Source organism: Nesterenkonia massiliensis, from assembly GCF_000455245.1.
Lineage (GTDB): Bacteria > Actinomycetota > Actinomycetes > Actinomycetales > Micrococcaceae > Nesterenkonia > Nesterenkonia rhizosphaerae.
The window spans coordinates 56,720-98,045 of sequence record NZ_HG005168.1 but is presented as its reverse complement, the minus strand read 5'-3'; the positions used below and the strand labels follow the sequence as shown (position 1 = coordinate 98,045).

General features: G+C 62.5%; 38 protein-coding genes and 2 pseudogenes (1 of these 40 only partly in view). 25 read left to right on the top strand and 15 right to left on the bottom strand.

The window, feature by feature from the left end; translation table 11 throughout:
* The 7 genes and pseudogenes from TX78_RS07615 to TX78_RS07590 form a co-directional block, all read left to right on the top strand.
* On the top strand, window positions 1–454 hold a 454-nt coding region (locus TX78_RS07615; RefSeq protein ID WP_222704265.1), incomplete at its 5' end, for a class F sortase.
* A gap of 65 nt (window positions 455–519) precedes the next feature.
* Window positions 520–1,053: an RNA polymerase sigma factor gene (locus tag TX78_RS07610; RefSeq protein WP_044495123.1), complete on the top strand. Its 534-nt coding sequence runs from the start codon at window positions 520–522 to the stop codon at window positions 1,051–1,053.
* Window positions 1,046–1,918 carry an anti-sigma factor gene (locus TX78_RS12650; protein WP_049897639.1) on the top strand — a complete coding sequence of 291 codons (873 nt, stop codon included), beginning with the start codon at window positions 1,046–1,048 and terminating at the stop codon, window positions 1,916–1,918. Before TX78_RS07610 ends, TX78_RS12650 begins: the two co-directional genes overlap by 8 nt.
* A 63-nt stretch (window positions 1,919–1,981) precedes the next feature.
* Window positions 1,982–2,683: pseudogene (locus TX78_RS14525) on the top strand (type III polyketide synthase); the annotation flags it as partial.
* A 36-nt stretch (window positions 2,684–2,719) separates the two neighbouring features.
* A complete protein-coding gene (locus TX78_RS14520) occupies window positions 2,720–3,100 on the top strand; it encodes a hypothetical protein (protein ID WP_324603316.1) in 381 nt (126 codons plus the stop codon).
* Entirely contained in the window at window positions 3,097–3,798 is a 702-nt protein-coding gene (locus tag TX78_RS07595; protein WP_044495119.1) for a methyltransferase domain-containing protein, read from the top strand. The genes TX78_RS14520 and TX78_RS07595 overlap by 4 nt, the downstream gene beginning before the upstream one ends.
* A complete protein-coding gene (locus TX78_RS07590) occupies window positions 3,791–4,900 on the top strand; it encodes an FAD-dependent oxidoreductase (RefSeq protein ID WP_044495117.1) in 1,110 nt (369 codons plus the stop codon). Before TX78_RS07595 ends, TX78_RS07590 begins: the two co-directional genes overlap by 8 nt.
* A 58-nt stretch (window positions 4,901–4,958) precedes the next feature.
* On the opposite strand, the gene TX78_RS07585 is transcribed toward TX78_RS07590, so the two are convergent.
* Window positions 4,959–5,813: a UbiA family prenyltransferase gene (locus tag TX78_RS07585; RefSeq protein WP_044495116.1), complete on the bottom strand. Its 855-nt coding sequence runs from the start codon at window positions 5,811–5,813 to the stop codon at window positions 4,959–4,961.
* Window positions 5,814–5,868: 55 nt separating this feature from the next.
* Window positions 5,869–7,095, bottom strand: coding sequence for a sunset domain-containing protein (locus tag TX78_RS12645; RefSeq protein WP_049897638.1), 1,227 nt, complete (start codon window positions 7,093–7,095; stop codon window positions 5,869–5,871).
* A 43-nt stretch (window positions 7,096–7,138) separates the two neighbouring features.
* On the opposite strand from TX78_RS12645, the gene TX78_RS07575 reads away from it, so the two are divergent.
* Window positions 7,139–7,447, top strand: a complete 309-nt coding sequence (locus tag TX78_RS07575) for a hypothetical protein (protein ID WP_044495114.1) — start codon at window positions 7,139–7,141, stop codon at window positions 7,445–7,447.
* Between the two features lie 79 nt (window positions 7,448–7,526).
* On the opposite strand, the gene TX78_RS07570 is transcribed toward TX78_RS07575, so the two are convergent.
* The 3 genes from TX78_RS07570 to TX78_RS07560 form a co-directional block, all read right to left on the bottom strand.
* Entirely contained in the window at window positions 7,527–9,068 is a 1,542-nt protein-coding gene (locus TX78_RS07570) for an MDR family MFS transporter (protein WP_044495112.1), read from the bottom strand.
* A complete protein-coding gene (locus TX78_RS07565) occupies window positions 9,068–9,667 on the bottom strand; it encodes a TetR/AcrR family transcriptional regulator (protein WP_049897636.1) in 600 nt (199 codons plus the stop codon). The genes TX78_RS07570 and TX78_RS07565 overlap by 1 nt, the downstream gene beginning before the upstream one ends.
* A gap of 64 nt (window positions 9,668–9,731) precedes the next feature.
* Window positions 9,732–10,694 carry a DNA topoisomerase IB gene (locus tag TX78_RS07560; protein ID WP_044495110.1) on the bottom strand — a complete coding sequence of 321 codons (963 nt, stop codon included), beginning with the start codon at window positions 10,692–10,694 and terminating at the stop codon, window positions 9,732–9,734.
* A gap of 164 nt (window positions 10,695–10,858) precedes the next feature.
* Between TX78_RS07560 and TX78_RS07555 the strand changes: the two genes are divergently transcribed.
* Window positions 10,859–11,416, top strand: coding sequence for a small multi-drug export protein (locus TX78_RS07555; protein WP_049897635.1), 558 nt, complete (start codon window positions 10,859–10,861; stop codon window positions 11,414–11,416).
* 27 nt (window positions 11,417–11,443) lie between these two features.
* On the opposite strand, the gene TX78_RS07550 is transcribed toward TX78_RS07555, so the two are convergent.
* The 6 genes from TX78_RS07550 to TX78_RS07525 form a co-directional block, all read right to left on the bottom strand.
* Window positions 11,444–12,655, bottom strand: coding sequence for a hypothetical protein (locus TX78_RS07550; protein WP_081652655.1), 1,212 nt, complete (start codon window positions 12,653–12,655; stop codon window positions 11,444–11,446).
* A 198-nt stretch (window positions 12,656–12,853) separates the two neighbouring features.
* The gene (locus TX78_RS07545; RefSeq protein WP_044495390.1) at window positions 12,854–13,894 is read right to left on the bottom strand and encodes an LLM class flavin-dependent oxidoreductase; all 1,041 of its coding nucleotides are present in this window, start codon (window positions 13,892–13,894) and stop codon (window positions 12,854–12,856) included.
* 254 nt (window positions 13,895–14,148) lie between these two features.
* On the bottom strand, window positions 14,149–14,823 hold the full coding sequence (locus tag TX78_RS07540; RefSeq protein ID WP_044495106.1) for a GntR family transcriptional regulator: 675 nt from the start codon (window positions 14,821–14,823) through the stop codon (window positions 14,149–14,151).
* A gap of 94 nt (window positions 14,824–14,917) precedes the next feature.
* The gene (gene hpt / locus TX78_RS07535; protein ID WP_044495104.1) at window positions 14,918–15,469 is read right to left on the bottom strand and encodes a hypoxanthine phosphoribosyltransferase; all 552 of its coding nucleotides are present in this window, start codon (window positions 15,467–15,469) and stop codon (window positions 14,918–14,920) included.
* An 18-nt stretch (window positions 15,470–15,487) separates the two neighbouring features.
* Window positions 15,488–16,507 carry a tRNA lysidine(34) synthetase TilS gene (tilS, locus tag TX78_RS07530; RefSeq protein WP_049897634.1) on the bottom strand — a complete coding sequence of 340 codons (1,020 nt, stop codon included), beginning with the start codon at window positions 16,505–16,507 and terminating at the stop codon, window positions 15,488–15,490.
* Complete coding sequence (locus TX78_RS07525; protein ID WP_044495102.1) at window positions 16,500–17,678, bottom strand: zinc-dependent metalloprotease; 1,179 nt, start codon at window positions 17,676–17,678, stop codon at window positions 16,500–16,502. Before TX78_RS07525 ends, tilS begins: the two co-directional genes overlap by 8 nt.
* Window positions 17,679–17,787: 109 nt before the next feature.
* Here TX78_RS07525 and TX78_RS07520 point away from each other — a divergent pair, with 109 nt between their 5' ends.
* Window positions 17,788–18,711: a class I SAM-dependent methyltransferase gene (locus TX78_RS07520; protein ID WP_049897633.1), complete on the top strand. Its 924-nt coding sequence runs from the start codon at window positions 17,788–17,790 to the stop codon at window positions 18,709–18,711.
* A 28-nt stretch (window positions 18,712–18,739) separates the two neighbouring features.
* Here the strand turns inward: TX78_RS07520 and TX78_RS07515 are convergent, their stop codons facing one another.
* Window positions 18,740–19,810, bottom strand: a complete 1,071-nt coding sequence (locus TX78_RS07515; RefSeq protein ID WP_044495100.1) for a DUF2332 domain-containing protein — start codon at window positions 19,808–19,810, stop codon at window positions 18,740–18,742.
* A gap of 553 nt (window positions 19,811–20,363) precedes the next feature.
* Here TX78_RS07515 and TX78_RS07510 point away from each other — a divergent pair.
* From TX78_RS07510 to TX78_RS07450, 14 genes and pseudogenes are all read left to right on the top strand, one after another.
* Window positions 20,364–20,912: a hypothetical protein gene (locus TX78_RS07510; RefSeq protein ID WP_158644314.1), complete on the top strand. Its 549-nt coding sequence runs from the start codon at window positions 20,364–20,366 to the stop codon at window positions 20,910–20,912.
* Between the two features lie 33 nt (window positions 20,913–20,945).
* Window positions 20,946–21,014, top strand: a pseudogene (locus TX78_RS14615) (DUF2087 domain-containing protein); the annotation flags it as partial.
* 11 nt (window positions 21,015–21,025) lie between these two features.
* Window positions 21,026–22,003 (top strand): 1,4-dihydroxy-2-naphthoyl-CoA synthase, encoded by a 978-nt coding sequence (locus TX78_RS07505; RefSeq protein WP_044495097.1) that lies wholly within the window; start codon window positions 21,026–21,028, stop codon window positions 22,001–22,003.
* Between the two features lie 425 nt (window positions 22,004–22,428).
* On the top strand, window positions 22,429–25,116 hold the full coding sequence (locus TX78_RS07500) for a helix-turn-helix transcriptional regulator (protein ID WP_044495095.1): 2,688 nt from the start codon (window positions 22,429–22,431) through the stop codon (window positions 25,114–25,116).
* Between the two features lie 177 nt (window positions 25,117–25,293).
* The gene (locus tag TX78_RS07495; protein WP_049897631.1) at window positions 25,294–27,150 is read left to right on the top strand and encodes a nucleoside-diphosphate sugar epimerase/dehydratase; all 1,857 of its coding nucleotides are present in this window, start codon (window positions 25,294–25,296) and stop codon (window positions 27,148–27,150) included.
* Entirely contained in the window at window positions 27,140–28,297 is a 1,158-nt protein-coding gene (locus tag TX78_RS07490; RefSeq protein ID WP_044495094.1) for a GNAT family N-acetyltransferase, read from the top strand. The genes TX78_RS07495 and TX78_RS07490 overlap by 11 nt, the downstream gene beginning before the upstream one ends.
* 140 nt (window positions 28,298–28,437) lie before the next feature.
* On the top strand, window positions 28,438–29,430 hold the full coding sequence (locus tag TX78_RS07485) for a GNAT family N-acetyltransferase (protein WP_158644313.1): 993 nt from the start codon (window positions 28,438–28,440) through the stop codon (window positions 29,428–29,430).
* On the top strand, window positions 29,427–30,467 hold the full coding sequence (locus TX78_RS12975) for a sugar transferase (protein WP_069956254.1): 1,041 nt from the start codon (window positions 29,427–29,429) through the stop codon (window positions 30,465–30,467). Before TX78_RS07485 ends, TX78_RS12975 begins: the two co-directional genes overlap by 4 nt.
* Complete coding sequence (locus TX78_RS07475; RefSeq protein WP_044495091.1) at window positions 30,464–31,636, top strand: DegT/DnrJ/EryC1/StrS family aminotransferase; 1,173 nt, start codon at window positions 30,464–30,466, stop codon at window positions 31,634–31,636. The genes TX78_RS12975 and TX78_RS07475 overlap by 4 nt, the downstream gene beginning before the upstream one ends.
* A gap of 107 nt (window positions 31,637–31,743) precedes the next feature.
* Window positions 31,744–33,306, top strand: coding sequence for a polysaccharide biosynthesis tyrosine autokinase (locus tag TX78_RS07470; RefSeq protein ID WP_147640443.1), 1,563 nt, complete (start codon window positions 31,744–31,746; stop codon window positions 33,304–33,306).
* Window positions 33,303–34,427: a glycosyltransferase gene (locus TX78_RS07465; RefSeq protein ID WP_044495089.1), complete on the top strand. Its 1,125-nt coding sequence runs from the start codon at window positions 33,303–33,305 to the stop codon at window positions 34,425–34,427. The genes TX78_RS07470 and TX78_RS07465 overlap by 4 nt, the downstream gene beginning before the upstream one ends.
* The gene (locus TX78_RS07460) at window positions 34,424–35,446 is read left to right on the top strand and encodes a glycosyltransferase family 2 protein (RefSeq protein WP_044495088.1); all 1,023 of its coding nucleotides are present in this window, start codon (window positions 34,424–34,426) and stop codon (window positions 35,444–35,446) included. The genes TX78_RS07465 and TX78_RS07460 overlap by 4 nt, the downstream gene beginning before the upstream one ends.
* Window positions 35,443–36,042: an arsenate reductase/protein-tyrosine-phosphatase family protein gene (locus TX78_RS07455; protein WP_049897629.1), complete on the top strand. Its 600-nt coding sequence runs from the start codon at window positions 35,443–35,445 to the stop codon at window positions 36,040–36,042. The genes TX78_RS07460 and TX78_RS07455 overlap by 4 nt, the downstream gene beginning before the upstream one ends.
* A gap of 4 nt (window positions 36,043–36,046) precedes the next feature.
* Complete coding sequence (locus TX78_RS07450) at window positions 36,047–37,138, top strand: EpsG family protein (protein WP_044495087.1); 1,092 nt, start codon at window positions 36,047–36,049, stop codon at window positions 37,136–37,138.
* Here the strand turns inward: TX78_RS07450 and TX78_RS07445 are convergent.
* Genes TX78_RS07445 through TX78_RS07435 form a run of 3 tightly spaced genes read right to left on the bottom strand, consistent with a single transcriptional unit; the run spans window position 37,102 to window position 40,582 of the window.
* The gene (locus tag TX78_RS07445) at window positions 37,102–38,145 is read right to left on the bottom strand and encodes a polysaccharide pyruvyl transferase family protein (RefSeq protein WP_081652651.1); all 1,044 of its coding nucleotides are present in this window, start codon (window positions 38,143–38,145) and stop codon (window positions 37,102–37,104) included. The two genes, TX78_RS07450 and TX78_RS07445, sit on opposite strands and share 37 nt — an antisense overlap.
* A complete protein-coding gene (locus tag TX78_RS07440; protein WP_044495085.1) occupies window positions 38,142–39,407 on the bottom strand; it encodes a lipopolysaccharide biosynthesis protein in 1,266 nt (421 codons plus the stop codon). The genes TX78_RS07445 and TX78_RS07440 overlap by 4 nt, the downstream gene beginning before the upstream one ends.
* Window positions 39,407–40,582 carry a lipid II:glycine glycyltransferase FemX gene (locus TX78_RS07435; protein WP_158644312.1) on the bottom strand — a complete coding sequence of 392 codons (1,176 nt, stop codon included), beginning with the start codon at window positions 40,580–40,582 and terminating at the stop codon, window positions 39,407–39,409. Before TX78_RS07435 ends, TX78_RS07440 begins: the two co-directional genes overlap by 1 nt.
* A 499-nt stretch (window positions 40,583–41,081) precedes the next feature.
* Here TX78_RS07435 and TX78_RS07430 point away from each other — a divergent pair, with 499 nt between their 5' ends.
* Window positions 41,082–41,326, top strand: partial view of an SND2/TMEM208 family protein gene (locus TX78_RS07430; protein ID WP_044495084.1) — the 5' portion only. The gene runs 55 nt beyond the window's last position; the window shows 245 of its 300 coding nt (coding positions 1–245); it begins with the start codon at window positions 41,082–41,084; its stop codon lies beyond the right edge, outside the window.

The following is a 41,326-nucleotide window of genomic DNA, read 5'->3' as shown; positions in this document are numbered from 1 at the left end:
AACGGCCGCTCCAGTTATGCTGGACTACCCCGCCATCGATGCCAACATCGCCGTCGAACCCTATGGTGTCTCCGCTGACGGGCAGATGGATGTGCCCGACGACGCCGCGCTGGCTGCGTGGTACCAATTCGGCAAGACTCCGGCCGATGGTGTGGGCACCACGGTCATCGCCGCCCACGCGGGGTCTGAGGAAACTCCCATTGGTCCCCTATATGCCTTGAAGGACGCCAGGCCCGGAGAGGAAGTGACGGTCACCGACGAGGACGGCCAGCGACACCAGTATCACGTCTCAGAAGTCCAACAGCTGGGCAAAGAGGGCTTGGACTTCACGCCGTTCTTCGAGCGCACCGGAGAGCACCGTCTTGTGTTGATCACCTGCGGAGGCCAGTGGATGCCCGAGGAGAGCAGTTATGCTGACAACGTCATAGTGATCGCCGAGCCTGCGCAGCACTGAAGCGCAGCAGCGCCCACGGGTAACGCATCGCAGCCCAGCTGCGGGAAGGCGACTAAGGAGGCACTTTGGACAGGGACAGCCTGGGAGCCAGGTTCGCAGCTGGCGAGGAAGACGCTATGGGCGAGCTCTTTGCTGCGCATAGTTCCTTGGTCTTCTCCCTGTGCCTAAGCGCTCTGCGCCATCGCCAGGATGCCGAAGATGCGGCTCAACAGGTCTTTGTCCGTGCCTGGAAATTTCGTGAGTCCTATGATCCGGGCAAACCCCTTGGTGCGTGGCTGACTGGCATTGCTCGCCGTGTCATTGCCGACACCTTCCACGCCAGGCAGCGGCAGCTGCGCTCTGCCGAGGCCGGTGGGGCTGCCCTGCTGCACGCCGCACCGGATGAGCCCATGGACACGGTCGTGGACCAGGTGCTCATCCACCAGGCGCTCAGCGAACTGGGACCGCCGCAGGATGAGATCCTTCGGATGGCCTACACGCAAGACTTGCCAGTGCGAACCATCTCCGAACAGCTGGAGATGCCGGTGGGCACTGTGAAATCGCACTTGCACCGTGGACTGGCCCGATTACGCAAGACATTGGAGGTGGCTCATGACTGAGGCTCAGTACAGCGATGAAACCTTCACCTCTGATGGTCACCTCACCGAGGCCGCACTGACAGCGGCAGCATCCGGATCCTCTGATGACTGGGATGGCCTGGATCAGCGTGCCGCCCAGAACCATGTGGAGCAGTGCTCGCTATGCGCAGCCCACCTTGGCCGCACGAAACGAGTCATCACCGCCCTAGCGGCGCCCAGCCCTATGGAAGCAGCGCCCGAAGGTCTCTGGGACCGCGTTGCGCAGGAGCTGCAGATCAGCAGTGCGGCTTCATCTTCAACTGCGCTCTCCCCGCACAACACCGGAGACGGCATCGATGCTGATAAGGACTCGAACCCAACCGACGGACGGTTCTCGACCGTGCAGCAGCTGCACCCCCAGCTTCGCCCCCGGCGATCGGCAGGGGCTCGATGGCTGACGATATTCGCCGCGGCAGCCGCCGGCGTCGTCGTCGGTGCAGCCGCGGTGACATGGTGGCTTCAGTCTGGCCAGGACGAACAGCCTCCGTCCGCCGATGCCCCGACCGTCGTCGGTGATGCAGTGTTGGAACCCGTGGCCAGCGATGACCTGACCGGTCAGGCACAGATGGTGGACCGCGGGGACGGGGAGCTGGAGCTGCGAGTTGATCTGAGCGCGACCGCGGACCCAGCTGACGGATACTTCGAGGTGTGGCTGCGCGATGAGGACGCCAACCGTCTGATGTCACTGGGCGCAGCTACCGCTGAGTCGACTACCCTCCAGGTACCGGCTGGCATCGACCTTTCGCAATACCCCATAGTAGATGTGTCACACGAGCACTTCGACGGCGACCCCACGCACAGCGGTACTACTTTGGCTGCGGGGCCCATGGAAGGCGTCGATGAGTAAGCCCGAAATCCCGGGACTCTCCGTACAGGCACGGCGGCCACACTCCTCAACAGATCAGCGAGTACGCAGGTGAACGCACGGATTGTCTCCATCGGTACCGCAGTACCCGGACCTGCGGTACCCCAGGAGCGGCTGCAGTCCTTCTTCGCCGACCAGCCCGGTGCCTCGAAGCTGACCAAGCGTTTGATCAGTGCCGTCTTCGACGCAGCGGCCATCAGCACTCGACACACGGTGCTGAGCGGCTTCCACTCCAGCAGCGATCTCAGCAGCTCCGCAGACGGGGTCTTCATCGGCCAGGACGGCGAGTTACTGAGCCCCAGCACAGGGGTGCGCAATGAACTGTTCCGCCAGCAAGCCCCCGCCCTGGCGGAGGAGGCCGCTCGCGACGCGCTTGCCCAGGGCCAGGTACCTGCTTCTTCGGTGACGCATCTGGTCACCGTCTCCTGCACCGGGTTTTTCGCTCCGGGGGTGGACTTTCACCTGATCAGGGACCTGGGTCTGCCCGGTTGTGTGGAGAGAGTTCACTTGGGTTTCATGGGATGCGCTGCTGCGATTCCAGCTCTGCGCACTGCCGCTCACATCACCGCGAACCAGCCGGAGGCAGTAGTGCTGGTGGTGTGCGTGGAACTGTGCTCTCTGCACATCCGACGCAGTGCGGACCCGGAGCAGATTGTGGCCTCCTCCGTCTTTGCCGACGGCGCCGCCGCCGCCGTGGTCACGGCTGATCCTGCGCGTGGAACCCACCGGACGCTGAGGCTTGAGCGCTTCGCCACTGCTCTGACCGAGGAGGGAGAGACAGATATGGTGTGGACCATCGGCGATGCCGGCTTCACCATGCGACTCTCCGCAGAGGTTCCCCGCATTGTGGGCCGCGAAATACAGAGTGCGGTCAAGCGCCTGATCGGCACCTCGCACTCCCCCTCGCATTGGGCGGTCCATCCCGGCGGTCGCAGTGTGCTGGATCGCGTGGAACGCGGTCTGGCACTGGATCCCGCTGCCCTGGAGCACTCACGTGCCGTGCTGCGCGAGCGCGGCAACATGTCCAGCGCTACGATCCTCTTCATACTCCAGCGCATACTCAGCGACCCCGAGGCCACCGGGAGCCTGGCCGCGCTGGCCTTCGGTCCAGGACTGACGGTGGAGTCGGCCCTGATCTCTATCGACCAGCGGGATGCCGCATGAGCCGACCCTCGCTGGCCCGCCGTGACGTGCATCTGCGTGAGCTGATGGATGACCCGGACTGTGACCCCCAGCGCCTGCAGGCCACATTGCGGCGCTTCGGCGTGGTCAATCGGTTCGTCTCCGGCTGGGATGTCCTCTACCGCAAACGTATCCGGCCGATGCTGCAGAACCAGGGCGGCACCGGCAGGATCTTGGATGTGGGCTCCGGTGGCGGTGACGTCATCCGGAGGCTGAGCTCATTGGCAGAGAAGGATGGCTTCACAGTCCGCTGGACCGGTGTTGACCCGGACCCCCGTGCCTATGAGACCTCCAGTGCAGCCTCGCCGCCGAACGCACAGTTTCTCTGCACCGACGCTGAAGCTTTGTGGTCCACTGGTGAACGGTTTGATCTGGTGATCTCCAACCACGTGCTGCACCACCTGGGCGCTGATGAGCTGACCAGTTTTGCCGAATATTCCAGGCGCTTAAGCTCCGGGCTGGTCTTGCACAGCGATATTTCCCGCAGCCGACTGGCCTACGGCCTGTACTCCGCAGCGATCCTGCCCGTCGCCCCGGGGACGTTTCTGCGCGTCGATGGGCTGCGCTCCATCCGGCGCAGCTACACACCGGCGGAACTGGCCGCGACCCTCGGCTCACCGTGGAGAACCTCGGTTCCCTACCCGTTCCGGGTCCTGGCGGAAGCGCCGGGCAGTGCCTGAAGTCCTTGTCATAGGCGCCGGGCCGGTGGGACTGCTGGTGGCGGGACAGCTGCAGCGCCACGGTGTGGATGTAGTCCTGCTGGAGCAGCGCCCCGAGCCCGGATCCGGCAGCCGGGCCATCGGGATCCACCCTCCGGTGCTCAGGACACTGGAGCCCGGGGGTCTGACGGACGCGCTACTGGCCAAGGCCCAGCGGGTCCACTCAGGTCAGGCCCGCGCCCAGGGAAGGCTGCTGGGCACAGTGGATTTCAGCGCGCTGAACGCCAGGTTTCCGTTCATCGCCACCGCCCCGCAGGCAGCCACAGAGGCTGTCTTGGCGGCCCAAGCCCCGCAACCCCAGCGCAGGGCGGCAGTGCAGTCCATCGAGGTGGGCGCCGCGGACGTCACCGTGACCTTGAACGAACGCCATATGCGCGCGCCGCTGGTCATCCTGGCCGGAGGTGCACGATCCCGCAGCTTGGTCTACCGCCAGCCCGAGGCCAGGCACTACCACGACCGCTACTTGATGACAGACACGGAAGGCACGGCCGCCGAAGATCCCGCCGTCGCGGTCATCCATCTTGACCCGCGCGGAGTCCTGGAGTCCTTCCCGCTGCCTGACGGCCGACGACGCTTCGTCACCTGGGACGCCGCCGGTGACCACGCAGCAGCGGGAGCCCGGCAGCGGATGAGGATCGCCCTGCAGGGTCGCACGTCAGCCGAACCTGAGGAGGTGCATGGCTTCGGGGTGCGGCGTTTCGTAGCCGAGCAGATGCGCCACGGGCGGCTGTTCGTCATCGGCGATGCCGCCCACGAGGTCAGCCCCATCGGTGGACAAGGGATGAATCTGGGACTCTTGGACGCGGTGACGCTGGCTCCCCTGCTGGCACGCTGGTCCCAGACCTCAGTCGCTCCGGAACAGGAGCTGCGGCACTGGGAGAGCCAGCGGCTGCGCTCGGCCCGGCGGGCGGCTGGTCTTGCTGGCCTCAATACCCGTCTGGGTCGTCCGGCTGGCTACTGGTCAGACACTGTCCGACGGCGGGCTGTGCGCACCATGCTGGGACCGGGCCCACGCAGCATCTTCACCAGGGCATACGCCATGGGCTTCGATACTGCAGGCTGATCATCCCAGCTGCGGGCTGATCATCCCAGCCGCGGGTCGAACATCAGCGGACCAGAGATCAGTGGACCAGAGATCCTCCGGAGATCACCAGCTGCACGGCAAGCATCAGCGCAGCCAGCATCACCACCTGAAACTGCACCCGACCCGGGCGTCCCGTGAGGCTGAGGAGCACGGTTACAGATGCCAGCAGGACTACGACGCCGCACAGCAGCCAGGAGATGGCCGGAATGTCACTGATCTGCCACTGCACAGGACCCGCAGCAACTGCCGCTGCTCCAAAGACGAGCGTCACCGATGCCACCGCAGCTGCTGCGGTGCCGCCCAGTCGGTGGGGCAGCCCGCGGATGCCGGTCTGAGCGTCGTCGTCGAGATCCGGCAGCACATTGGTCATGTGCAGCGCGACTCCCAGTGCCGCTCCGGCCACCCAAGCCCATCCCGACGCCCACTGGCCGGAGTCATGTGCCAGTGTGGCCAGTGAGGGGAAAAGCCCGAAAGTCACCATGTATGGCACCACGGAGACCACGGTGGCCTTTAGCCCGAGGTTATATGACCACGCCGAGACCAGCGCCGCGGCATGAGCGATCAGCAGCACCCACCCCAACGGTGCTGAGAGCAGCAGCGCCAACAGCAGAGAACCTCCGGCCCCCACCCAGGCGGCGCTCACACTGATATCCCCCCGGGCTATGGGCTTATCCTTGCGCTGGACCGCCCGATCCCGCTCAGCGTCGATAGCGTCATTAGACAGCCCCACGGAGAGCTGACCGAAGAAGACAGCTGCCACCAGCAGCAGTCCGCGCCACAGGTCAACGCCGGCACCTACGGCCAGTACGCCCGAGAGAGCGGTGACCACCAGCGTCGGACCGGGATGTGCGGACTTCCAAAGTCCCGCTGTCGATGCCGAGATGGTCCTCATGGGCTCCAGTCTGCCACTGTGCTGCGACAGAACTGGCTACTCATCGGGGCAATGCTCAGCGCTTGGAGGCTCGGTAGCCGGCGGCCCGTGCTGCAGCTTCGGTGGCGAAGCATTCCTCAGGATTGGTGGCAGCGTAATACTGACCTCCGCGCACGTGGTAGATCCATTCTCCGCTGGAGCTGCGGTTACCCTTCACCGGGTACCCGGCTGGGCAGTTCCACGTTCCCGACTGCGGCGGCCGGCTTGAGCCGGAGGTTCCGGCAGAAGCGGCCGGGGCCGCCTTGACGGCCGCTGTTGCTTTGGAGGACCGTGTCACCGTGGTGTGCCCGGACTTCTTCCCGGTCACCCTCACGGTGAGGGTCTTGCCCTGCTGTCCCGAACTGATCTTGTAGGTGCGCTTGGTGGCACCGTTGATCTTCTTTCCCGCTGAATACCACTGGTAGCTGAAGCTAGCGCCTGAGGTCCAGGTGCCGGGTGCGGCGGTGAGTGTCTTCCCCACCTGCGCAGTGCCGCTGATACCCGCGGTGCCGGCCCGCATCACCTTCGTGGTTTTCGCTGAGCTGCGCTGCGCCTGTGCGTGTCCGGATTTCTTGCCCGTCACCTGCACACTGATCTGTTTGCCCTGCTGAGCTGTCCCGGGAGTGAAGGTGCGCTTGGTGGCGCCGCTGATCCGTTTGCCGTCGGCCAGCCACTGGTAGCTGAAGCTGGTACCGGAACTCCACGTGCCGGTGCTGGCGCTCAGCGCGCTGCCTACTACGGCGGCGCCTGAGACCTTGGGAGCTGAGGTGCGCAAGGCCCGCGCAGTCATCTTCGAGGTGCGCTCCACCGTGGGGTGGCCGGACTTGGTCCCGACCACGGTGACGCTGACCCGCTTGCCGGCGTCTGCCGCACGCAGCGTGTAGCTGGCACTCTTCGTGCGGCTGACTACTTTGCCCTCCACGCGCCACTGGTACTTGAAGGATGTCCCGGAAGTCCACGTTCCCGGTGAAGCTGTCAGTGTGGCTCCGGCGCGTACGCTGCCCGCGAGAGTCGGCGTGGAAGCCTGCGCTACGCGCAGAGTGGCCGCGGAGGACTTCCGCGCGCTGCTGAATCCGTGCGCCGTACCGGTGACCCGCACTGAGATGCGCTTCCCGACCTGACCAGAGCTGACCTTGTAGGTGCTGCTGGTGGCGCCCTGAATGGTCTTGCCGTCGCTGAGCCACTGGTAGCTCAGCCGCGCGCCGGAGGTCCAGCTGCCTGGCCGTGCCGTGAGCGTGGAGCCGACGACGGCGACCCCAGTCACCGTGGGAGTCCCAGTCTTGAGACTCTGCGGCGCGACAGTCCGGGTGGCAGACGGAGAAGGTGACGCCGACGGCGAGCGCGTCGGTGCAGGACTGGTCTGCACAGGACTAGAGGTCGCAGGGCTGGACGGGGTGGGGCTTGTGGTTGCAGGAGCCGACGGGGTCGGACTGTCCGTTGTAGTGCCGACAGGCGCCGGGCTGGGTGCCGAAGGTGCCGCAGACGCGGGCACTCCGGCACCGATGAGCAAAGTGGCCGTCAGAGCCAACGTAGTTGCGGCCGCGCTGAGGGCGCGCGCTGCCTCGGTAGTTTTCATGAGGTCCCCTGTGAGTGATGCAGAGCGTGATGATGCTTGAATGATTCACGCTCTCCACAGCGGGGCGTGCTGAGCGAAGCTTATACCAGGATTCCCCTACTGTGTGAGGAAATTCACCATCACGGTTCCAGGGTGGTGGCCAGGGGCTTTTCCTGTACGAACATCAGCAGGATTGCCGCCACCAGCACCAGCGGGACCATCCAAAGGAATAAGGGCACTAGCGCCTCGTTGTATGCCCCGACGACAATCTCATGCAGTGGTGCAGGCAGGCTGTTGACTAGCTGCGGGGTCAAGGAATTGGTCCCGGCCCCTGTAGCGGCCTCCGCCGGGAGCCGGTCACGGAGCAGCTCCCCCAGCCGGGTAGCGAACAGCGAGCCCACCACGGCAGATCCCAGCGTAGCGCCGACCTGCCGGAAGTAGTTCTGCCCGGCTGTGGCAGTACCCACCAGACGCAAGGAGAAGGAATTCTGGGCGACCAAGGTCAGCAATTGCATGCTGCAGCCCAGACCCAGCCCTAGCACTGCCAGGTACAGGCACTCCAAGACCACTGGAGAGTCCACCGTCAGCGTGGACAGCAGCCCCAGACCGCCTGCGGTGATGAACGTTCCCAGAATCATCACGGTCTTGTACCGGCTGGTGACGCTCACTCGGCGACCCACCACCACCGAAGCCACCAACAGAGTGCCCATCATCGGGATCATGAGCAGCCCGGCCTGGGCGGGGCTGTAACCGGTGACCATCTGCAGATAAGTGGGCATGTAGCCCATGACGCCGAACATGGCCACGCCAGTGATGAGACCAGCAATCATGGTCAGCACAAAGTTGCGGTTGCGGAAGAGCAACAGCGGCATCACCGGCTCCTTCGCCCGGGACTGCACCCAGATGAACAGCAGGGAGGTGACGACGGCGGCCGCAGCCAGACCCAGAATCAACGGGGAAGTCCACTCGTATTCCGCACCGCCCCAGGTGGCCACCAGGACGATCGCGGAGGTGGCCACGCCCAGCAGCGCCATGCCGGCGATATCAATGCGGCGACGTTCCTGCTTCTGCCGGGCTGGCAGCTTCAGCAGTACCGCGACGCCCACCAGGGACAGCAGCCCCAGGGGCAGATTCATCCACAGCGTCCAGCGCCAGCCGGGACCGTCAGTCAACCAGCCGCCCAGCAGCGGCCCGGCCACAGAGGAGAAGGCGAAGACGCCACCCATGACACCCATGTACCGGCCGCGTTCACGTGCCGGAACGACATCAGCGATAGTGGCCTGGGAGAGAATCATCAGCCCTCCGCCGCCTAAGCCCTGCACGACGCGAGCTGCCACCAGCTCCCCCATGCTCTGGGCCGCTCCGCCGGCGCCGGAACCAATGACAAACAGCACGATCGCGACCAGGAACAGGGGCTTGCGTCCGAACATGTCGCCGAGCTTGCCGTAGACCGGCATCATGATGGTCGAGGCCAGGATGAAGGCCGTGATGACCCAGGCCATGTGCTGGACCCCGTCGAGCTCGCCCACGATTGTCGGCAGGGCGGTGGCGAGCACCGTCTGCCCCAGGGAGGCCATGAGCATGGTCAGAATGAGCGCGGAGAAGATCAGCCCGAGATGGGCGTTAGGGCCGGGATTTTCAGCCGTGGGCGAGGGCGAGTGTGGAGAATCAGGCGTACTCATCAGTTCTCGCCGACCACCTTTCGGAATAGCGCGATGGATTCATTGATGAAGGACTCGAGATCATCGGCCGCAGCCCTTTGGTAGCGGAGGAAGGCGTGCTTGGTGATGGCCCCGGAGAGCAGGAGTCGAACATCGAGCAGGTCCGCTGCCGCGTCGTCGACCTCATGAGCGGCGGTTGCGGCTTCCACGGCCTCGCGCACCAGATGCTCGACATCAGTGACCAGCTGCATCACCCGGCCGCGAAGCCCGGGGTGGATCGCCACGATCTCTCGACGGCGCAGGGAAGTCTGCTGAGGCAAAGCGGTGCGCAGGATAGCGACAAACAGGTGCGCCACGCGGGTCAGCTCGTCCTGCTGCGACTCTGCGTAGCGACGGGCAGCATCCTCGGGCACCTGGGGCAGCCGGGTTCCCAGGATGGCGTCTTCTTTGGTGGGGAAATAGTTGAAGAACGTGCGCCGGGAAACTCCCGCTCGCGATGCGATCTCCTCCACGGTGGCGGCGGACAGCCCCTGACCTTCGGCCAGTTCGTAGGCCGCCAGATGGATGGCATCCCAGGTGTCACGCTGGTTCTGTTCACGACGCGTCAGCTTTTCTTGCACTAGTGCAGTTTATGCACTTCCGCATTTTTGCATAAGTGCAACTTTTCCCGAGGTGATGGACCGCTCAGCCCAGCAGTAAGGAACGGATCGCGGACTCAGGCGTTCGCGAAGTGTCAAGAAGATTGCCGCGACGGTACTGCTTAAAGACCCTCGGGTCGATATAGGAGCTCTTGGCCACGGCGGGAGTGTTCCCGAGCCCCTCGGCGCAGGCCTCGATTGCCGCACGTTCAGCCCTAGCCCGCTCCCGCGCAGTGGACTTCGCCCCTGTGCGCGCCAGGGACTCAGCCGCCAGGATGGTGCCGCGCAGCGTGCGGAAGTCCTTCGCGGTGAATCGGCCACCGGTGACCTGGCGAATATAGGCGTTGAGCTGCTGGGGCCGAAGCGCGGCTCGTCGTCGTCCCTCTCGCCAGGACAGCAAAAGCGAGCGGGTCCGCCCTTGAACCAGTTCCTCAAGCTGCGGTGCCAGCTCCGGATCCGAGAAGCTGACCTCCTGGACCTTGCCGCCCTTAGCCGGAAAACAGAAGGTCAACGTGTCCCCAGCTACCACCAGATGCCGGCATTGCAGTGTGGTCAGACCCCGATTGCCGCTCTGCCGCAGATAGGTGCGCGAACCCGCTCGGATGGCGGACCGATCGAGGATGCGAAAGGAGATAGCCAGTACTTTCTGCCTGTCCATCCCCTCCTCTTTCAGCGCCTGGGTGACCCTGGCACGCGCTGCAGGCAGCTTTGAAGCAAGATCGAGGGCACGGGAGAATTTGCCGCGATCCCGCCGGTCCGCCCAATGCTGGTGATAGATGTATTGCTTGCGTCCGGCGTCGTCGGTCCCCACCGCCTGCACATGGCCATGGGCGTCCACACAGATCCATACCTCTTTCCAGGCCGGCGGGATGGCCAGTGCATCAATACGTACACAGTCCTGCTCTGAGGCAGGGCGGCCGTCATCATCAACATAGCGAAAGTCGGAATCGCCACTGAGGCGTTGGAAGCCGGGGTCCTGGAATGGGCGGACGCGTTTGAGTCGCGGCATATGCGCCTCCTCTCTGACCCGCCAGAGACTAATACCCCCTGCTCAGCGCAACCTGGAGATGGCGCTGGGTGCAAACGCTCGAGAGCCGCTGCAACGTTCGCCACGCTTTGAGATACGCCGCAGGGGTGACGACGTCGCGGCCATAGTCCGCAATGATGAGACCTATGATCAACGCACTTTCGCTGAGCATGACCGCTGGCACACCCGATGACCTCAATTTAGTCCAGGAGGACTCCTGGATCAGTCAGCTGCAGAACTGGGTGGATGGACTGCCCGAAGCCCTGCAGTGGCTGGGCGTAGCGGCCATCGGTGCGGTGCCGTTCATCGAGTCCTACAGTGGACCGTTCATCGGCATGATCGTCGGCCTGCCGTGGTGGGTCGCGCTGATCTGCGGCGTGCTGGGCAACGCCGCAGCAGTAGCGATTCTGATCTACGGCGCCCACGGGATCCGCTCCGCGGTCACCAAGAACGCCGAACCCAAGGAGCTGTCCGAGAAGCAGATCGCGCGACGGGCAAAGATCAAAAAGTACTTTGACCGCTTCGGTGTGCCCGGTGTGGCCATCCTGGGCCCCTTCGCACTCCCCAGCCAGTTCACCGCACCGCTGATGGTCTCCTTCGGCGCAAACCGCCACCTGGTGATGATCTGGATGGCAGTCTCGATCGTGCTGTGGGGTCTACTCTCGGTGGGCCTAGGCTTCGCGTTCCTCTACCTAGCCGGCTGATCCTGGCGCACCAAAAGCTGCCGAGGGCTAGCGCTGCTCATCATCGGGTGGGTAGCGCTGGGCCTCGCGTGAGCCCTGGGTGAGGTTCTTCAGGTCGGTGTCGTCATCAAAATTCGAACCGATGGCGCCGGCTGCGACTCCCATGGAGGCCGAGAGCCACGCCACGTCGATGTAGTTCATCAGCGTGGCCTCCTCCACTCCAATATTGTTGGCCATAAATTCTGGCTCAATCAGCAGCAGCCCCATCACCAGGATTCCTCCAAAGAGCATCAGGTACAGGGCGGTGACGCTGACCAGAAGGGTCGCCACAGTGGAGGCGTTATACATAAACGCTTCTTTTGTGCCCCCGACGGTACCCGGGCGGTCCCAGAGTTTATTGGAGAGCAGCAGCCACAGCACCACGAGCAACACCACCAGCACTGACACCATTGCCAGTCGCCACGGCGGCAAGAAGTTCGCCATCTCCCAGATGGTGCTGAAGAAGATGCCGAAAGCACCGGTAGCGGCAGCGGCGGCGAAGACACCGGAGAGTTTCGGCAATGACAAGAGCGGCTTACTGGCGGCCACCATACCCAGGGTCATCCAGAGCCGTCCGGGGAACAGACCCGAAGGCGTGACGAAGTAGGATTCCCGACCCTGTTGCTGCTCCACATGGGTGACCAGGCCGCCTTGCTCATGGGCCTCATCCACTGAGTCATAAACCAAGGCATCCACGCAGCGACGCAGCTCTTTAGACAGGCTGGACTTCACTGCCACCGGGCCCATGGCCGGCAGGGAGACCACACCGAGCTTCTCGACAAAATGCAGTTCCGCTGACTTGACCTTGCGGCCCGCGGTGCGAGGGACTTCCGTAATGACGATGGAGACATCTGCACCGTCTTCGCGAGCCCACTCCAGGACCCGCTCCAGATCCAGGGTGGCGTCCTGACGCAGCGGGATCAGCAGCTGCTTATGCTTGATGGTGGCACCACGGCTCCAGCCCTCACCCTCATCCTCTAAGAGTTTGCGAACCTGATGCGATGTCCGGCCGGGGTCCGAATACAGAGCGATGGTGAAGTTCTCGGCGTCTCCAGAGGTCTTGTTGAGCCGGTCGATTCCTGGCTTCCGCTGCTCTGCGGCAGCACTTTTAGCCGCCGCCGATTCCTGCGCGTCGTCTTGTCCCTGCGTGTACTCAGTCTGCCCCTGATTCGGCTGGGGCTCCGAGCGCTCTTCCTCACCCTGTCGATCATGCTGATTCACGGTGCACACGCTAAACACCGCCGCTCGCCACGGCCTTGACAGATGCTGGACGCTCCCAGGACGCCGCCAGGTCTTCTAGCGGCGCCTCGTCAGCTGTCTCCTCACCAGCGAATAACGTAAAGAAACTGCCGAAACTAGCCCCTCAACGGGGGCAGTTGCGGCAGTTTCTTTACGCAAATTACTGGAGCCGCAGGGCCATCACGCCTGAAGACGCTCAAGCACCAAGGGCTTGACCTTGGCCCCATACAGCTCGATAGCCCTCATCATGTGCTCGTGAGCCAGGGAGCCGTTGCCGTACTTCAGGCCGAAGCGGGAGATCCCCAGCTGATCCTTGGTCTTCACGATCTTCTCCGCCACCGTCTCCGGTGAACCCACATACAGCGCGCCGTGGGTGATCTCCTGCTCGAACTGATCGCGGGACGGGTAGCCGTTGCCCCAGCCGCGCTCGCGACCCAGCTGCGCCATAGTCTCCGCCCACGAGGGGTAGAAGATGTCCTTGGCCAGCTCATCGGTGTCGGCAACAAATCCGTGGGAGTGACTGGATACCCGGAAGTCTGCAGTCTCCGGACTGGTCGCGTGGCCGAATTCCACCAGCGCCCGCTTATACAGGTCCACAAACGGCGCAAACCGGTGGGGGGCACCGCCGATGATCGCCAGTTCGAGCCCCACGCCGTGGCGTGCAGCGCGCACCACCGAGGCAGGTGTTCCTCCGACGGCGATCCAGGTGGGCAGGCCATTCTGATGCGCAGTTTTGGGGAAGATTTCCTGGCCCTTCAGCGCGGCCCGGGTTTCACCGTTCCAGCTGACTTTGCCCTCACTGCGCAGCTTCACGAAAAGGTCCACCTTCTCTTCGAAGAGCTTTTCGTAGTCGCCGAGGTCGTAGCCGAACAGCGGATAGGACTCGATGAAGCTGCCGCGGCCCAGCGACACCTCAGCCCGCCCGCCGGTCAGCCCGTCGATCGTCGCGAAACGCTGATAGACGCGCACCGGATCATCCGAGGAAAGCACCGTGACAGCTGAGATCAGCTTGATCCGTTCGGTGGAGGCACCGATCGCCGCCAGCACCACATCCGGGGCCGAGATGGCGTAGTCCGGCCGGTGGTGTTCGCCTACACCGTAGACATCCACCCCGGAGCGATCAGCCATCTGCGCCTCGGCCAGCACGTTGCGCAGCACTTCCGGGTGGGAAAGCTCGCGAGAACCATCAGCACTCTTGGTGACATCACCGAAGGTATGCAGGCCAAATTCAAACTGCTCGCTGTGCCGCTCAGTGCTTAAGGAGGGGGCGGACTCAGTGCTGGAGTGCTCAGTGCTGAGCTCTGGGCTGCGGGGCTCTGGGCTGACGGGCTCTGGGCTGGTGCTCACGGGATCTCGCTTCCGGTGCCTAGGGGGTTAGGTGAGCCCCAGGTGCTTTCAAGGTCACCCAGAGCTGCTCTCACTGTGGTGAAACGACGACGCCGCCGCGTCCATTCCTTAAAATTTGAAAGTCTTTCTCAGCTGGACTGGATCTGCTGCAGCGCCACACGGCGGCCTTCTTCAATATGCTCCTGCGCCTCTATGACAGCCGCCGCGGCGTCGCCTCTCAGCACAGCCTCCACCAGGCGGCGGTGCTCCCGCAATGATGCCTGCCCTCGGGATTCGTCCAAGTAAATCCGCTGCGAGGGGTAGGGCATCCCTGCCCAGAGCTGCTCGATGAAACTGACCAGCTGCTCATCACCGCTGAGCCGGTAGAGCGCAAAATGCAGCTCTTCATTCAGCTCCGCCAGCCGGATGGGGTCAGAGAGCTCTTCGCTCCGCTGCAGCAGCAGTTCAAGGCCCTCAGCTCCCGGAACATCACCGCCAGCCGCGCCCCGCATGGCGACCATCTCAGCAGCAAGCTTCACCGCCATCGGCTCCAGCACAGCACGCAGGCGGTAGATCTGCTCTACCCGCTCACGGCTCTGATCAGCAATAAAAGTTCCGCGGTGAGCATCATGGACCGCATAGCCCTCGGAGACCAGCCGGTTGAGCGCCTCCCGGACCGGCGTCAGGCTCATCTCGAGCAACTCGGAGAGTTCCTTCAGCGTCACCCGCTGACCGGGAGAAAGCTCACCGGTGCGGATACTGCGCCGCAGTGAGGCATAGGCCGCGGCGGCCTTACTCACCGGCTGGACAGGCGAATGCGCCACGGATACTCCCTCACGCTGTTCTCTTGGTGTGGGAGCCGATTCTACAGGCGAGGTGACGCAGCGCACACCGGCTGCGGCGTCGTCGCCGGTGCAATCACTCGTAGACGTGGGGCGCAAGGATGCCGATGACATCCAGGTTGCGGTACTTCTCGGCGAAGTCCAGGCCGTAGCCGACCACGAACTTATTGGGGATGTCCATGCCGACGTACTTGACGTCGATGTCCACCTTCACGGCCTCCGGCTTACGCAGCAGGGTGCAGATCTCCACCGAGGCCGGGCCGCGGGATTCCAGGTTGGCCTTCAGCCAGGACAGTGTCAGGCCAGAGTCGATGATGTCCTCGACGATCAGCACGTGGCGGTTCATCAGATCGGCGTCGAGATCCTTCAGGATCCGCACCACACCGGAGGACTTGGTGCCCGAGCCGTAGGAGGACACCGCCATCCAGTCCATGGTCACATGTGACTTCAGGGCACGGGAGAGATCCGCCATGACCATGACTGCGCCCTTGAGCACGCCGACCAGCAGCACGTCCTTGCCAGCGTAGTCGCGGTCGATCTGGGCGGCCAGCTCGTTGATGCGTTCCTGGATCTCTTCAGCGGTGTAGAGAACCTCGGTGAGATCGTCCTTGACGTCAATCGCGTCCATATGAGGTGCGTGCTCCTGTTATCTGGGCGGGGGAACGAGCACCAGTTTCCCATATTCAGCGGTTCCGCGTGCGCCACGGTGAACGCTGACCTCCCCCTCCAGCTGGACCGGCCCAGCAGAGCGGCTTCCGGTGATCAGTTTCTCCGCCGCCGTGAGTCGCTCAAAGCTGGGGTTGGGGGCGCCGACGGCGACCGCGGCCAGCGCCAGTACACGACGACGGATGGCCGGTGGTTCCTCGCGCAGTGGCGTGAGTTTCAGCCGTAGGGTGCCGGTGTGATCGGGGTCTTCCAGCAGCTGGGCGAAGACTTCTTTGGCGTCCTGTTCCAGATAGGCGGCGTCAGCTGCGGCGATATCTGCAGTACGTGCCAGCGACTCCCGGATGGACCCGGAGAGCTGCTCCTCGAGAAAGGGCAGGATCTGGGTGCGGATGCGTGAGCGCAGATAGCGCGGATCCGAGTTGGCAGGATCCTGCCAGGGATCCAGGTGGTGGTGGGCGCAGATCGCCTCGGTGTCCTCCCGGGCGAGATCCAGCAGCGGCCGGTGGAAGGGACCGCGCTGCCGCGGAATACCGGCCAGCGACCGGGTCCCGGAACCGCGAGCCAGCCCCAGCAGCACCTGCTCTGCCTGGTCATCGCGGGTATGAGCCAGCAGAATCCGAGTGGCGCCGAGTTCTTTCATTGCGGTGCGGAACGCCCGGTACCGAGCAGTCCGGGCGGCGGCCTCAGGTCCGTCTGCAGAGTGCAGGTCCACCTGGGCGGGGAAGATCCGCACCGGGTCCAGCCCGAGTCCTTTCAGCTGCCGGACTGCGCGCCCGGAGATCTCAACGCTGTTGGGGTGCAGATGATGGTCCACCACGACGGCGCCCACCCGCGCACCGGCCAGCGGACCATTGGTGCGCTGATGGTGCCAGGCAGCGGCGGCTGCCAGCGCCAGCGAGTCCGCGCCGCCGGAGCAGCCCACCAGGGTCAATCCCTCGGGGTCCAGAGCCTCCCCCACTGCTTTGCGGGCGGCGTGCAGAGCCGCAGGCGCCTTAGCCACCTGACCGCTGGCCCTGCAGACCCATCCGCTGGATCCAGAGATCGGGCTGGTGCAGTTCATCCTCGGTGGGCAGGTGCTGCGGGGCTTCCCAGATGGTGTTGAAAGCCTCCATGCCCACCGCATCCACAATGTGACTCACGAACTTCTGTCCATCGCGGTACTGGGCGGCTTTCATATCCAGCTGCAGCAGCTTCCGCACCGCACGCTCCAGTGGGCTGCGACGGCGCCCGCGATCGTTGAACCGGCGTCGAATAGTCTTCACTGAGGGAACAATCGAGGCATCGACAGCATCCATCACCACGTTTGCGTGGCCCTCCAGCAGGCTCATCACCGCCGTCAGATGGGACATCACAGCCCGGTCCTCCGGGGACTGGATGGCCTCCAGGAGCCGGTTGCGGGGACGGGTGGATGAAGCGCCTTCTGCCGAGGGGTCCGCGGAGGCGTCGTCGTGCCCGGTGTCCTTTCTGCCTTTCAGCTCGGCTTTGAGCTGCTTGGCGGCCTCGGCGAGCTTCTGCGGCAGAGAATCCGCCTGGCCCATGGTGTTGGTGGAGAGCTGGGTGATCTGCTCTTGGAGGTGTTCAGCCAGCCATGGGGCGGCAGCGAACTGGACCCGGTGGGTCTGCTCATGCAGGCATACCCACAACCGGAAATCAGCGCGGTCCACATTCAACTGGGTAGCAATATCCACCACGTTGGGGGCTACTAGCAGCAGGCGCTGCTGGTGGAATGGCTCGAACTGACCGAGCACATTGGCCGAGAGGAAGGCCAGTACCGCCCCGAGTTCGGCACCGGTGACTGCAGAGCCGACTACTTGACCAGTGCTGCCCTCCTTGGCCAGCTCCGGTTTCTTCTCCACGGCAGCTTTCAGAGCCGGAGCCAGCATCTGCCGGAAGCTCTCCGCATTGGCGGCGGACCATCCGGCACGGTCCACGATCAACACATCGGAGGTGTCCTCCCCTAGGCCGCGGGCGGCATGGAGGCCGGTGATCTGATGGACATGCCCCACAGCCTCAGTGGCGGCCTCGCGCAGGGCTTGGACCTCGGCGGCAGCCTCACGCCGAGTCAGCCGCGGGCCAGGGGGTGCCAGTCGCGCGGCTGTGCTGGCGGCCAGCTCCCAGTTGATGAGCAGTTCGGCGGCCTGAGCCTCGGTGATCTCCTGCGCAGAAGTCATGGACCCATCACACCACAAGGGTCGGGCCCTGGATACGGGCATTTCGCTGCCGGCACCAAGCCAGCGGAACCGGCTGGTCAACGGGTACGGCGGATACGCTTAAGCGACTATGACTACCGACCCGCACCCTGATCACCCCGGCCAGCCCTGCGCTGAGACCTCCGGGGAGAGTTCTGCCCTCACATCCGGGACTGATGCCGGCACCGGCGAGCACCGGCCGTGGACAGAAGACCCCGAGTTCGTCACCCTCTACGACGTGGAGAACGCCGGAATGTGGGACACCGACTTCTATCAGGACCTGCTGGATGAACTTGGTGTGCAGACGGTGGCTGATATCGGCTGCGGCACCGGCGGACTGGCCCTTGAGTTAGCCGCTGCCGGCATCCGGGTCACCGGTGTGGAGCCGGCGGGGGCGATGATCCAGGTGGCGCGGCAGAGGATCGAACAGCGCATCGCCGAGCCACCTAGCAGCGACCACCCCGGGGCTGCGCTGGCTGAGCGCATCACGCTGATTCATGGTTATGCCGACCAGCTGGAATCCGACGCCGCTGATGCTGCGGTGATGGTAGGGCATGTGGCGCAGTATTTCCTGCACCGCTCTGAGTGGGACCAGGTGCTCGCCGAAGCGTTCCGGGCGCTGCGGCCCGGCGGGTGGCTGGCGTTTGAATCTCGCAACCCTGCGGCCCTGGAGCTAGATGCCTGGGATGAAGAGAGCACCCGGGAGACCCAACCGCATCCTGGAGGCGGGGAGTTCACCTCCTGGCTGGAGGTGCTGAGCATCGAGCCAGATGACGACGACGGGGACCTCATCACCTGCCGGGCGCACAGCATCATGCCTGACGGGCGGAAACTCAGCGCTGATGAACCGCTGCGCTACCGACCGCTGCACGTGCTGCGCGCCTCCCTGGAACAGGCCGGTTTTGTACTCGAGCAGATGTGGGGCAACTGGGACAGGTCCGAGCTGGACGAGGACTCCCCGGAGATCATCATTCTGGCGCGCAAGCCCGCTGCTTCCAAGGAAAGCAGCCGCTAGCATCCACCGCGCTAAAAGGGGCGGGTTTTCACTCCAAGCTCTTCGCATACTGTCCGTGCGGACCGGTGCGCGCCAGCGGTTCGCCGTCCAGGGCAAGGATGAACCCGGACTGGTCGGGATCCTCCCGGGGCAGCTTCGCGGCGATCTGCGGGAAGACCCCGAGCCCTTCATTGCTGACCCAGCGCACTCCGGAAGCTTGCACTTGCTCAACGAAATGCGCCCGCTCCTCAGTGGAGAGATAGACAAGCACCGCGGAGTGGAACACCACCGGCACCGCGTCCTCGGGTACCTCAGCCAGCGCCTGCGGCAGCAGCTCGTTGAGGTCACCGGTGAAGATTCGCGGCGGCTGCTCGCTGACTAGCTGGGCGCCGGCTTCCAGACGTTTGAGCCGATACTCCATGCCAGGCCACACCAGGGCTTTAAGCCAGTCCAGATCCTCAGGATTCCGCAGGTCCAGGGGGTTGAGGTCGATCCCGCCGCGCCACGCCACCTCCGGCAGCTTCTCTGGTGCCTGAATCCCGGTGAGTTCGCTGGTCAGCTCTACTGCGGAGTTCAACACACCCCGCGGAGTCAGCCGGGCGCTGTCGTGCGCTGTGCTCTTGCCCGTCTCCAGATCAGCGGGCTCACCGTTGGCATCGGCCGCGGTATCGGTGAACCGGTAGTGGATCGGCCAGGCGTCGGGGTAGAGGCAGAGTCCGGCGCTGCTGCCTACTTCCAGCAGTGCCAGCGGCTGCCGGGTCTGCTCCGCGATGCGAGCGAAAGGCAGGTTCAGCACAGCTAGTCGGCCTGCCTCATTGGTCTGGGTACGCCGGGTGAGCATGAGATGGCGGATCTGGTCCCACTGCTGCAGGACTGCCTGACGGACCTGCGCCCAGGGCAGCAGCGGCACCTGAGCGATCCCGGCCGCAGCGAATAATAGGTTCGCCTGGCGCTTGGGGGCAGGAAGCTGCAACAGCTTCTCCAGGAGTTCGGCATCGGCAGCAACCCCTTCGGCCCAGTCCTGGTACAGCGGGGACACCGGAGCGGCTTCCACCTGAGCGAAATGGCGGTAATACTCCCGGAGCTCCGAACTGGCATCATCAGCAGGCATCTCGCGCATGCGCTCAACCTACCCCGACCTCTGAAAAGTCGTCACCCCCGGCGTCGCCCCAGGCCAGGTGAGGACGCCATGGAAAGCTGTGACCGCCAAGATGCGTCACTGTCCCAGGAGCCAACCCGGGGAAGTCGTGGAGGGCTGATCCATCGGGGTTGTCACAAATAGCTGAGCTTCGGCAGCCTGTGCGAAAGTACCGGGTATGAGTCTGAGGTTTGGGACACATCGCCCTGCGCCTGCTGGCTGTTCGAGCAGCAGCTCTCGCAGCACCTCTGCCCCCGGGGTTGTGGCACTGGCAGGGCTGCTGGGCCTAATGCTGAGTTCCTGCGCGGAGAACCCCTTTGATACCGAGAGTGAACCTGCCAGTACCGGACTCAATCCCGAGCTTCAAACCCCAGCAGCTGAGCCGAGCACGCCGGAATCCCCCGCCGCGTCTGGTCACTCCCCCGAGGCGACCTCCCCGGATCCCTCGGGCACGGAGACCACAGCGGGCGCAGACTCTGCAGCGGAGGGAAATGGCCACGAGCCAGTCGGGACGCAGCTATCGGAGGAGCTCTCCGTGCCGCAGGAATGGCTCATCAGTACGGGCGAAGCCTGGCCAGAATCAGCCGGTCATGGGGCATCCATGCCAGTGTTGAACCACCAGGATGAATGCCTGCTGCAGGAACAGATGCCTGAGATACTCGGCCGCACCGCAACTATTACTGACACCGGGTTTGGCCCCCTGGGGGTTGATGCCCAAGCGCAGGATTCCTACCGGTACCTGTGTAATTTCTGGTCCCGTGGCCATTACTCCGGCCGACTGAAGCTGCTGGTACCGGGCTCAGGCGAGGATGCCGCGGCCATTGCTGAGAACTTCCAGGACCAGCCCAGCACCGAGGTGCAGGAGAACTCCGTGGAGACGGTGAAGCTCGGGGATGAGGAGTTCCAGGTACTCAGCCGTTGGTACCCGGTGCCCGAGCATGGGCTGTACGAGGCCTTGTTCTACGACGCCGATCAGGAGGTTTTTGCCGTGCTGGAGGTGAACTCACTGGATGAAGAGGCGTGGGAAGAGGACTCACCTGAACAGGTCGCGGAGTACTTGGGGCACATCCTTGCCGGCGAGTGAGGCTGAACAGAACCCCACACCCCGCCACGGGCACTCCGCCGGTATCTGGTGGATTTCGGACTCCTGCACCGGGCTGAGGACGGCTCCCAGTACCGTCGGTAGACTCATCTCTTGTGACTAGCTCTGACTCCCGCAATGACGCACACCCTTCCCTTCCGCCGCAGGTCTCGGACGTCTTCGATCCTCTGCAGTGGCGGCTCGTGGAAGGCTTCGAGTTCACTGACATCACCTATCACCGGCGGGTTGAACGCGACGACGACGGCGCGGTAGTCCGCGATCTTCCGGCAGTGCGCATCGCTTTCGACCGCCCTGAAGTGCGCAATGCCTTCCGCCCGCACACAGTGGACGAGCTGTACCGGGCGCTGGATCATGCACGGATGACCCCGGATGTGGGAGCAGTGCTGCTCACCGGCAACGGCCCCTCCCCCAAAGACGGCGGCCATTCCTTCTGCTCCGGCGGAGACCAGCGCATCCGCGGCCGCGACGGCTACCGCTACGCCGAGGGTGAGACAGCCGAAACGGTGGATCCGGCGCGGGCGGGACGACTGCACATTCTGGAGGTACAGCGGTTGATCCGCACCATGCCGAAGGTGGTGATCGCTGTGGTCAACGGTTGGGCTGCCGGCGGCGGTCATTCTCTGCACGTGGTGGCTGACCTGACCATTGCCTCCCGCGAGCACGGGAAGTTCAAGCAGACTGACGCCACCGTGGGGTCCTTCGACGCCGGTTACGGTTCGGCGCTGCTGGCCCGCCAGATAGGCCAGAAGAAGGCCCGGGAGATCTTCTTCCTTGCCCGGGAGCATTCGGCCGAGGAGATGGTGGCCGCCGGCGCGGTCAATGAAGCAGTGGAGCATGAACGCCTGGAAGAAGCGGCTTTGGAGTACGCGGCGGATATTGCGCGACAGTCACCGCAGGCTATTCGCATGTTGAAATTCGCGTTCAACGCAGCCGACGACGGCCTGGCCGGTCAGCAGGTTTTCGCTGGTGAGGCCACCCGCATGGGCTATATGACTGATGAAGCGGTAGAAGGCCGCGACGCATTCCTGCAGAAGCGCGACCCCAACTGGTCCGACTTCCCGTACTACTACTAACACCGGCCCGGGGCTGGGTGCGCTGCCACTAGTAGGCTCCAGCAGCAGGTTCACAGCGCATTGCGCTTTGTGCCTACTTGTCCCGCGTCAGATTGCGGAAACTGACTAGTCCCCTGGTGACTGAATTGCGGGACTTCGGTGAGGCGGTTTCCCGCATGCGGCGGGAAGTACTTAGCAGTGCCTGACGCGATCGCGTACAAGTAGGGATTATTTAGCTCGCCACATCTCACTAAGGTCGATATTGCGCGCTTAAGACGCACTCGGTTAATCCATAGCTGAGGGGGACTTTTGTTTTTTCTAACCGACCTAGTGATAAACCAACCCATAGATTCCGGCGAACATGAGCTCCTCACGCATAGGGGCAGAGGTCGCTGCCCCATGGCAGACCTCACTCCGGCCGGTCGGCCTATTGGAAGCTGCTCCTGATGGTGGAACTCGCACGTCACGCCGACCTTGAACGGCTGAATTCTCTACTCGTTCATCATCATGTCGCTGCTCTCACCGGGCGCATCGGCTCAGGAACCAGTCTCCTGCTCCACAGCCTGGAAAAGCGTTGGGCAGGTCGAACCGTCCAGATCCCCTATCACCGTGCCGAAGCTGCGATTCAACGCTCTGGTCTCGACATAGTTCTGGCGGGACTACGGTCCCTGGACGCGGAGACGTTCTCCATCGATGTCGAAGGCCAGAACGTCCCGGCCTTCGATCTTGCATCGACGGTGCTGAAGGCTCTGCATGCGGCGGAGATCCCCGATAATACGCTGATCATCATCCCCGGCTACGACGACATGGATGACACGTCACAGGCCGCGCTGGGCCACCTCCTCCGCCGTATGAGTGATCCTCGAGTGCGGATCGTCATTTCCGCCCGGCGCGTCACCGATAAGAGCCCGTTTGCGGGGATCCCCCACCTGAACCTGCGGACGCTCAGACGTGAAGAAATGATCGATCTGGCTCACCGCGCTACAGCAAAACGCATCTGTCCTGCGGCCGCAGCACTTGCTGTCCGCGCCGCCGCGGGCCGTCCTCATGCTCTTGATCTGATCCTTCAGGACATGACCGAAAGCCAGCAGACAGGCAACTTCGCCATGTCCGTCCCTCTTCGCCTTGGTCCCGAAGCGGTGTCCTTGGCCCACGATATCGTGGGACAGCTCGACGGGACTCTTGAGTACATCCTCAAGATCCTCTCCCTGGCACCATTGACGTGCTTCAGCGCGTTGCAGCGCGAGATTCCCGATGCGGCTTTGCATGTGGCAGAACTCGAGTCCCGAGGGGTTGTGGAACGTCGCGGCTCGCTCTTGATGATGACAGATGAGCTGGTGCGCTCCGCTATGCATTGGTCCATGAGCGGCAGCACGCGCAACGCTCTGCACCAGAAGCTCATTAACAGCTGCTCCGAGCACCATGTGGAAATGGGAAACTGGCATCGCTCCTTCGTGGAATTGGACGAGCAGACCGCAGCGGCTCTCGCGGCCAACGCGCTGAGCTTGGTCAGGGACGGACTAGTCGATGCCGGCATCGAACTCATCGAACGGTCAATCAACCTGTGCGCAGAGGCCAGTGCGCTCGGAGAGCGTCTGACCGATTTAGCGGAAGCGCTGATAGATCGCGGCGAGTTCGTGTTTGCTGCCCGGTACCTGCAATTCGCTCGCGAGTCCACCGAATGCCCTGTCACGGTCCGGGCTCGCGGCCTCGAGATTCAGCTCGAGTACCTCCAATCCCAGACACTTCCTAACCGGCTTCTCAACAACTGGACCCGGGGCGAGCGTTCCGCAGCTCCCCGGGAGGTTGCCAGACTTCAGCTGATACTGGGCCATCTGCACTGCGACCGCCGCGAAGTCGCCGAGGCGCGCCAGTTGCTCAAAGAGGCAGAGGCGCTGAAGGAACACTTCAGCTTGGATGAGAAGCAACTGTATGACGGACTCAGAATGTCCGTTGATGCCGTTCACGGAGACGACCAACTCGCTCTGGCGCGGTTCAATGAGCTCAGCGCTCTGGAGTCCGAAGAGCTCAGCCCGCAGTATCTGCTGAACATGGCCTCGGCGCTGATGATGACCGAGCACTACGAATCAGCCCGCGCCTGCTTGGACGTGCTAATGCACACACGCTCCGACAACGCGACCTGGGCAGTCCAGGCTATGTACCTCAAGATAGAGATCGCGATCCGGATGGGGCAGATCGGTCTCGCGATGGTGCTCCTGGATACGCTGACGGATGGCCTGCACCCTGAACACGAGGTGCGCAGGGACAGGCTCCTGCTCCTGCAGTGCTGGCACCTGTTGACGAGCGGAAGAGCCAGCGACGCCGAAGAAAAAGAAGCGGAACTGGCTGCCTACGCCAACAAGACCGGCAACGGGGCGATGTTGGCGGCACTTAGCGCTTTACAGGGCAATTATCTACTGCGCGTGGGTCTTCACGCCGAAGCAGCACGGCATCTGCAGCGCTGTGACGAGCGCTGCCCCGGCGAACTGAACCCCAACCAGTACCGGCACGAACCGGACCTTATAGAAGCGCTCATTCGATGCAATAGACGCGAACATGCCGCACTGGTCCTGCAACGACTACGGACGAGAGCTGTGCGTGCCCCTTCCGGCTGGGTGCAGAACGCGATCAAGCGCTGCGAGGCTCTGCTTGCCTCTGGGCAGCAGTCCGTAGAGCTGCTTCAAGATGCACTGCGAGATCATCAGGGTTCCGTCTACGCCCAGGCACTGCTTCACACCGCCCTGGCTGATCGCCTGGCGACACTGGGGCTAGCCTCACGTTCTCGCGATCACACGCTCATCGCGGCTTCCCTGTTCAGGGAGATCGGCGCCAAACAACCTGCTATCCCGGAACCACCCGCGCGTCCGGGGTCGAGCGCGTCCAGATCATTTCCTCCAGAACTGAGCAATCTCAGCGATGAAGAACGCCTGGTCGCCGAACTGGTCAAGGCGGGCTTGAAGAACCGTGAGATCGCAGCACGAATCTACGTCTCGTTGCGGACGGTCGAGCTGCGTCTTACCAGCGTCTATCGGAAATTCGGAGTTTCCTCACGCACCGAACTGGTCGCACGACTAGCCGGCACCCCAGTGCGCGAGGACGTCAAGAACCCGAGCCCGCACCCCTCCAATAGCTAGCGCACATACCGGGATAGCGGCTTGCCGCAGCACCCCCGCGGGGGTCCGCAAGAAGCACTGAGATGGCTTTAACGGATGAATTTCCACACCTAGCGTGAAGGTCACCGCAGGAATTCGGACGTCCTCAGAAGCTCTACCTGCTTCGAGAAATACGGACTCAGCTTCACGGGAGTGGACATGATCGAGACACACTATCCGGCACCGGAGATTGCAGCACCGGGCAATCGCAAGCCTGCCAAGCTCGCTCGCGGTCTTCGGAAACACAAAAACTGGTTGCAGATTCTTCTGGACGCAATCGCCTGGATCTTGGCGGCCACGCTGGTTGGGCTGGCTTCTGAGAACCCCTGGACCATAGGTCTCACCTTTGCTGTGCTCATAGCCATCGTCCTGCACCCGGGGATGCTCCGCTTATACGGCAGCCGACTCCAATATGGCAGTTTGTCCGAGTACGGGGCACTCGTCGCGCTGACAGTGCTCCTCGGATGCGTCTTCTTACTCGTACACCCCACTGACACCGCGCTCGCGGTGCTGATGGTCACCGCCTCGCTGGTCCTGATGTCCGGAACCCGCTGGCTTCTTCTATATATCCACCAGCGGACATCGCGTCCTCGATCGGCCGAACGCGTATTGATCATCGGAGCGGGAGACGCCACAGAATCACTGGTTCGGCAGATGCTGTCAGATCCAGCTGGCCCCTATCTGCCCGTGGGGTTGATCGACGATGATCCGCGCAAACGGCAGCTGAGCATACAGGGCGTGCGCGTCCGCGGAAACAGCGAGGACGTCGCAGACCTGGTTGATGGCCTCGACGTTGCAGGAGTCATCGTCGCTATCGCCGACTCCAAGCCTGAGTTCCTCGCTGCCTGCCGCGAGCGGCTGCGATCCTCCGGGTGTTGGCTACGGACCATTCCCCCACTTGCCGACCTCGTGAATCGGCGAGTGGACGTCAGCGATATTCGCGATCTCAAGGTCGAAGATCTCATTGGACGCAGTCCCATTCACACAGATATGACAGAGATCCGGGCCCAAATTCAGGGCAAGCGCGTGCTGGTCACCGGGGCCGGAGGATCCATCGGCAGCGAACTGTGCCGCCAGCTCTGGGACTTGGAACCGGAGAGCCTCGTCTTGCTAGACCGGGACGAGACTGCTCTGCACGGTGTAGAGCTGGCCCTCTACGGTTCAGCCCTGCTGACCTCCCCAAACACGGTTCTTGCTGACATTCGCGATCAGCAAGCGCTGGATCGCATTTTTGCTGAAGCCAGACCGCAGATCGTCTTCCATGCTGCCGCACTGAAACACCTCCCGGTGCTGGAACGGTTCCCCCAGGAAGCGTGGAAAACGAATGTGCACGGCACACTCAATGTCCTCCGGGCGGCAGAATCAGTTGGAGTCGAGACCTTCGTCAACATTTCAACCGATAAGGCTGCCTCTCCGACCAGCGAACTCGGACGAAGCAAGAGGGTTGCTGAACGCTTGGTCAGCGGCATGACGAGAACCTCCACCGGCACATATTTGTCTGTGCGCTTCGGGAATGTGCTGGGTTCACGCGGGTCGGTGCTGCTCTCCTTCCAAGAGCAGATTCGGCAAGGGGGCCCGGTGACCGTCACCGACCCAGAGGTGACCCGTTACTTCATGACAATTCCCGAAGCCTGCCAACTCGTCCTGCAGGCCGCGACCATCGGACAGGACGGTTACGTCATGGTTCTTGATATGGGCGAGCCAGTGAAGATCGTAGACATCGCGCGCAATCTGATCGCCATGTCTAACACCCCCACCGACATCGTCTTCACTGGTCTGCGCGCCGGAGAAAAGCTCGAGGAGGAGCTCTTCGGTAACTACGAAGGATCAGTCATGAAGATTCACGACAAGATCAGCCGGGTTGAAGCTCCCGATCTAGAAGCCCGGTTACTTCCTGCCACTGATGCCTCACGGCAAGAAATTGAGCTTTTCTACACCAATGTTTGCACTGGTCCACTACCCCAACTCGTTGACTTGACCAGAGTCGAAGCGATCGGAGAGTCGCATGCTGCCTGAGCCAATGTCACCCGGGGCAACGGTGCTCTACCCTGATCAGCACGGCCTGCAGGTGCTGTGCGCCGACAACCCACAGGACTTCCAGATCTGGCTGAGTGCCTGGCACGAATGCGCCGGAGGGGATACGTTCTCCCACCCGGCATACCTCGCGGAACGCGCGGGAATAGGCGAGCGCCCCCGCGCCGTGGTCTTCTCCCACTGCAGTGGATCACGGGTGCTGTACTCCTTTTTGCAACGTCCCATCTCCCAGGACGCGTGCGGACACCCGGTGCCGGAAGGGTATTACGACATCACCACACCGCTGCTCTACGGTGGTCCACTGCTGGCACAGGTCGAAGGAGCAGATGCGCCCACAGTAATGACTGACTTCTGGGAGAGGTTTCGCGACTGGGCACTTACCGAGGGCATCGTCAGCGAGTTTCACCGGGTGAATCCGGTCATCGGCACTCTGCCCGGCTACCCCGGAACGTTCCGCGAACATGCTCCTCATGTTGTGAAGAGCCTCGCCGGCAAAACCGAAGACGAGCTGCTGCTGGATACGTCCAAAGACTTCCGGCGAAAGCTACGGCGGACACGCGAGGCCGGGATGAAGCTTCTCGTAGATGAGACCGGTCACCATATCGAGACCTTCATTGATCTCTACTATGCGACGATGCGTCGCCGGAACGCCGACGTCAGATTCTTCTATGACGAAGAATTCTTCGACATGGTGCATCGGGTCTTCGAAGGACAGATCGCGTATCTGTTCGCCATCCACGAGGGAGCTGCAGTTTCCACCGAAATGGTCCTCTACTGCGGAGACACCGCCTACTCCTTCCTAGGTGCCACCGAGGAGTCCAGCCTCAGGACGGGAGCCAATATCTTTCTGTCCCATAGTGCATTCGTCTACGCGCAATCTCGCGGAGTCCAGAACTATGTCCTCACCGGCGGAATCACCAATACCGAAGAAGACAGCCTGCTGCGCTACAAGTTCTCGATGGCCAAGAGTGGCCGTCGCAGCTATTACACAAGCCACCAGGTGATCGACCTGGACCGCTACACACAGTTGAGTGCGTGCCGGCCGGAGTCCACCTTCTTTCCCTCCTACCGGGCACCACAAGTCTCGTGCACGGGTCTCTGCTCGGCGGACAGAAAGGTCCGAACATGAATGCTCCAGTGGAAATCTGGGACGCCGAAGTGGAACAAGAGCGCGCACGCTGGAGCAAGCTCTGGACAGACTCGCCCATGAAACATCCCTTCGCGCACCCTGACCTATGCAAGCTCCTTGCGCCCGCGAACGGACGCCTCATGGCTGCCGTGCTCAACGACGGCCGAGGCCACGTGCTTTACCCCTTCTACCTGCGCGAGATCCCCGAGACGACGGCCCCCAGCAGCGATTCAGGAGCCGTGGCGGGCAAGGACATCACCTCGCCCTACGGCTACGGCGGGCCGCTGCACTGGGGATTGAAAGACTCCAATGCCACGGCCGCCAGATTCTGGACTGAGTTCGATGCCTGGGCCGCAGCTAAAGGGGTTGTCAGCGAGTTCGTCCGGTTCTCCCTATTCCCCGAGGAGCTGCTGCCCTACCCAGGACCAACTCGAGCCCGTCAGCTCAACTACGTTCGGGACCTCGATGTCCCGGATGAGGAGCTCTGGGATGGAGTTGAGTCGAAGGTGAGGCGGAACGCCCGACGCGCCCGACGCGAAGGGGTCAGGATCATCATCGATGACCAGGGAACCAGAGTTGAGGACTTCCTGCGTATATATCTGGGCACCATGGACCGCCGTGCTAGTGCACAGTGGTACCGCTTCGATCGCACCTTTTTTGAGGGCCTCCATCTGGCCCTGCCAGGACAGTTCGCTTATGTCATGGCAGAACTCGACGGCGAGATCGTCTCTGCTGATCTGCTGCTGCTCGGAACCACGACCGGTTACTACTTCCTCGGCGGAACTGAAGAGACGTCGTTCTCGGTCCGACCCAACGACCTCGTCAAAGTAGAAGCGATGAACTGGCTGCGCGCAACTGGCCGGCGCCGCTACGTACTCGGCGGCGGCGTCCAGCCCCAGGATGGCCTAGAGCGCTATAAGCGCGGCTTCGCGCCCCACGGCGCAGTCTCCTTCAGCACCGGGGAACGTGTCCTGGCTCCGCAGCACTACGAGAGACTGGTGGAACGAACACGGAAGCACTTTTCTGACTGCGGTACAGCCTGGGATGACTCCGATGACTTCTTTCCTCCTTACCGCCGCCAGGTCCCGGCGCGGTTACCCGCGCTGCAGACTGCTGGAGGTGCCAGCTCATGAGCTATGCACGAGTAAAACGTGTCCTCGACATACTGGGGGCCCTATTCGGACTCGTGATCCTCAGTCCGCTCATCGCCGTCATCTCCCTGCTGGTGCTGATATTCCATGGTGCACCAGTGATTTTTGTTCAAAAACGCGCCACCCAACATGCGAGGGTCTTCCACCTGCGCAAGTTCCGCACGATGCGACAAGTGGACCCGCAGCGTGGTCTGGTCACCGACGAAGACCGACTGACAGGGTTTGGGCGTCTCCTGCGATCAACCAGCCTGGATGAGCTGCCCAGCCTATGGAATGTCCTCATCGGTGACATGAGTCTGATCGGTCCCCGCCCGCTGACCACCGACTACCTGCCGCTCTACACTCCCGATCAGGCAAGGCGCCACGAGGTACGCGGTGGGCTCAGCGGACTGTGCCAGGTCAGCGGACGCAATGAGCTGCCCTGGGACGAGAAGTTCGACCTCGATATCGAATACGTCGACACCATGAGTTTCACTCTCGATCTGAAGATCCTGCTGAGAACCTTCACTGCTGTCATCAGCCGTCGAGGCGTGACCACGGAGAACAAGGTCACTGCGACGAGCTATGGCGGGTCGCTGAGATCTGACCGTGTAGTGTTCCGCCAAGACGCTGCGAGTCGGGACAAAGTCACCTGGACTGTGGAGACAAAGTCCGGTCAGCGCGTGGGGAGATGCACCATGCTCAAAACCGGGGAACGCTCACAGATGATCGGCTTCCATCCAGAGCCCGCGGTTGATGGAGAAACCGAGCGGGAACATCAAGCCCTCTACCCCGAGATCCTCAGATTGCTGCTGAACCGCGTGCGCAGTTCAGACGCGGATTACGCGGTGTGCTCGGCCTCGCCGGTGGGCACCGATACCGAGCAGCTATACCTCAGAGCGGGATTTCACCTCCTGACGTCCGATCTGGTGCCTACGGTGCTGCCGATAGCAGAACTCATTTCGGAACGGGAGACCTTCATGTACCAGGTGCTGCACGAGGCGAACGGTGACATCGCTGAAATGAGAATGGCGTCATGACCGCTTCTGGAGCGCAAAGGGGCGCCACCGGCTACGCCGCGACAGCAGAACAGATCCTGCTCTCTTCACCAGATGTGGGCCCCCTGGAGGAGGACTATCTGCTGAGAGCCTTCCGCAGCGGATGGATCGCACCGGCGGGGCCGGACATCACAGCTTTCGAGGAGGAACTCGCCTCACAGGCAGACGTTGTACACGCCGTCGCGGTCTCCTCGGGAACAGCAGCCTTGCACCTGGGGCTCCTCGGTGTCGGAGTCAACCCCGGAGACTCCGTGGTGACCTCCACGATGACCTTCGCGGCAACAGCGAATGCCATCACTTACTGTTCTGCTTCTCCGGAGTTCATCGATTGCCTCGACGACGGCAACATGGACCCGAAGCTGCTGCGCGAGAAGCTCGATGAATCAAGCAGACGAGGCCGCCTTCCAGCGGCCATCGTGCCGGTGGACATCCTGGGACGACCTGCGGACTATGACCGGATCCTTCCTCTTGCGGCTGAGTTTGGCATACCTGTGGTCGTTGATGCTGCAGAATCCCTGGGTTCACGCTACGGCGAGCGTAGGGTCGGCGGCCTGGGACAGGCGAGCGTGGTCTCCTTCAACGGAAACAAGATCATGACCACCTCCGGGGGCGGAGCGCTGCTGACCAACGACGGCGAACTTGCCGCGTATGCCAGATACCTCTCTTCTCAGGCCAGACAGCCGGTAGCTCACTACGAGCACACCGAGATCGGGTTCAACTACCGGCTCAGCAACCTCTTAGCCGCCCTGGGCCGGGCCCAATTGATCCGTCTGGACTCGATGATCTCCCGACGTCGAATGGTGAGATCCCGCTACGCGAGCCTGTTCCGTCGCGTTCCTGGAGTCGAACTGTTCGGAGCCGAGAACCCACACCGTGACAACTGCTGGTTGACCGCGGTGCTCATCGATCCGGACCAGGCGGGTTTCACATCCTCAGAACTGTCAAAGTGGCTGGCCAGCTCCGGTATTGAAACTCGGCCCTTATGGAAGCCCATGCATCTGCAGCCGGCCTTCGCACACTGCTCTGTCCTGGGCGGCGCAACGGCGGAACGACTCTTCAACACAGGCCTAGCCCTTCCCAGCGGTTCGGCCATGAATGACGACCAGGTTGACCGAGTACTCCTTGCCATCGACCGTTTCCTCTGCGGGTGACCGCTGACCTCCTGCGGTGGTCCGCAGGCGCCCATTCAACCTCTGGTCTGCAGCACATCAGCGGACCTACGGTCAAGACAGTGCTGATCGGCAGATAGGGACCGGTCGTGACAACAGCACCTGAAGAGCACAACGGGTCTTTGCTGATTCGATCGGAGACAGACATGAAACTCAAGGAGCACCTCGCTCTCCTGCGACGCTACTGTGCTCTGCTCATCGTGGCCACCCTTCTCGGTGGATTCGCTGGTGCAGGAGTCTGGCTGCTGATGCCTACCACCTACAGCGCTAGGACTGAGCTCTTCGTCTCCGTGGATACATCCGGCGGCGCCTACGAACTGCACATCGGGTCGAGTTTCATTCGCGAACGCATACAGACCTATGTGGGGATGACCAACAGTGCCCCGGTCCTCCAACCCGTCATAGACGAACTCGACTTGCACACCACTCCCGATGCGCTGGCCTCCCGGGTCGAGGCCTATACCGACCCCCGAACCGTGCTGATCACCGTAGAGGCTACCGAGGATTCCCCTGAAGCCGCCCAGCAATTGTCCGCTGCCGTTGCCGACAGTCTCGTCTCCGTCATTGAAGATATCGAGAACCCAGAGAATGAAGCAGCGAACCAGATTCGCCTGACCGTCTCCAATCCTGCCGTGGCACCCCAGCACGCAGACGGACCCGCCGGGTGGCTCTACGTTGCGGCAGGTCTTCCCGTAGGTTTCGCATTAGGCCTGGGACTTGCTCTGCTGAGGGCGGCTTTGGATAACAAGCTGCGCAGCCGAGAGGATATAGAACGGCTCAATGCTGGACCCGTACTCGGGTCGATTCCTCAGGACACTCGCGCCAAGAGCCCGTTGCTCGTTTCACAGCTGCGCCTGGACGATGCACACGCCGAAGCCTTCCGTCGATTGCGCACCAACCTGCGCTTCGCCCAGGTGGATGACCCCAACCCGGTCGTCCTGGTCACTTCAGCCCAGGCTAAAGAGGGGAAGTCCTCCACCAGCATCAACCTGGCTATCACTGCGGCACAAGCGGGCAGTCGGGTGGCTCTGATCGACGTTGACCTCAGGCAGCCCACGGTGGCAGCCAGAATGGGCTTGGAGAATGCGGCCGGTCTCACCACCGTACTGCTGGGTGCCGCCGACGTCTCCGAACTGCTGCAGCCGTGGGGAACCGATGAACTCTACGTGCTCACCGCCGGCGAGATGCCGCCAAACCCGGTGGAGCTGCTGGACTCCAAAGCGATGAGCACCCTGATGACTCGACTCAGTGCTGAGTTCGATCTCGTCATTCTCGACAGCCCCCCGCTGCTTCCCGTGGCAGACTCTCTGGTCCTCACCAAATACGCCGGCCAGGTCCTTCTCGTAGCCGGCGTCGGTGAGGTGCGACTCAATCATTTGATGGAGGCGGTAAACAGCCTCAGCGCCTTCCATATCCCCACAGGCGTTGTGCTGAATAAAGTGCCTCGGTCCATCAGCGACAACTATGGCTACTCCGCGCGCTACCCCAGCCGGCCGGCCAGCACCAGCACCTCAGAAGCCGAACGCAGTAGCGATCCGCTACGGAATCTCGGCATAGGTCCCACCCCACCTATCTGGACGGCACAATACGTACACCCGGCATTCCCCGAAGATATGAGCCCAAGCACCAGCAAGCTGAGGAGTCAGTCATGAGGATCGGGGTGCTGGCCAGCGTGGGCCACATGGTGGATTCATTCTTCTCCGACATCATCGCCTCTTGGACACAGGCCGGTCATATAGTCCGGGTCGCCGCAGGTACCGGCACAAGTGACGGATCCGGGCATGTGATCGAGGGACTGACACGCCGACCGGGCCCCGGCGCGGTGCGTGCGTGGTCGGGCCTTAGCTCCTGGGCGCACGAGGAGAAACTCGACGTAGTCCTCACGAACACAGCTACCGCTTCTGCCTTAGCCCGCACAGCACGTCTGACCATTCCCGTTGTGTATTTCTGTCACGGACTGCACTGGAACGAAGGGCGAGGAGCTTCTGACCGCATCTGGCAGCTGGCGGAACGAGCACTTCTGCTGAAGACCTCAGGGGTCATCACAATCAACTCCGACGACCACGCGTGGTTCAGCGGACGCATTCCGGAAGATCGGATCCTGCGCCTTCCTACTGGTGTCGGCCTCCGGCCGGAGTCATACCCTCGCGTCGCTCCTCCGTCGGCAGAAGGCGGTTCGGAAAGAACCGTCATGCGACTTGCATGGATCGGAGAGTTCAGTACCCGTAAGCGACCTCATCTGGCCCTCGACGTCGCCGATTGCCTGCGCAAAGAAGGCGTGGACTTCACACTTCAGATGGTCGGCGAGGGTTCGCTGCTGGATTCAGTCAATGCCGCTATCAGCCGTCGCGGGTTCGAGAAGCACGTGGCGGCCGAGGGAACCGGGAATACAGCCCAGGTACTGGCTGACAGTCATGCGCTCATTCATACATCCGCATGGGAAGGTCTGCCGCGGGTCATGATGGAAGCACTGGCCGTTGGTCGGCGGACCTACGCATTCGACGTCAAGGGGGTACGAGACATACCCCAGGCTGTCCTCTTCCCGGAGCGGGAACCGCGTGCACTAGCGGGCCAACTGGCGGCAGACTGGAGAGCCGGTCGCCTCCTGCAACCGATCGCGTTCGATCCTGCCACCCTGGACGTGTTCCGCTCTGCCGAGGCAATCAGAGTTTTCCTCGAAGAAACGGTCAGCGCCTCTGCCAAAGTCCACAGGATGCCCTCGCCTGTAGAGACTGAGCCTGCCAGGTCCCAGACCGCCTATGAGACGACATGAGTACCCAGCAGCCTCTCGTCTCTGTCATCATCCCCGTATACAACGGCGAGAAGCACCTAGCGGAATGTCTGGACTCAGTTCGACACCAGTCATACCGGAAGCTTGAAATTATCGTCATCAATGACGGTTCAACCGATAACACCGAGAGCATTCTGCGTGACTTTGCGCAGCAGGACCGCCGTATCATCGTCACTCACCAGACCAACGGCGGTGTCTCCTCTGCCAGAAATGCAGGTCTGGAGGCAGCCAGTGGCTACTGGGTCATGTTCGTCGACGCCGACGACAAGATGTGCGATCCGAATCTGGTCCAGACCGTAGTCCTCGCCGGTGAGGGTGATGCGGACCTGATCTGCTTCGAGACCTCCAGCGACGAAGACCGCAGCACATATGACAAGGACTCGGACACCACCACAGAGCAGCCGAGCGACATCGTAGAACGCGCCCGGGAATACAGCATCGACGGCAATGCCCTGGCTGAGATGATCGCCGGCGAAACCCTCAACGCTCTCTGGGACAAAGCCTATCGCCGCCACACCATCACCGAACGGCTTTGCCGTTTTCGTCTAGGCACCAGGATGGGGGAAGACCTCATGTTCAACCTCAGTTACGCGCGTGTTGGCACGAAGGTGCTCTCGCTGCCAATGGTCGGGTACTTCTACCGGCGGTCCAATACCGAATCCGCGACCAGCCGATATCTCCCCGGAAAGTACGACGACCTCATGGAGGTGTGCGACTACATCCATCGATGGGCTCACCAGTTCGACGTCGAACAAGTACGCGGCGCCGCCGACTACATCCGGGCCAAGAACGTCGTCTCCTGCATTCGAGACCTTCACCATCACGACTGCGAGCTCTCTTACCAACAGCGGCTTGCAGTCGCACAGCGCTATAAGTCGCTGGTCCCTTCAGTACGTGTTGTCGGAGTCGGTCCCAAGAGAAGGCTACTGGGAGAGTTCTACAACCGGCTCGGGTACCGTTCAGTCTTCCAGCTGACTCGAGTGCTCGCTCGTTCCCGATGAGTGCCGAATGGGATCTCATGGAGCAAGGATTCACGGTACTGGCCGTGTGCACTGGCAATGTGTGTCGCTCCCCGTTGACCGAGCGGCTGCTGCAGCATGCACTCGATGACATCGCTCCCGGTCAGTTCAGTATCTCCAGTGCGGGAACACTTGGGCTGACAGGACAAAGTGTGGAACCGCAAATCGCCGAAATCGCTGCGGAGCAAGGAGTCTCCCTGAGCGGTTTCACAGCAAGGGAGCTGACTCCAGATCTCATCCTCCAGGCCCACCTCATCCTCACCATGGAGCGGGACCACCGCAGTCGCATAGTGCAACTGGTCCCGGCAGCGCTTAGAAGAACCTTCACCCTGCGGGAGTTCGCCCGTATTCTTCCCCACGTGCCACCCGAGACATCAGCTCAGCCGGCCCAGCGGTGGCACTCGTTGGTCGCGATGGCACAACGGCACCGGCGCCCGCCCGAGAGCCCGGAACTCGACGACGTCATAGACCCCTACGGGTGCTCAGACAAAGTCTATGAGGACATGACTGCCCAACTAGTTCCCGCGGTCAACGCGCTGATCGACTGGGAACGCGGATGCTCCTCGAAAGCGTCGTAGCACCATGACCCTGCTTCTTTTCTCACTCGCCTCACTCTGGATCGCGGCGTTCACCCTCTTGGGGCAGGTACGCTACGTGCGCCACTGGACGAACACCCTCTTCCCGCTGGCAGCGCTGGTCGCCCTCAACACCATCATCGCTGTTCGCGAGAACTTCGAAGTTGTCGACAAGATGCGCTATGGACGCGAGTTCGAGGTGTTGAGCTTCACTCCATTCAGCGAAGTACTCACGGATTTTGTCACTAACGGCAGGGAACCGGCTTTCCTGGTGTTCAACTGGATCATCGGCCTGTTGACCCGGGACATGATGGTTTTCTTCACGATTACTGCCATAGTCTGCAATCTTCTGCTGATCCTGGCGCTCTGGATAATACTCGGATCCGGTTGGCAGACCGCCGTCGTGCTCTTCGCGACCTTCTGCTTCGGCTTCTTCCTCGACTACTCCAGCTTCTTGCTCAGGCAAGGACTGTCCATTTCATTTCTGATGCTCGGGTTGGCCCTGGTCTTGCGCAAGTCCCGATTTCTGCCAGTGATCGCAGTACTGACGATCGGAGTGTGCTTCCACTGGTCGGCATTGCCAGCCGCGCTGGTAATCCTGCTGGTCAAACTGGTGCGCTGGCGGAATGAGGTAGTGCTAGGACTTTGGCTCCTGGTCACCGCCACCTACTTCACCGGAGTAAATGCACGCCTGGCAGAACCCCTGGGGTCAAGCATCGAACAGGTGGAGACATACTCCAACCCAGATCTAGCCATCAATTACGCAGGGGGGACTAATCGACCGATCTTCTGGGTCTTAAGCGCTGTCCCTCTGGGCATCTCCTACCTAGCAACCCGTACGGCGAAGTCCCTGCCCAGCTGGTATCCCCAGCTGTTCACCGCTTACGTACTGCTGAACTGCTACTTTCTGCTGATGGGCTTCGTGTACTTCAGCGACCGTCTTGCAGCCTATTCATGGTCTCTCATTCCGCTGCTTATCTGCGCCCCGGTCCTGTCCTATCACGGCCGAGGGCAGACGGCGGCGCGGCTAGGTCTGCTGGCCGCTTTCGCCATATGGGCGATCTACTTCGGCTCCTTTGACGCCTTGACTCCGGCGTAGGCGGCCCAAGCTCGGGCACGATAATCTTCCGCGGACCGACTCCAGGGGTGCCTGACGCGCTGATGGTGCATTGAGCCGGTGCCAAGAGCGCTGAGCGTACCGCTCAATCCGGTGAATCTCGGAGCCACGAAAGGTGGGACGATGCCAATGTCTCGGGCAAAGGCCGCGCATTTCTCGTGGTGATCAACAATTGCTACAGGGGTCCCCAGCAAATAGGAGACGATAGCGCCGTGCAAACGCTGGGACCACACCAAGCTGGCGCGCGAGAGAATACCGACGACACCCGCAATGCCCACTGCCCCGTAGTCGACTACCTGCACTGAGCGTCCTTCTCGTCTCAATTGCCCGGCGATCCTGGTTGCCAGGGCATGGTCACCCAGCCGCGGATGGGCGTGCAGTGCCAGCAGGGTGATCTCGGGATCCGCTGAGCCAAGCGCACTGGAGACGGCATCGGCGAGTTCATTCCCTGACATCCCGGCGGCGCTGGAGGGACAGATCACCAACCCATTGCGCGGGCCCTGTGCTGGCCCCAGGCGGCTGCTGAGGGCTGCCAGATCTCCGCCGAGTACACCGTCACCCTCCATGCGGTCGAAAGACTCCTGATCACGTACCACCACCCTGTCGAACCTTCGAAGCTCGGAACCCACAGCACGGTGGTTCGCTGCGTTCGCGAAGGGCCCGACCGAGACGCCCAGGGCCTCGTAGGATCGGTTCGGAAGATGTCCGCGCAGCCTGGCAATGCCGGCGACCTCGCTGAAGACTGATCCGCCGGCATATACGAAGGTGTCGGCCCAAGCAGCCCCGCGCGCGGCACTGACCAGACGCCGGAGTGCCGCGTCTGGTCGCGGATGAGAGAAGTTCTGCCGCGGCCGTTCAAAAGCACGCACCTCGGCCCCGGGCCACAGGAGGCCAGCGTTTTCCTCGCACACCTCTCGAAACAGATCGTCGCCGAAATTTCCCCATCCGAAGTAGCCCAGCAACTGCACTTTCGGTGTTCTGGATGTCATGAGCCCGCGCCTCCCCTGTCAGTCGTTGACAGCGCCCCGGCCTGTTGCGAGCGTGCCATCAAGTCTGCGCCGATATACCGGCACAGAACGCCGACCAGAACCGCCATGCTGCCGGCCTCGATGGCTCCCATCTCGGCCACTCCGCTGGATATGCCGCTTACTCCCACAACAGCAATTGACACCATCCCGACGACGGTCATCACCCAGTACCGGTTGAGCACCAGATGGAAGGATGACAGCAGATACGTCGGAATGCAGATCATCGCGGCAAGTGCGAAGAGGAACACCGCCAGCCTAGAGATCTCGAAGTCCGCACCGTAGACCAGCTGCAGGAGTGCAGGGCCGGCCGCTACCGCCACTACGACCATCGGTGAGAGCACCGCCATGGTGAGATAGCCGTTCCTGAGGTTCATCTGTCGCAGCGCCGCTGGTCCCTGACCCTCCAGGTGGCGACGGTAGGCCGGCAGGATGGCTGTCTGGACCGAAGCGCCCAGCAGGTGAGCGAAGGTCACCAGGTACGCTGCACTGGCGAAGACACCGATATCCGCCGTCGTTCCAATGGAACCCACGATCACCAGCGGCAGGTAGGTCAGCACGGACTGGATGCCCTGAGACATGGCCAGCGGGATCCCGTGGGTGATGAGGAGGCGAATATCCTGGGTGAGCGGCTGACGGACTGTCCGGCCTTCCGGGGGTGTTGCCGAGGCAAGGAAAACGGTCACCGCGGCGCCAAGAATAGCGACGGCGGCGCCCACCCACAGTGCGGTGACCACAGAGCCGGAGATGAGCATCACCGCGGTGGTGGCCATCATGGTGACCAGCGCATCGAGCATAAGCAGCGCACCGAAAGCGCCCAGCCTTTCGGTGCGCTGAATGCGTGCGAGGTACAGGTCAGCGGTTGAGTTGGCGATTTTGATGACCAGAATCGCACCGGCCACGCTCCACTCCTGCGTGGGAGCTAGCATTACGAGCGCACCGAAGGACAGGACTACCGCGGCAGCGATTCCCCCTAACCTCAGGAACAGATAGGCTCTCCAGCTGACCGCTGACTGCAGGGTGATGTAGAGGTTGCGCAGTCCAAGCTGAGCTGTGATGAATATCGGGGCCATTACTGCGATAAACGATGAATAGACACCAACAGCCTCCGGACCAGCAAAGCGGGCAAAGAGCCAGACCACGTACCACTGAGCAGCTGCTCCGGCGATATTGCCCGTACTCACCGCAAGGATCGCCACACGATGACCGGTCACGTTGTGAGTCACTATGAGGTCTTCGCTCTACCGGGCCGCAAGACTGTGGTCCGGGTGTTTATCCTGCGCACCTGTGTCCCGAGGGCAGCGTACAGGGGAAGCACTCGAGTGAAAGCTGCATAGAGCCACGGTTGCAGTGGCAGATCCCACGCGCCGATGTACTCGTACGCATCTGCCCCCATACCGGCCTTGAACCTGACAAGACCGGCCGCGGGGTCCTGATCGTCGACGGTGTCATCCACCCCGCCGAGATCCAGGAGATCAGCTTTATCGCCTATAGCCTGCTGGATGATGGACCAATAGGCGGCGTTTGAGGGTCTGAGATCGGGGCGCTCCATACTCATGGCTGAGAGAACCCCTTCGGCGCGTCCTCCGACCTGGGCCGTAGCAAGGACCGCCACTGCCGATCCCTCATGCTGAGCTATGTGCATGTTAAAACGTCCAGGGAATCCGTTGCCTAAGGTTTCCCACATGGCTTCGAAGTAACTATAGGGCTGGGCTGCGAACGCATTTCGGTGAGCCGTCTCAGTGTAGAGCCGGTAAACGTCGTCGAGATCCTGACCGGAGCCAGGTAACAGCTTGACTCCGAGTCGATCGGCCCGCCGAATACCCTTGCGCCATGCTTTGGTCATTCCGGCTAGGACCGCCCCCTCGCTGCGTCCTTGAAGGTGCAGCCAAAAATTGAAACGCGGATGGCTGGCATCACTTTGCGCGTCCTCCGGCGCCTCACGCCACCCGGCAGCGCGCAAAGTGCTGACCAGCCGGGTTCCTATCGGGCTGATCTCCGTTGGGGTCATGTCAGAGATACGGCTGACCTCCGGATCGGCCAGCCCCGCCTTCACCGTGGCGGCGTCCCACTTTCGCAGACTGACCACTGGCGTGATCCGCACCCCGAAGACGCCACGTGAGCGCAGGTAATGACCCAGTGCTGCCAGCTGCTCGGCCACATGCGGATCGTTCCAGTCAAGCAGGGGACCCTGCGGAATGAAGGCGAATGATCGGCTGGTCCCGGGCACGCGGCGGTAGCGGAGAACGGCGACGGCGTGCACGCGGGACTGCTGGTCGAACCAGCCGATGAGTTCAGGTTCCCACTGGGCACGTCGAGCGTCGCCCCATTCTGGAGTTTGCTGGTAGCTCGCTTCTGGGTGCTTGCGAAGGAACCACCAGTATTCGTCCTTCGAGATCACCTCGACCGTATACACATGCCCAAGGTATCCCCACCTCAGCCCGTTAAACCCAGACTTTGCGGTCCTTCGCACCGAGATTGCGGCAACCCGCCGTGATGCCCCAAAAATCGCCGGTATACCGAAAAACCGACCGGACCCTGTTGACGCTAAAGGTCAGCACAATCGACTGTTGACGCATGAGCACAGATATGTCGGCGGTCGCACTGGGGCGACTTCCCCGGCGTCAGGGCCAGCAGTGGCCTGCTCACCATAGACGCCCTCCGGCGACGGGGCACCCCCCTGCCCCTCGTCGGAGGGTCTGCGGCACGTCGCGGGGTGCTCCACCGCCGCGTCCTTCCTCAGCAGTTCATTGCCCGGTACAGGGTGAGCCGTTGCCATGCCCAATGCTCGAATAGGCCCGCCGAGTCCACCCGTCGAGCAGAAACAGCGGAAGGTGCATTCGCTAAGCTGACACTAGACCGCATTACTCACTGACCACTACTGACAGGGGAGCTGACACATGCCTTGGATCGCATGGGTCGCCATCGTGGGGATCATCGTCTTCGGCCTGACACAGGTGATCAGCATGGTCACCGGCCGTCCCCTCCCCGGCGGATCGGGCACCTCCGAGGAGCTCGAGGAGCTGCGCAAGCGCATCAAGAAGCTGGAAAAGGCCCACTCCGCCGGAGAGCTTGACCCGCCTCGCGTCCCTAGCAAGGCAGAGGAGAACATGGCAGCCGAGGATCGCTGGCGCCTCGACATGTT

Coding starts and splice junctions, on each gene's coding strand:
- TX78_RS14520 (WP_324603316.1), top strand. CDS start 2,720: ATGGTGTGGACCATCGGCGATGCCGGCTTCACCATGCGACTCTCCGCA.
- TX78_RS07500 (WP_044495095.1), top strand. CDS start 22,429: ATGGTGGAACTCGCACGTCACGCCGACCTTGAACGGCTGAATTCTCTA.
- TX78_RS07455 (WP_049897629.1), top strand. CDS start 35,443: ATGAGTGCCGAATGGGATCTCATGGAGCAAGGATTCACGGTACTGGCC.
- TX78_RS07465 (WP_044495089.1), top strand. CDS start 33,303: ATGAGGATCGGGGTGCTGGCCAGCGTGGGCCACATGGTGGATTCATTC.
- TX78_RS07445 (WP_081652651.1), bottom strand. CDS start 38,145: ATGACATCCAGAACACCGAAAGTGCAGTTGCTGGGCTACTTCGGATGG.
- TX78_RS07450 (WP_044495087.1), top strand. CDS start 36,047: ATGACCCTGCTTCTTTTCTCACTCGCCTCACTCTGGATCGCGGCGTTC.
- TX78_RS07595 (WP_044495119.1), top strand. CDS start 3,097: ATGAGCCGACCCTCGCTGGCCCGCCGTGACGTGCATCTGCGTGAGCTG.
- TX78_RS07525 (WP_044495102.1), bottom strand. CDS start 17,678: ATGACTTCTGCGCAGGAGATCACCGAGGCTCAGGCCGCCGAACTGCTC.
- TX78_RS07485 (WP_158644313.1), top strand. CDS start 28,438: ATGGCTGCCGTGCTCAACGACGGCCGAGGCCACGTGCTTTACCCCTTC.
- TX78_RS07460 (WP_044495088.1), top strand. CDS start 34,424: ATGAGTACCCAGCAGCCTCTCGTCTCTGTCATCATCCCCGTATACAAC.
- TX78_RS07515 (WP_044495100.1), bottom strand. CDS start 19,810: ATGCGCGAGATGCCTGCTGATGATGCCAGTTCGGAGCTCCGGGAGTAT.
- TX78_RS07585 (WP_044495116.1), bottom strand. CDS start 5,813: ATGAGGACCATCTCGGCATCGACAGCGGGACTTTGGAAGTCCGCACAT.
- TX78_RS07490 (WP_044495094.1), top strand. CDS start 27,140: ATGCTGCCTGAGCCAATGTCACCCGGGGCAACGGTGCTCTACCCTGAT.
- TX78_RS07520 (WP_049897633.1), top strand. CDS start 17,788: ATGACTACCGACCCGCACCCTGATCACCCCGGCCAGCCCTGCGCTGAG.
- TX78_RS07560 (WP_044495110.1), bottom strand. CDS start 10,694: ATGCCGCGACTCAAACGCGTCCGCCCATTCCAGGACCCCGGCTTCCAA.
- TX78_RS07555 (WP_049897635.1), top strand. CDS start 10,859: ATGATCAACGCACTTTCGCTGAGCATGACCGCTGGCACACCCGATGAC.
- TX78_RS12650 (WP_049897639.1), top strand. CDS start 1,046: ATGACTGAGGCTCAGTACAGCGATGAAACCTTCACCTCTGATGGTCAC.
- hpt (WP_044495104.1), bottom strand. CDS start 15,469: ATGGACGCGATTGACGTCAAGGACGATCTCACCGAGGTTCTCTACACC.
- TX78_RS07475 (WP_044495091.1), top strand. CDS start 30,464: ATGACCGCTTCTGGAGCGCAAAGGGGCGCCACCGGCTACGCCGCGACA.
- TX78_RS07495 (WP_049897631.1), top strand. CDS start 25,294: ATGATCGAGACACACTATCCGGCACCGGAGATTGCAGCACCGGGCAAT.
- TX78_RS12975 (WP_069956254.1), top strand. CDS start 29,427: ATGAGCTATGCACGAGTAAAACGTGTCCTCGACATACTGGGGGCCCTA.
- TX78_RS07570 (WP_044495112.1), bottom strand. CDS start 9,068: ATGAGTACGCCTGATTCTCCACACTCGCCCTCGCCCACGGCTGAAAAT.